The organism is Pseudomonas sp. EL_65y_Pfl2_R96 (assembly GCF_963970905.1).
Classification (GTDB): domain Bacteria; phylum Pseudomonadota; class Gammaproteobacteria; order Pseudomonadales; family Pseudomonadaceae; genus Aquipseudomonas.
The window spans coordinates 1-54,944 of record NZ_CAXAQH010000014.1 but is presented as its reverse complement, the minus strand read 5'-3'; the positions used below and the strand labels follow the sequence as shown (position 1 = coordinate 54,944).

Sequence of the window (54,944 nt, the reverse complement as noted above, 5' to 3'; positions counted from 1 at the left end):
ATGCCCTCAAGTTCACCCGCTTCGGGCGGGTCGATGTGCGTCTTTCAACGTTCGAGGATGGCGTGCGAATCGAAGTCTGCGACACGGGCATCGGTATCGCCCAGGACGCGCAAGTCAAAATCTTCCAGCCGTTCACCCAGGCCGGTGCCGGCATTACCCGGCAATTCGGCGGTACCGGCCTGGGCCTGGCGCTGACCTACAACCTTTGCGAAGCCATGCAAGGGCGTCTGACGATCAGCTCGGAACCAGGCTTCGGCAGCCAGTTCTGCGCCGACCTGCCGCTGCCCTGCCACACCCAGGCCATCGCCCCGGCACTTCTGCAAGGCAACATCATCGCGATTACCGCCGCCAGCAGCGGTCTGGCGGAACTGTTGAAGAGTCTGTTGCCCGAATGGGGGCTCGACTATCAACAGCGTTCCATTGATGACCGGTTGATCGGTCTGGAGCCGGACGTGCTGATCACCGACTGTCCCGAATGCCTGTTTGTCCTGCGCCCTACCTTCACCGCGCCGATTCTGCTGGTGACCGCTTACGGCAGTTTCCTGCCCAGTGAGCAAACCAATGCTCTGGCGCCTTTGCAACAGCAGGCGCGGCCTTTGGCGCGCAACGCGCTTTACCAGACATTGCGACGGATCTTGCAGCCGGAACTCCAGGCGATCAACGGCGCCCGGGTCGAAGTCCTTTCGCCCCAGCGACGCGGGCGCATCCTGCTGGTGGAGGACAACCCGGTCAATCAGTTGGTGGCCAAGGGCATGCTCGGAAAACTCGGTTGCGAGGTGAGCGTCGCGGCCCACGGTGCCGAAGCACTGGATCAGCTTGAGCACAGCGAATTCGATCTGGTGTTGATGGACTGCAACATGCCGGTGATGGACGGCTATGAAGCCAGTCGGCAAATCCGTCGCAGCGGGCGCTGGCCTCAACTGCCCATCGTCGCCCTGACCGCCAACGCCATGTCCGAAGAACGCGAACGCTGCCGTGCGGCGGGCATGAGCGACTACCTGGCCAAACCCTTCCGCCGGGAAGAACTGGCGGCCCTGCTCGACTTGTGGATACCCACTACGACAGCGCTTTGATTTGCCCCAACAGGTGATCGAGGCCATCGCGCAGATCATTCAGGCGATCCAGATCCACGCCGCTATCGCACAACAGACGAGCCTTGAGCGGCCCGACCTGATCACGCAAGGCCTTGCCGGTGAGCGACAGGCTCAGATGCACCTCACGCTCATCGCGCGCCGAACGCTGACGCTGTACCAGCTGCAGCTGCTCAAGACGCTTGAGCAGCGGCGTCAGGGTCCCGGAATCCAGCGCCAGGCGTTCGCCCAGCGCCTTGACCGTCGGTTGCTCTGGCGCCACTTGCTGCCATTCCCACAACACCAGCATCGCCAGGTATTGCGGGTAGGTCAGGCCCAACTGATCGAGCATCGGCTTGTAAGCGCGGATTACCGCCCGAGAAGCGGCGTACAGCTTGAAGCAGAGCTGACTGTCGAGCTTCAGGGAATCGACTGACAACGTGTTCATTTGAGCAGGGCTTCGATCTCGCGGCTCAGGTCCTGCGGCTTGGTCGCCGGAGCAAAGCGCTTGACCAGCTGGCCGTCCTTGCCGATCAGGAACTTGGTGAAGTTCCACTTGATACCTTGGGAACCCAGCACGCCCGGTGCGCGTTTTTTCAGCTGAACGAACAGAGGATGAGCGCCGGCACCGTTGACTTCGATCTTCTTGAACAGCGGGAAACTCACCCCGTAATTCAATTCGCAGAACTCGGAAATCGCCCCCTCGTTGCCTGGCTCCTGCTTGCCGAACTGGTTGCAGGGAAAGCCGAGCACCACCAGGCCTTGATCCTTGTAAGTCTGCCAGAGCTCTTCGAGGCCTTTGTACTGTGGGGTGAAACCGCATTTGCTCGCAGTATTGACCACCAGTACCGCTTTGCCGGCGAAGTCGGCCAGGGTCTTTTGCTCACCCTTGATGGTGGTGCAAGGGATGCTCAGCAGGCTGTCGCTCATGGCACGAACTCCGAGAGGAAGAAGAAAGGCCAAACATAGCGAGCAATTGAATTGCGTGCAATTTAATAAATCGATCGATACCTGAAACGCCCCCATCGAGGTAGGAGCAGCCTTCGGCAGCTCCTACGCAGAAGTGGACTACCCGCGGGGAACGAGATCCAGGCACACCGAGTTGATGCAATAACGCAGGCCAGTGGGCGGCGGACCGTCCGGGAACACATGCCCAAGGTGCGCATCGCATTTGGCGCAGACCACTTCAGTGCGGATCATGCCGTGGCTGACATCACGGATCTCGACCATCGCGCTGTCGCCGATCGGCGCGTAGAAGCTCGGCCAGCCGCAGCCGGAATCGAATTTGGTCTTTGAGTCGAACAGCGGTGCGGTGCAACAAATGCAGTGGTAAACACCGTCGACTTTGCTGTCGTTGTACTTACCGGAGAACGGTCGTTCGGTGCCCTTGAGGCGGCAAACGTTGTACTGCTCCGGATCGAGCATGGCCCGCCATTCTTCCAGGGTTTTTTCCAACTTTTCCATCATCACACCTCAGCAGCTGAAAAAGCCCGATCTGTATCTTTTCCACGGATCGGGCGGCACGTATGATTGCGCCTCGTCAAACGCCAGTCTGGCAGCCAGACCACGCGCATTCAAACGGATTTATGAGTGCCGTCACCCAAGGCGTCAGGCCTGTGTGAATACGCAGGATTCCCAGCACGGTCGTTCATACGCCGCCTGGATCGTTCATTTTCGGGAATACATCGCCATGCAGGTCAGCAAATCGAACAAGCTCGCCAACGTCTGCTACGACATTCGCGGCCCAGTGCTCAAGCACGCCAAACGCCTGGAAGAGGAAGGCCATCGCATCCTCAAGCTGAACATCGGCAACCCGGCCCCCTTTGGTTTCGAAGCACCGGATGAAATCCTTCAGGACGTGATCCGCAATCTGCCGACCGCCCAGGGCTATAGCGACTCCAAGGGTCTGTTCAGTGCCCGCAAGGCCGTGATGCAGTACTACCAGCAAAAGCAGGTGGAAGGCGTCGGCATTGAAGACATTTATCTGGGCAACGGCGTTTCCGAGCTGATCGTGATGTCGATGCAGGCCTTGCTCAACAACGGCGACGAAGTACTGGTGCCAGCTCCCGACTATCCGCTGTGGACCGCCGCAGTGAGCCTGGCGGGCGGCAACCCGGTGCATTACCTGTGCGATGAACAGGCCAACTGGTGGCCGGACCTGGCTGACATCAAGGCCAAGATCACCCCGAACACCAAGGCCCTGGTGATCATCAACCCGAACAACCCCACCGGTTCGGTGTATTCCAAAGAAGTGCTGCTGGGCATGCTGGAACTGGCCCGTCAGCACAATCTGGTGGTGTTCTCCGACGAAATCTACGACAAGATCCTGTACGACGACGCCGTGCACATCTGCACCGCCTCGCTGGCGCCGGACCTGCTGTGCATGACCTTCAACGGTCTGTCCAAGTCCTATCGCGTGGCCGGTTTCCGTTCCGGCTGGGTCGCCATTTCCGGCCCGAAACACCACGCCCAGAGCTACATCGAAGGCATCGATATACTGGCCAACATGCGCCTGTGTGCCAACGTGCCGAGCCAGCACGCGATTCAGACCGCTCTGGGCGGCTACCAGAGCATCAATGACCTGGTATTGCCTCAGGGGCGTCTGCTGGAACAGCGCAATCGAACCTGGGAATTGCTGAACGACATTCCGGGCGTGAGCTGCGTCAAGCCAATGGGCGCGCTGTATGCCTTCCCGCGGATCGACCCGAAAGTCTGCCCGATCCACAACGACGAGAAATTCGTGCTTGACCTGCTGCTCTCGGAGAAGCTGCTGGTGGTACAAGGCACGGCCTTCAACTGGCCATGGCCGGACCACTTCCGCGTGGTCACCCTGCCACGGGTCGACGACCTGGATCAGGCCATTGGCCGGATCGGTAACTTCCTCAAGTCCTACCGCCAGTAAGTGACCTGTCACCGTGCGACGCTTGCGAAAGTCGCACGGTGATTAATTCAGCAACATATCTTTGCACCCTGCCGAACATTGTTGCTTCAAGCGCTGACTGGCGACTTGACTCGTGACCGCGTCTAACAACGACGGGGCCTGCGAGGTTAATCGGCTGACAAACACTTCCCATGCTGACGTCGGAAATGCCCTTCATACGGCTAAACTGTTGCCGTAGGACACAGTTTGAAATAGTCACCCTGTTGAATAGCCCGGTGCAGCACCTTATATACCCCGCAGTACGCTACATCTTTAGCACGAGGAGATTTCTACAACCATGATGCGCATTTTGCTGTTTTTGGCCACTAACCTGGCGGTCGTGCTGATTGCCAGCATCACCCTGAGCCTTTTCGGCTTCAACGGGTTCATGGCGGCCAACGGGGTTGATCTCAACCTCAATCAGCTGCTGATTTTCTGTGCGGTCTTTGGTTTCGCCGGTTCCCTGTTCTCGCTGTTCATCTCCAAGTGGATGGCGAAGATGAGTACCAGCACCCAGATCATCAGCCAGCCGCGCACCCGGCACGAGCAATGGCTGCTGCAAACCGTCGAGCAACTGTCCCGCGAAGCCGGAATCAAGATGCCCGAAGTCGGTATTTTCCCGGCCTATGAAGCCAATGCCTTCGCCACCGGCTGGAACAAGAACGATGCACTGGTCGCAGTCAGCCAGGGCTTGCTCGAGCGCTTCTCGCCGGATGAAGTGAAAGCCGTTCTGGCCCACGAAATCGGCCATGTGGCCAATGGCGACATGGTCACCCTGGCGTTGATCCAGGGCGTGGTGAACACCTTCGTGATGTTCTTCGCCCGGATCATCGGCAACTTTGTCGACAAGGTGATCTTCAAGAACGAAGAAGGCCAGGGCATCGCCTATTACGTGGCGACCATCTTCGCCGAACTGGTTCTGGGCATCCTGGCCAGCGCCATCGTCATGTGGTTCTCGCGCAAACGCGAATTCCGCGCCGACGAAGCCGGCGCAAGCCTGGCCGGCACCAGCGCAATGATCGGTGCCCTGCAGCGTCTGCGTGCAGAGCAAGGGCTGCCGGTGCACATGCCGGACACCCTGAATGCCTTCGGCATCAACGGTGGCCTCAAACAAGGGTTTGCCCGTATGTTCATGAGCCACCCACCGCTGGAAGAACGCATCGATGCACTGCGTCGTCGGGGCTGACAGGCTCCGCACTAAAAGAAAAGGCCCGCAGTGAATGCGGGCCTTTTTTTTCTGTTTGATTAATGCGGTGTTCATCAGGGCCTCTTCGCGGGCAAGCCTCGCTCCCACAGTGGACCGCGTCTATTCAGATCACTCGGTAACTGTGGGAGCGGGCTTGCCCGCGAAGAGGCCAACAAACTCAACACACCTTAATGGCTGGAAACCCGATAAACCCGCTCTTCAAGCCGCGTGACACCGGCGTCGAGAAACTTCCCGCTCTCACCCAGGACGTCCTGGTCTTCCAGAATCTTCAGCGCCCACACATCGCCGAACAACCGTTGCACCTCATCATCCAGCACTGCGAAGGGCGGCCCATCCATCTGCGTCTGGTCGTAATCCAGGGTAATCAATAGCCCCAGAGAATCCTTCGGAAGAATCCGCTTCAGATGCTCGGCATATCGCTCACGCATCGCCGGCGGCAAGGCGATCAACGCCGCACGGTCGTACAGCGCGCTGCAATCGGCGACATCGCCTGCCGTCAACTCGAAGAAATCACCGCACCACAGCTCGATCGACCCCGCCCGATAGACCTTGAACGGCCCCTGCTCACTGACGTCCGGGTCAAATTGATGCTCATTGAAGAAGTCCTCCACGGCCTTTTCCGACAGTTCAATCCCCAAGACCTCATGACCTCGGTGCGCCAGCCACAACAGATCCAGACTTTTCCCACACAGCGGCACCAGCACGCGAGCGCCCTCTTCCAGGCTCAACGCTGGCCAGAACCGTTGCAGATAAGGATTCACTTCCGGCAGATGAAAGCCGATCTGATTCGACGCCCATCGTTTGTGCCAAAACTCCGGCTGCATAATTAACCCCGAAAAATTCGATCAAAAGACCCTAAAACTTATATTAGATTTAGATCAATGATCTGACTGAAGATGGTGCCATCTTACTCTCAGGAGCTCATTCATGTTCCCCAGCCTGTATATCTCTCATGGCTCCCCCATGCTAGCCCTGGAACCCGGCGCCAGCGGACCGGCCCTCGCTCGTCTGGCCGCCGCATTGCCGAAACCCAAGGCCATCGTGATGGTTTCCGCGCACTGGGAAAGCAGCGAACTGTTGGTCAGCGGCAATCCCCAGCCTGAAACCTGGCACGACTTCGGCGGATTTCCCCAGGCCTTGTTCGAGGTGCAGTACCCGGCACCCGGCAATCCACAACTGGCGGCGCAGGTTGTCGAGCTGCTGAAGGCCGACGGCCTGCCTGCACGCATCGACACCCAGCGACCGTTCGACCATGGCGCTTGGGTACCCTTGTCGTTGATGTATCCGCAGGCCGATATCCCGGTGGTGCAGGTCTCACTGCCCACTCGTGGTGGCCCGGCCCTGCAAACCCGCATCGGCCATGCCCTGGCCAGCCTGCGCGAACACGGTGTGCTGTTGATCGGCTCCGGCAGCATCACCCACAACCTGCGGGAACTGGACTGGCACGCCGGCCCGGAAAGCGTCGAACCCTGGGCCAAGGCGTTCCGCGACTGGATGATTGAAAAACTCGAAGCGAACGACGAAGCCGCGTTGCACGACTATCGTCAGCAAGCGCCGAACGCTGTGCGCAACCACCCGAGCGACGAGCATCTGCTGCCGCTGTACTTTGCCCGCGCGGCCGGGGGTGAGTTCAGCATTGCGCATCAGGGGTTCACCATGGGGGCGTTGGGTATGGACATTTATCGCTTTGGCTGACAGGTAGACCGAGGCGTCCTCATCGCGAGCAGGCTCGCTCCCACATTAGAATGCGTTTCCCTGTGGGAGCGAGCCTGCTCGCGATGGGGACGACGCCACTCAACAGCCATGAACAAAACAGCAGACAAAAAAATCCCCGAACCTGTCGGGGATTTTTTATGTGCGATCAATCAGCCCGAGAGCGGATCAATCTTCGCGATAGCGACGCAGCTTCAACTGCTTACCGGCAACGCGAGTGTCCTTCAGCTTGGTCAGCAGACGCTCCAGACCATCTTCCGGCAGCTCGACGAGGCTGAAGCTGTCACGCACCTGGATGCGACCGATAGCTTCACGCGCCAGACCACCTTCGTTGAGGATGGCGCCCAGCAGGTTCTTGGCAGCGATACCATCACGCGCACCCAGCGCGGTACGGCAACGAGCACGGCCTTCAGCCAGCGGGATCGGAGCACGACGCTCGCGGTCACCACGGTCCGGACGATCACCGGAACGCTCTGGACGATCGCCACGCGGTGCATTGTTCGGCACCAGTGGACGTTCTTTCTCGATCGCGGCCAGGGTCAGCGCTTGACCGTTGGTAGCCTTGCGCAGCAGGGCTGCGGCCAGGGCACGCGGGCTGCAACCGATGTCGGCAGTCAGACGATCCAGCAGATCACCGTGAGTCGATTCGGCATCAGCGACCAGTGGCGACAGGCTGTTGGTCAGTTTCTTGATGCGGGCATCGAGAACGGCCTGAGCGTCCGGCAGGCGAACTTCGGCCACTTTCTGACCGGTAACACGCTCGATCACTTGCAGCATGCGGCGCTCACGAGGAGTCACCAGCAGCAGTGCGCGACCTTCGCGACCGGCACGGCCGGTACGGCCGATACGGTGAACGTAGGATTCCGGGTCGTACGGCATATCAACGTTGAACACGTGAGTGATACGCGGAACGTCCAGGCCACGAGCGGCAACGTCGGTCGCCACAACGATGTCCAGACGGCCATCCTTGAGGGATTCGATCACGCGCTCACGCTGGTTCTGAGCAATGTCACCGTTCAGCGCAGCGGCTTTGTAGCCTTTGGCTTCCAGGGCACTGGCCAGGTCCAGGGTCGCTTGCTTGGTGCGCACGAACATGATCAGGGCGTCGAAATCTTCCACTTCCAGCAAGCTGAGAACGGCAGAGGTCTTCTGGTCAGCGTGAACCAACAGGTGAGCCTGTTCGATCGCGGTAACGGTCTGAGTCTTGCTCTGGATCTTCACGTGCTTCGGATCGCGCAGGTGGCGCTCGGCGATGGCACGGATCGATTGCGGCAAGGTGGCCGAGAACAATACGGTCTGACGGGTTTCCGGCATGGCCTTGAAGATAACTTCCAGGTCGTCCATGAAGCCCAGTTTGAGCATTTCGTCCGCTTCGTCGAGAACCAGGTGGTTCACGGTAGCCAGGACTTTTTCGTCGCGACGCAGGTGGTCGCACAGACGACCCGGAGTGGCGACAACGATCTGTGCGCCATTACGGATTGCTTTCAATTGTGGGCCCATCGGCGCGCCGCCGTAGACAGCCACAACAGTTACACCCGGCATTTGCTTGGCGTAGGTTTCGAAAGCGGTTGCAACTTGTAGCGCCAACTCACGAGTTGGGGCCAGGATCAGAGCTTGCGGCTCGCGCTTGGACGGATCAATGCGGTGCAGGATCGGCAGGGCAAAGGCAGCGGTTTTACCGGTACCGGTTTGCGCCTGGCCAATCATATCGTGACCGGCGAGAATGATCGGGATCGACTGCTGCTGAATGGCCGAAGGCTCTTCATAGCCGGTAGCGACTACTGCAGCGACAATATTAGGGTGAAGTTCAAGAGCGGCGAAGCCGCCGATTTCCTGGGTCATGGGTCTGCCTCTAAGTGCATCCGCAAAGACCCATGCTCCAAAGCTGCACATGCCGTGTTGAGACTCAAGAGTCGCCCTGGCAGCTTTGTCGGCGGGGATTTGCGAAAACGAATGAATGAAAAGAATCGTCAAGGAAGAGTCCGCTGGGGACGTGCAGCCGAAGCTGGCTTCGGGGAATTGCGCTACCTAAACGCGGCCCGGTTAAAGGCCGGCGCGCACTATACCGGAATTCGCCAAAAAAGGGAGCTTTTTTTATCGGAAAAAACCCGCGTACACCGTTGTGTCACAGGCTTTGCGGATTATCGTGCGACAGTCTATTTTGCAAAGGCCCGGCCCTGCTGGCGATGGCGCTAAAACGGTTCACCGTGGTGACGCAAACCTTCGGTCTCATATCCCCCCTCCCCACCGAGGAAACGCTCCATGAATCAGCCCAGCCCCAGTCGTGTAACCCGTGAACGGCACGGTCATGTCCTGATGATCGGCCTGGATCGGGTGGCCAAACGCAATGCCTTCGACCTCGACCTGCTCAACGAACTCAGCCTGGCCTATGGCGAGTTCGAGGCTGACAGTGAAGCGCGGGTGGCGGTGGTGTTCGGCCATGGCGAGCATTTCACTGCGGGGCTCGATCTGGTCAGCACCGGCACGGCCCTGGCCGAAGGCTGGCAGCCACCGCCCGGTGGCTGCGATCCATGGGGCGTGTTCACCGGCCCCCGAGTCAGCAAACCGGTGATTGTCGCGGCGCAAGGCTACTGCCTGACCGTAGGTATCGAGTTGATGCTGGCCGCCGACATCAACCTGTGCGCCAGCAACACCCGCTTTGCCCAGAAGGAAGTGCAGCGCGGGATCTTCCCGTTCGGTGGCGCCACCTTGCGTCTGCATCAGGTCGCTGGCTGGGGCAATGCCATGCGCTGGTTGCTAACCGGCGATGAATTCGACGCGCATGACGCCTTGCATCTGGGCCTGGTGCAGGAAGTCATGGCCAGCGAGGGCTTGTTGCCACGGGCGGTCGAGTTGGCGGAGCGGATTGCCCGACAGGCGCCGCTGGGGGTTCAGGCAACGTTGATGTCTGCCCGGCAGGCGCGCTATGAGGGTGAGACGGCGGCGGCCCAGGCATTGCCGGCGCTGGTGAAGAAACTGCTGAATAGCGAGGATGCCAAGGAGGGTGTGCGGTCGATGATCGAGAAGCGGCCGGGCGTATTCAAAGGGCTTTGAGGCATGTATTGACGAGCAGGATGCTTTCGCGAGCAAGCCCGCCCCCACATTCGATCTTCGTCGGTCGCAAATTTGCGCTTCTACTCGGTCAACTGTGGGAGCGGACTTGCTCGCGAAGGGGCCCGAACAGGCAACGCCTTATGTCGCCGGCCGAATATCCTTGATCAACGACTGCAACGAATACCCCAATCGCGGCGCCAGACCTTCAGCGCGAGCGATCAGCCCGTCCATGTCCAGCGCCTGGTCCAGCTCCGATGGCACGATCAGAATCACGTTGCCCTCCTTCACCGGCAGTTCCCAGTAATGCCGATGATAGAGGCCGCGCAACAACGCCGCCCCCAGCGGTTTGCCGTCGTCGGTGGCCCACTGGTTGATCACCAGCCAGCCACCCGGATTCAAGCGTTTCTGACAGTTTTCCAGAAAGCTCCAGGCCAGATGCCCGACACCGGGCCCGACATCGGTATAGAGATCGACGAAAATCAGATCGGCCGGTTCAGCCGTATCGAGCAACTCCAGCGCATCGCCGACGCGGATATACAGCCGCGGATCATCATCCAGGCCGAGGTATTCGATGGCCAGCCGCGGCACGTCGGGACGCAGCTCGATGGCTTCGACATCTTCCAGCGGCAGGAACTTCAGGCAGGCCTGGGTCAGTGTGCCGGCGCCAAGCCCGAGGAACAGCGCGCTGTCCGGCTGTTCGTGGCACAGCGCGCCAATCAGCATCGCCCGGGTGTAATCGTACTCGAGCCAGCTCGGGTCGGCGGTGAACACGCAGCTCTGTTCGATGGCGTCACCGAACTCCAGAAAACGGTAATCGGCCACTTCCAGCACGCGAATCACGCCGAACTCATCCTGTACCTCGGCGAGCAGATGCTCGACGCGCTCCTCAGTCATTTCGTCTCCTGATCGTTACCGGCCCCGGCAACGCAATAAACCGCAACATAAAGCGGCAAAGGCGCGATTGTCCGCGAAGCGACGGGAGCAGGTCACGCACTAATTGCTGATAACATAACCGTCCGAGCGGAAAATACTAGAGACTGCAATGAGCCAACCCTGGAGCCCTGACAGCTGGCGCGCCCTGCCGATCCAGCAACAACCCCAATACCCCGACGCGGCGCATTTGCTGCACGTCGAGCAAACCCTGGCGAGCTATCCGCCGCTGGTGTTTGCCGGTGAAGCCCGGGAGTTGCGCCGTCAGTTTGCCGAAGTGACCCAGGGCCGGGCGTTTCTGTTACAGGGCGGCGACTGCGCCGAAAGCTTCGCCGAGTTCTCCGCCGCGAAAATTCGCGACACGTTTAAAGTGTTGCTGCAAATGGCGATCGTCATGACCTTCGCCGCCGGTTGCCCGGTGGTCAAAGTCGGACGCATGGCCGGCCAGTTCGCCAAACCCCGTTCGGCCAACGATGAAACCATCAACGGCGTGACGCTGCCGGCCTACCGTGGCGACATCGTCAACGGCATCGGGTTCGACGAAAAAAGCCGTGTGCCGGACCCGGACCGCCTGTTGCAGTCTTATCACCAGTCCACCGCGACCCTGAACCTGTTGCGCGCCTTTGCCCAGGGCGGTTTTGCCGACCTGCATCAGGTACACAAGTGGAACCTGGACTTCATCGCCAACTCGGCGCTGGCCGAAAAATACAGCCACCTGGCTGATCGCATCGATGAAACCCTGGCCTTCATGCGCGCCTGCGGCATGGACAGTTCGCCGCAACTGCGTGAAACCAGTTTCTTCACCGCCCACGAAGCGTTGCTGCTGAACTACGAAGAAGCCTTCGTACGTCGCGACAGCCTGACCAACGACTACTACGACTGCTCGGCCCACATGCTGTGGATCGGCGACCGTACCCGTCAACTGGACGGTGCTCACGTCGAATTCCTGCGTGGGGTGCACAACCCGATCGGCGTGAAGGTCGGTCCGAGCACGAACCCTGAAGACCTGATTCGTTTGATCGACGTGCTCAACCCGGACAACGACCCGGGTCGCCTGAACCTGATTGCGCGGATGGGGGCGAACAAGGTTGGCGATCACTTGCCGCAACTGATTCGCGCAGTGCAACGCGAAGGCAAGCAGGTGCTTTGGAGTTCCGACCCGATGCACGGCAACACCATCAAGGCCAGCAGCGGCTACAAGACCCGCGACTTCGCGCAGATTCTTGGCGAGGTGAAACAGTTCTTCCAGGTTCACGAAGCGGAAGGCAGTTATGCCGGCGGCATCCACATCGAAATGACCGGGCAGAACGTCACCGAATGCATCGGCGGCGCGCGGCCGATTACCGAGGATGGGTTGTCAGATCGCTACCACACCCACTGCGACCCACGGATGAATGCCGATCAGTCGCTGGAATTGGCGTTTTTGATTGCTGAAACCCTGAAGCAGGTTCGGCGGTGAGTCATTAGGTTTTTTATTGCCTGACAGACCGCCATCGCGGGCAAGCCCGCTCCCACAATGACCGCGTCGTTCACAAATCATGTGTCTGGCGCGACTCCTGTGGGAGCGGGCTTGCCCGCGATAGCGTCGGTTCAATCGCCCTCAATCTGTGCCAATGCCACCCGCAATCTTGCCGCACTCGCCCGCGGGCAATTCAACTGAACCTGCGCCAGCCCCAACCAATCGGCCATCTGCCGCAGATTGACCGCTAACGCCAGCATCCCCGCCTCATCCAGCCCCGGCGCTTCCACATGCACGGCGTGCACCGCCAGCCGACCCAACGCTCGCTCGGCGCGCAAGTCGACCCGTGCGGCAATCCGCTCATGGTGCAAAAACGGCAATACGTAATAGCCGTAGATACGCTTGTGCTGCGGGGTATAAATCTCCAGCCGATAACGGAAATCGAACAATCGCTCGGTACGGCTGCGTTCCCAGATCAGCGAGTCAAACGGTGAAAGCAGCGCACTGGCCTCGACCTTGCGCGGCACCTTCGGCTCAGCCGGGCAATAGACTGGTTGCCGCCAGCCTTCAACCTCACACACCAGCAGATCGCCCTCCTCGACCAACTCCGCCAGCCGCGGTCGGCTGTCTGCCGGGCTAAAGCGAAAATAATCCCGCAGGTCCTTTTCCGTACCGACGCCCAACGCCGTGGCGGCATGCAGCAACAGCCCGCGCTGGGCCTGCGCCTCACTGAGCAAAGGCTGCTGGAGAATCGCCGAGGGAATGACCCGCTCCGGCAAATCATAAAGCCGTTCGAACCCACGCCGGCCGGCCACGGTCACTTCGCCGGCGGCGAACAGCCATTCCAGCGCATGCTTTTCGGCGCTCCAGTCCCACCAAGGCCCTGCCCGCTCCTGACGGGTCGACAAACTGCCCGCACCCAGCGCACCGAATTCCTGAACCGACGCCAGCACGCGGCGAATCGTGTCCTGCCGTTCACGACCGAAGCGCGCCAGTTGCTGATAGATGTCTTCGCCGCGGGTCGCGCGCTGCATGCGCCAACGCATCAGGGGAAACATCGACAAGGGTAGCAACGACGCTTCGTGGCCCCAATACTCGAATAACGTGCGCCGACGCCCCTGACTCCAGGCAGCCTGATCGAGCAAGTCGGGTGAGTAATTGCCAAGACGGGAAAACAACGGAAGGTAGTGCGAACGCACCAACGCATTGACCGAATCGATCTGTAGAATGCCGAGGCGCTCGATCAACCGGTTGAGCTGAACCGGTTTGATCGCCGCCAGCGGCTGGCGCCCGTTGAACCCTTGGGCGGCCAGCGCCAGACGCCGAGCCTGTTTGAGGGAAAAGGACAGTGTGGCGGGCATGAGCATCTCCTTGTCTGCTCGCAACCTACCTCACCCGGAAGCGGTTTGTGTAGCGATGGAATGATCATTTATGCATCGGATCATCCCAGAATGGTCTTACCACCTCATGTTCAACATCTGCACGGGTCACGCCGATGTCCTTCAGTGCTTCGTCGCTCAAGCCCGCCAGCAATTCACGTTCACGGTGAAGTTCGTACCAGCGACTAAACTTGTGCAGCAGATCGGATACCGCGTGGATTGAGAATTTTTCTTGCGTTACATGCTCATTGTGACCTTTCATCGTGTAGCCCTCCTTTAGGGATGGCTCAAGTCTCGCGCTAGCGATAAGATCAATCCAACGAATGTTTCTGATGGAATACATCTCGGAGATTGATGGATGTCCGCTTACCCCAGTATCGACACCGATGTTCTGCGCACCTTCGTCGCGATCGCCGACCAGGGCGGCTTCACCCGCGCCGGTGAAATGGTCAACCGCACCCAGTCCGCGGTGAGCATGCAGATGAAGCGCCTCGAAGAGGACGTATTGCAGCGCCAGCTGTTCGAACGCGACGGACGCCAGGTCAAGTTGACCGCCGAAGGCCAGGTATTGCTGGGCTATGCGCGGCGTATCCTCAAACTCCACAGCGAAGTCTTCAATACCCTGCGCGAGCCGCACATGGTCGGCACAGTACGAATCGGCACCCCCGACGATTACGTCATGCGCTTTCTGCCAGGCATCCTGTCGCGCTTCGCGCAGTTTTACCCACTGATCCAGATCGAAGTTCATTGCGAATCGACCCGGCAACTGTTGCAACGCCAAGACCTGGACCTGTCCATCGTCACCCGCGAACCAGGTAACGAGATCGGCCAATTGTTGCGCAAGGAGCGTTTTGTCTGGGCCGAGGCCCAATGCTTCAGCGCCCACGAGCAAACACCGTTGCCGCTGGCGATGTTCAACAGCGATTGTTTCTGCCGCGCCTGGGCGTGCAATGCTCTGGACGCCATGGGCCGCGATTACCGCATTGCCTACAATAGCTCCAGCCTGTCGGCATTGATGGCGGTGGTCAGCGCGGGCCTGGCCATCACCGCGCAACTGGAAAGCCTGATCACGCCGGATATGCGCATCCTCGGCGCCGATCAGGGCCTGCCCCTGTTGCCGGAAGGCAGCATCATGCTGATCCGCAACCTGAACAACCCTTCGCCGATCACCGAATGCCTGGCCGAGCACATCGTCGAAGGTTTCAAACTTTAAAAGCGAGCATCACCGCACAGAACACCAGAAAACCACAGAACAGCCCGCGCAGTAGCCGCTCCGGCAATGCGTGGGCAATTCTCACGCCCCAACTGATGCTCATCAATCCGCCGACCGCCAATGGCAGACCGATCGTCCAGTTCACCTGATGATGCACCGCGTAGGTCATCAAGGTGACGCCCGTACTTGGCAATGCCAGTGCCAGGGACAAGCCCTGGGCAACCACTTGAGTGGTACCAAACAGGCTGGTCAACACCGGCGTTGCCACCACTGCCCCGCCCACTCCAAACAGTCCGCCCATCGTCCCGGAAGCCGCGCCGAGCACACCCAGCCACGGCCAGGAATAGCGCATCTGCGAAGAGGCTGGTGCGTTGGTGGTGAACATTCGCATCAGGTTGTAGGCGGACAGAGCGATCAGGAAAGCGACGAAGCCCAAGCGCATGGTTTGCGCATCGATACCCACCGCCCAGATCGAACCGATCCAGGCGAAGCAAAACCCCATCGAGGCCAGTGGCAGCGCATGCCGCAATTCGATGCGATTGCGCTGGTGATAGCGCCACAGCGCCAGCATCACGTTCGGCACCACCATCACCAACGCCGTGCCTTGGGCAATCTGTTGATCAAGACCGCACCACACACCCAGCAGCGGGATTGCGACCAACCCGCCACCAATGCCGAAGAGCCCGCCGAGGGTTCCCAAGGCAGCACCAAAAACCAGATACATCACGAACTCAATCACAGGCGATTTTCCTCTTGTCAGGCCGTTCATCCTACGCAGTCGGCTCTGGCGGGGAAACGCACAGCAACGCACAATGGCTGTGCCAAATTCGCACAAGCGTTGACGAAGCCATGAATCCCAATCAATTGACTGAACAACTCGGCCTGTTTCTCGATGTGCTGGAAAGTGGCAGCTTTTCCGCCGCGTCCCGCCGCCATCCACTGACGCCATCGGCGGTGGCGCGACGCATCGACAGCCTGGAAAGCGCCGTTGGCAGCCAGTTGTTCATTCGCAGCACCCACGCGGTACGGGCTACTCCGGCCGGTTTGGCCTTTGCCGAGCGCGCGCGGCGGATCGTCGCAGAACTGCGGCTGGCCCGGGCGGAAGCGGTGTCCCTGAGCAACGCGCCGGAGGGCTTGATTCGGGTTGACGCACCGGCAGCGTTCGGACGACGACACCTGGCGCCGGCGATTGCCGATTTCCTGACGTTTTACCCAGGGCTCGACGTGCAATTGCACCTGATCGACAGCTTTGTCGACATGCAGGGCTCGAACCTGGGCAAGGTCGATCTGGTGCTGCGTGCCGGGCAAATGGCCGACACTCGGCTGGTGGCCACCCCGCTGGCGAGCATGGTGCGCATCGCCTGCGCCAGCCCCGATTATCTGCAACGCCGTGGGGTGCCGACCGATCCGGCGCAGTTGGTCGACCACGATGGTCTCGACTGGGAAGGCCTGGCTCCGCCGTTCGCCTGGCGCTTCGAGCGGGACGGGCAGATGCACTTGCACCGGCCTGCACGAATCCGCATGAGCGCCAACAATGCCGAGGCGCTGGTCTGCGGCGCACTGGCCGGGTTGGGCATCGCGCACCTGCCGACCTGGCTGGCCAGCGAATACTTATTACGCGGCGAACTGCTGCCGCTGTTCTGCGAAAACGGCCTGCCAAAACCGGAAAGCACCGGCATTTATGCGTTGCGCCTAGAGCAGCAACCCAGTTCGCGCAGCCGCTTGTTGCTGGAATACCTGAAGACCCGTTTCAGCCCCATCCCACCGTGGGATCTGGCGCTGCAAACCAATCTGGACCGCCACTAGTCCAGAATTATCTGGCGCATTAAAGATTCGCCCGCTAGATTCATGACGATCACTGATCAAGGCTTTGAAATGAACACCGAGCGCAACAACCCGGACAACTGTGACGACCTGCTGCTGGACAATCAGGTCTGCTTCGCCCTGCACTCCACCTCGCTGCTGATGACCAAGGTCTACAAGCCGCTGCTGCAAGCGCTGGGCCTGACGTATCCGCAGTACCTGGCGATGATGGTGTTGTGGGAAAAGGATGGATTGACGGTCGGCGAAATCAGCACCCGGTTGTTGACCGATCCTGGCTCCCTCACCCCGTTGCTCAAGCGCCTGGAAGCCGAAGGCCTGCTGAGCCGCACCCGCAGCCGTGAAGACGAACGGGTGGTGATTGTCGAGCTCACCGAGCAAGGCCATGTGTTGCGAGACAAGGCCCGTGGCATTCCCCAGTGCATTCTCGGTGCCAGCGGACAAACACTGGAACAGTTGAAGAAGCTGCAAGCGGATCTTCAAGCGCTGCGCAGTCACCTGCAAGACAGCCTCTAACCTCCAAAACACCACGAACCCCTTGTGGGAGCGAGCCTGCTCGCGATAGCGGAGTGACATTCAGCATTGATGTTGATTGGCACACCGCTATCGCGAGCAGGCTCGCTCCCACATTTGTTTTGTAGCGCTCTCAAAAATCCGTTTCTCCAACCCGGTCCTCGAAAAAAATTCCCCGCGAAAATCCCGCCTCGACAGCTCTAACTCAAGACTTTTAATCGCGCGCGCCTATTTCGGGTCAAATTTTCTTCAAAATTTATATTGCGCACTAAATATTTGCGAGCTACATTCACTTCGCACTTACTTAGCGCGCAAACATTTAGCGCAAAAATTAAAATCCAGAACGAGGCTCACACCATGCAAACGCTCTATACCGCAATCGCAACCTCCACCGGCGGCCGTGACGGTCGTGCAATCTCCAGCGACAACGTCCTCGACGTCAAACTCGCTACCCCGAAAGAACTCGGTGGTGCCGGCGGCGCGGCGACCAACCCTGAACAACTGTTTGCCGCCGGTTACTCCGCTTGCTTCATCGGCGCACTGAAATTCGTCGCCAGCCAGACCAAACGCAAAATCCCGGACGACGCCTCGATCACCGCCCATGTCGGCATCGGCCAGATCCCTGGCGGTTTCGGTCTGGACATCGACTTGCACATCAGCCTGCCGGGTCTTGAACAAGCCGACGCACAAAGCCTGGTCGAAGCCGCCCATCAGGTCTGCCCGTACTCCAACGCCACCCGTGGCAACGTCGATGTGCGCCTGCACGTTACCGTCTAACCGCTGATTTCCAGGCCCGAACCAGGAGACGAACGTGAGCACTTTGAGCAAAGTATTGACCGGCACCCTTCTCGCCCTGTCCATCAACAGCGCGTTTGCAAGCGACGGGGTTGAACACCACACCCAGGCGTTCCTCGACGTGTTGAATGCTGGCACCGGCAAACCGATGGAACAGCTCAGCCCTGCCGATGCCCGTGCGGTATTGGTGGGTGCGCAGGCCGGGGTGAAGCTGACGCTGCCAAAAGCCGATGTCCGTGAGAAGACCATCCAGGTCGACGGCCAACCGATCAGCCTGACCATCGTTCGGCCGGCCGGGGTCAAGGCCGAGCTGCCAGTGTTCATGTTCTTCCACGGCGGTGGCTGGGTGCTGGGGGACTTCCCGACCCACGAACGGCTGGTGCGGGACCTGGTGACGGGTTCGGGCGCGGCGGCGGTGTTCGTCAATTACACCCCGTCGCCGGAGGCGCATTACCCGGTGGCGATCAACCAGGCCTACGCCGCGACGAAGTGGGTGGCCGAGCACGGTAAAGAGATCAACGTCGACGGCAAACGCCTGGCCGTGGCCGGCAACAGCGTCGGCGGCAACATGGCGGCCGTGGTTGCCCTGATGGCCAAAGACAAGGGCACGCCGGTGATCAGGTTCCAGGTGTTGTTGTGGCCAGTGACTGACGCCAACTTTGAAACGGCGTCCTATAACCAGTTCGCCGAGGGGCATTTCCTCACCAAAAACATGATGAAGTGGTTCTGGGACAACTACACCACTGATGCCAAACAGCGGAACGAGATCTACGCCTCACCGCTGCGGGCAACCACCACGCAACTCAAGGGTCTGCCACCCGCTCTGGTGCAGACGGCCAGCGCCGATGTCTTGCGCGATGAAGGTGAAGCTTACGCCCGCAAACTCGACGAGGCTGGCGTACCAGTCACCGCGGTTCGCTACAACGGCATGATCCACGACTACGGTTTGCTCAACGTGGTGAGCCAGGTGCCCGCGGTGCGTTCGGCGATGCTTCAAGCGTCCGAAGAGCTCAAGCAACACTTGAAATAAAAAACCTGTGGGAGCGAGCCTGCTCGCGATAGCGGTAGATCAGTCAACATCTTTGTTGAATGTGAAGCCGCCATCGCGAGCAGGCTCGCTCCCACAAGGGTTCATCGTTGTTCTTGAAGCTGCATTTCAACTGGCACAAAAAAGCCCGACTCAATGGTCGGGCTTTTTCATTCCTGAGGCGGTGCTTATTTAGCACGGCCTTTGTAGGAACCGCCTTCGCGGGTATCGATCTCGATCTTGTCACCGATTTCGATGAAGTCAGCAACTTGCAGCTCAGTACCGTTGCTCAGCTTGGCAGGCTTCATCACCTTGCCGGAAGTGTCGCCGCGAGCGGAACCTTCGGTGTAGTCAACTACGCGCACGATAGTGGTCGGCAGTTCTACGGAAACCAGACGTTCTTCGAAGAAGATCGCTTCGCAAACATCGGTCATGCCTTCTTCAACGAAAGGCAGAACGGCTTCGATGTCTTCAGCGTTCAGCTCGTACATGGTGTAGTCGGTGGTGTCCATGAACGTGTAGGAGTCGCCGCTGATGAAGGACAGGGTCGCTTCTTTGCGGTCGAGGATTACGTCGTCCAGTTTGTCGTCGGCGCTGTAAACGATCTCGGTCTTGTAACCGGTCAGCAGGTTCTTCAGCTTGGTCTTCATGATCGCGCTGTTACGACCCGACTTGGTGAATTCAGCTTTCTGAACCAGCCAAGGATCGTTTTCGAGACGGATCACCATCCCGGGTTTCAGTTCTTTACCAGTTTTCATTGCGAATATCCGAATTTGGATGGGATTTACAAAAATCTAGGCCGCGTATCATATCCAATTTAGGTAAAACTGTACCAGCGCTGCGGCAAGATCTGCCTGCAAGGCTTGTTCCAGACACCATGTCTCGGCATGTTTTTCCAGTTCCGGCCAGTGTTTGCGGGTTGATTTCCAGTGCTCGGCCATTGTCTCACCTGCATTCCATGCCCGCCATAGACCGCTGATCGCCTCGCCGGCAGGCTTGGACAGGCCTTGGGTGTACAGGTTGAGGAAGGCGTCGAGCTTGTCCAGGTGGATATCTTCGTCCTGCTGATAGATGTGCCAGAGCAGTGGCCGGCCTGCCCATTGCGCGCGAACAAAAGAATCTTCGCCGCGCACGGCGTTGAAATCGCAGCTCCACAGCAGCAGGTCGTATTGATCCTGTCGGACGAACGGCAGCACTTGCACGGTCAAGGCATCGCGCACATGCACCGCACCGACTGTCAGCCCGTTGACCCCGAGCCAGCGTTCGACGTCGCCGAGAATCCGCCCTTCGGGCACCAGCAGATGAGTCGGCGCCGAATCGGCAGCCATGGCGTCGAGCCAACTGGCCAGCCCGGTATTTTCGTAGGCAAATAACGAGATCAGCTGCGCGTTTGACGCGCGATCAATACCCAAGCCTTGCAGGAATGCTCGCTGAGCTTGCGGACTTTGCTGAAATTGCCGACGCCGCTCGAGCAATCCGCTTTCACGCAGCAAGCCACCCGTACCCTTGCGAAAGCCCGGGAAGAAAAAGAACTTCTGCACATTCTTGTACTTCACCGACGGCAAGCCGTGACAACCGACGACCCAGTCTTCGGCGCTCAGATAATCGAGGTTCATCCACAGCGGCGGCTTTTCCCGTTCGGCCATGGCCTCCATGTAAACACTCGGCAACTGGCAGGCGAACGCGGCGATGACGACATCTGCGGCTTCGGTGGGCTGCCAGTCCGCTGACCACTGTCGCACCTCGACACCCTGCTGCCACTGCTGCGCGGCGTGGATGTCGATTTCTGGACACAACCGTTCGAAGGCCCGCAGGTCGTCGACCCACAGGCGCACCGCCACTGAATGTTCGGCCACCAATTGTCGGGCCAGGCGCCAGGTCACACCAATATCACCAAAGTTGTCGACCACGGTGCAAAAAATATCCCAGCGGGTTTTCATTTCAGGCATTCCAGGCTCCCGTTGGCAAAGGCGCCGATTGTCCGCATAAATTACCCCGTGCAGAAGAGCCGACGACGATTAATCTTCGTGCGACAATCGCACTCCCCCGCGACCACCCGCCAGGAGGCAGTAATGCCCTACCGTCCCAACCCGCGCCGTCCCTTGCCGATCCAGTTTAATGCGCTGCGACTGACCGGCAGCATTGCCCTTGGCTTGTGGCTGGGATTCATCGCAATCGCACTGACTTGCTGGCTCGCCTGGCGCCTGTTGTTCAACGAGCAATTGGCGCCCTTGGCCCAAGCGGTGGAGCAACTGGCCAAGCCGCCGGTGATTGAGCAACCCGCCCCGCAAAACCCGATGTTCGAACAGTACGAGGAACACCTGCGCAGGAACGAGCAGCAGCAAATGGTGGAACAGGCCAGAAGCAGCAAACACAATCTGGCCAATCCAAAATGCCAGTTCTGGCTGCAACAGGACCAGACCGCGCCGAGCGAAAAAAGCCGCGCCAACGTCGTGCAATTCTGCGATTGATCATGAAGCTCTCTATGCACAAGCCGACCGTCCACCAACTGATTATCGACAAGCTGCGGATCGATCTCGACATCGCCGAGCGTGCCGCGCAAACCGCTTACGAAACCGCGACCCACGAAGAAAACATCGCCGAGAACAAGTACGACACTCTGGGGCTGGAGGCGTCTTATCTGGCGGCCGGACAGGCCAGACGGGTGGAAGAAATCAGGCAGTCATTGAGCCTTTGCCAGAACCTGACATTGCGGCCTTATGACGACCGGCGCGGTATCGAAGTCGGCGCCCTGCTCGGCCTGGAAGACGAAAAGGGTCGCGAACAATGGCTGTTCCTGGCCCCCGACGCGGCCGGGCTGAAGGTTGATCTGGTGGGGCAACTGATTACCGTCATCACCCCTCGCTCGCCGCTGGGCAAAAGCCTGCTGGGCAAGTTCGAAGGGGATGAAGTGGAGATTCTGGTGGCGGGCGCTCGGCAACAGTTTTCTGTCACCGAGGTGGTCTAGGCAAGAAGATTAACGATTAATGCACCGGCAGTTCGACGCCGTCGAACAGCTCTTCCAGTTCCTGCTTGTTGTGGCACTGAATGGCCTTGGCCATGACTTCGCGGGTCAGGTGCGGCGCGAACTTCTCGATGAAGTCGCACATGAAGCCACGCAGGAACGTGCCACGACGGAAACCGATTTTGGTAATGCTGGATTCGAACAACTCGCTGGCATCGAGCACCACCAGATCACTATCGAGCTTGGTGTCGACCGCCATTTTCGCCACGATACCCACGCCCAGACCCAGGCGAACATACGTCTTGATCACGTCGGCGTCGGCGGCGGTGAACACCACTTTTGGTGTCAGGCCGCGATGGCTGAAGGCTTCGTCGAGTTTCGAACGGCCGGTGAAACCGAACACGTAGGTCACGATCGGGTATTCAGCCAGGGCTTCGAGGGTCAGCTTCGACAGCTTGGTCAGCGGGTGGCCCTGAGGCACAACCACGCAGCGGTTCCAGCGGTAGCACGGCATCATCACCAGGTCACCGAACAACTCCAGGGCTTCGGTGGCGATGGCGAAATCGACGGTGCCGTCAGCGGCCATCTCGGCGATCTGCATCGGCGACCCTTGGTGCATGTGCAGGGCAACGTCCGGATATTGCTTGATGAAATTGCTGATCACCGGCGGTAATGCATAACGCGCCTGAGTGTGAGTGGTGGCGATCGACAGAGTGCCCTTTTTCTCGTTGGAGAACTCCTGGGCGATCTGCTTGATGCTTTCAACCTTGCGCAGGATCTCACCGGCGGTGGTGATGATGCGCTCACCCGCCGGGGTTACACGAGTCAGGTGTTTACCGCTGCGGGCGAAAACCTCGACCCCCAATTCGTCTTCCAGCAGACGGATCTGCTTGCTGATGCCCGGTTGCGAGGTGTAGAGGCTTTGGGCTGTAGCGGAAACGTTGAGGTCGTGGTGCGCCACTTCCCAGATGTAGCGCAATTGTTGAAGCTTCATATGAATCCCTCAAAGCAGGTAGACGCCACGGGCATCAGCGACGGTATATAACTATATTAATGGTTTGATGAATAAATCTAGAACTTTTTATCAAAGTGCCATTATTCGAGTTCTAGCGATCCTCTTTGCGGCGACGCTCCACCAGCGGCACCAGATAGACCGGCACCCTGGCCAGTTGCAACACGCGCGCAGCGGTCCGGCCCAACGGTGTTTCCGCCCCGGCGCCATGACTGTGGCTTCCTACGATCAGCAAATCGACAGAGAGTTTCTGCGCCTGATCGAGAATCACCTGTGACGGATCGCCCTGCAGCACCCGCACCGCTTGAATCCGCTGCAAATCCTGCTCGCCTTCATCCCCCAGTTCTTCGCGAAAGTTGTCGAGCACTCGTTGCTGGATATTGGCGATCACCGTGTTCAGACCCTGACTGTGAAATTCGTTCAAGGACTTCTCGTCGAGGTAACTCTGCAACACGGATTCAGCAAACAGCCCCATGGGCTCTACCGCGTGCACCACGTACAAGTCGGCATTGAATGTTCGAGCCAGTTCCAAGGCATGCTGCATCACCAATGGTGCGTACAGACCCAAGTCAGTGGCGTACAGCATCGAACGAATCATATGACCTCCTCAAATGCCAACATGGCGGAGATTGATTCAGCTTAGCAGTGCCGTGGCGAGTGCGGCGTCCGGCGCAAACCCATTGAACCGAAGGGCTTTAAACCGACGGTTCGTTACTGATGCCATGGGGCACGTGCCCGGTGGCGACCACTTCGCGGGCCAGCTCGCAATGGCCGGCCTGATCGTCGAAAAATACGTCGGCGGCAAAGGCTTCGAGAAAAGCCGATTTGGTCAGGCCGCCGAGGAACAGCGATTCGTCCAGACGGATGTCCCACTCGCGCAAGGTACGGATCACCCGTTCATGGGCCGGCGCTGATCGTGCGGTCACCAGTGCGGTGCGGATCGGACAGGCGTCATCGGGAAACTCGCGCTGCAACAAATTGAGGGCTGCCAGGAAGCCTTTGAACGGCCCTCCACGCAAAGGCTCGCGGGCTGCCTCACGCTCGCTCGCCTGAAACGCCGCAAGACCTCCCGACTGATAAACCCGCTCCGACTCGTCGGAAAACAGCACCGCGTCACCGTCGAAAGCAATGCGCAGTTCATCGCTGGCGGCGCGACTGGCACCGCCCGACAGAATAGTCGCTGCGGCGAAACCGGCATCCAGCGCACTGCGCACATCGTCGGCATGGGTCGAAAGAAACAGGTCGCAGCCAAAGGCCTTGAGGTACGGATAAGGACTGCGCCCGCCGACAAATGCCGCGCGCGAGATCGCCAGGCCATAGTGATGAATCGAGTTGAAAACCCGCAGGCCGGTGTCGGCGCTGTTGCGCGACACCAGGATCACCTCGACCCGGGCACGGCCGAGACTGGCGTTCAGGTTCAGGAGTTTTTCCACCAACGGGAATGCATCGCCGGGCTCGAGAATTTCGTCTTCGTGTTCGATCTGGTACTGCCGATAGGCCTCGACGCCGCTCGACAGATAGACCTTGTGGCTCTCGCTCAAATCGAACAGCGCTCGCGAAGAAATCGCCAGCACCAGTTTGTCGTCTATGACATTCGCCATGCCCTTCCCCTTTCTTTTGACCGACTCAGTGATTACGTCGGTCGATAAAACTCAAGCTGCGATACAGAGCTTCGATTCGCGGCAACTCGCATCCCGCCGTCCTCGCCGCAGCCAGTGGCCGAGCGTAGATCGCGTCCAGCTCCAGCGGCCGCTTGTGCAAAAAGTCGTGGTACATGCTCGGCCAGTAGTCGGGCATTTTCTCGGTCATCATGAACAGATAGTCGGCGTAATCCGGCGGCATGTCATGGCCGCAGGCCTTGGCCCCCTGAACCACTTCGGCCATCAAGGCCTGAATCAGCGCGCGGCTGTCGACATCCGCCATCAACGGTGTGGTGCTGGCCCCGAGCAGCACCGACAGACCGTTGTAGGGGATATTCCAGACCAGTTTCTGCCAGCGCGCCTGGTGCAGGTTCGGCATGGCCTGGGCGTCGATGCCGGCAGCGTGGAACAACCCGGCGCCCTCCTCGACGATGCTCATGCGCGCCTGTTCATTGGCGGCGGGGCCGCTGTGGTAGCCGACATTCACGGCACCGAGCGCCTGATGGGTGATGACACCAGGGCCGGCGCGATGCACGCAGATCAGACAAAGTCCGCCGAGCAGGTGCAGCGAATCGGGGAGCAAAGCACGCAGGCTGTCTTCGACCTCCAGGCCATTTTGCAGCAGCAGCACTTTGGCATCAGGCGCCGCGGCTTGAATAATGGCCGGCGCCAAGCCTGCATTGCTGGTGGTCTTGGCGCCCACCAGCAGCCAGTCACAGGGCGGCATGTCGGCAGCCGACGAATAGGCCTGGACCGGGTTCAGGGTCAGCGGGCCCAACGACGCATGGTCGAGATGCAAGCCGCGTTCGGCCACCGCAGAAAACTCACTGCGCAACAGAAAATGCACATCGAAGCCGGCACGCGCCAGCATCAGCCCGTAGAAACCACCGATAGCGCCGGTCCCGATAATGCCGATCGTCGGCCTGGCCACTGTGCCTGTCATGGCAACTCCTCTGCTTGTCGACTCAGCGCCTGACCCAGGGCCTCGTTGAGTGCCGTGCGGGTCAGACGCGACTGTAGCGCCCCGAAGAACTCACCGTCGCGCACCACAAACAGCGCCGGCAAATGAAAGACCCGATAACGCTCGACCACCCCGCCATTGTTCCCTGCATCGATCCAGCACAGCCGATCGACCATCAGATCGAGCCCGGGCAACTGCTCACGGGCAAAACGGCAACTGGCGCAGCCGACGCTGGTAAAAATCACCAGTGAAATGCCGCTCATCGCCAGCAACCGTTGGTCGGCGTCGAAATCGGTCAGTTCCGATTCGACCACTATACTGGGAGAAACGATGTCAGATGGCCGACACAGGGAGTCCGTGTTCATGAGACGTTATCTTCCTCATCCTGACGATGTGCCCGTCGAATTAACGTTGCTCAAACATGAGTGTATTTCGCGGCAAGAGCTGCACACTATCAGCCTCGGCGGCATGGCTTGCAATTACCACCGCGCGTGGCGACGGGGTACGGCACTCGAAGTGCGCATGCCGACCCTGAGCACCACAGTCTGTTATCTGGGCTATGTGGCGTGGTGTCTGCGACGAAAACGCGGCTATCTGGTGGGGATCGCCTTCATCGACGAACAGACGCTATTTTGCGCGCGGATGGGTGAACAGGTCTGCCAGATCGAACGTTACTGCCGTCAGCATGAACTCCAAAGCGAACAGCAGAGCAATGAGAGCCTGGCGCTCGAATGGGTCCAGCAGCACGCCGACGAGTTCTCCCACGACACGGTTCACCAGGCATTTGCACAGCCAGTGCTGGGTTAGGGGGCGTTCTCAATTTGTTTCCCCGGCGGGGAAACTCACTGAGAATGCCCCCTAAACCAGTGTCTGCCCATTGTCGAGCCACGGTGTAACGCGCTAAGGTTCGACTCCCCGACGCGCTTAAATTTGCTGTGCTCCGCCGCGCGGGGATCGCTGGCGGCCGGCACCCGTGACCTGACGAGTAAACGATGGCTGATTTACCGATCAACGACCTTAACGTCGCCTCCAACGAGACCCTGATCACTCCCGATCAGCTCAAGCGTGATATCCCTCTGAGCGACACTGCCCTGCGCACCGTCACCAAGGGCCGCGAAGTCATTCGCAACATTCTTGATGGCACCGACCACCGCCTGTTCGTCGTGATCGGGCCGTGCTCGATCCATGACATCAAGGCTGCCCACGAATACGCCGAACGCCTGAAGGTACTCGCAGCCGAAGTGTCCGATACCCTGTATCTGGTCATGCGCGTGTATTTCGAGAAGCCACGCACCACCGTCGGCTGGAAAGGCTTGATCAACGATCCGTACCTGGACGACTCGTTCAAGATTCAGGATGGCCTGCACATCGGTCGTCAGTTGCTGCTGGACCTGGCCGAGATGGGCCTGCCAACCGCAACCGAAGCCCTCGATCCGATCTCCCCGCAATACTTGCAGGACCTGATCAGCTGGTCGGCGATTGGCGCGCGCACCACCGAATCCCAGACTCACCGTGAAATGGCTTCCGGCCTGTCCTCGGCCGTCGGCTTCAAGAACGGCACCGATGGCGGCCTGACGGTGGCAATCAACGCCCTGCAATCGGTTTCCAGCCCGCACCGTTTCCTGGGCATCAACCAGGAAGGTGGTGTGTCGATCGTCACCACCAAGGGCAATGCCTACGGTCACGTGGTATTGCGTGGCGGTAACGGCAAGCCGAACTACGATTCGGTCAGCGTCGCCCTCTGCGAGCAAGCGCTGAACAAGGCGAAGATCAAACCGAACATCATGGTCGATTGCAGCCACGCCAACTCCAACAAAGACCCGGCCCTGCAACCGCTGGTGATGGAGAACGTCGCCAACCAGATCCTCGAAGGCAACCAGTCGATCATCGGCCTGATGGTCGAAAGTCACCTGAACTGGGGCTGCCAGGCGATCCCTAAAGACCTCGCCGACCTGCAATACGGCGTATCGATCACCGATGCCTGCATCGATTGGACCGCCACCGAAAACACCTTGCGCAGCATGCACACCAAGCTCAAGGACGTGCTGCCCAAACGCAATCGCAGCTGATCGCCGTTTCACGCATAAAAAAACGCCAGGCTTAAACCTGGCGTTTTTTTATGCGTTCGTTTTGTTCACAGCTTGGCGGCATGCCGCTGGTGACGCTCCATGTAGCGCTCCACGTAGGAGCACGATGGAATGACGGTGTAGCCCATTTCATCAGCGTATTGCAGTGCCTGTTCGGTCAATGCCGCCGCAATGCCGCGACCACGCAGTGCGTTGGGCACGAAGGTGCGATAGATATCCAGGGTCTGTTTCCCCAGATCCATATAGGTCAGGTAGGCACGATAACCGTCCACAGTGGTCTCGAACTGATGACCAGCCTGGTCATGGTGGATGGACAACGCCTCGCTCATTACTACTCCTCGCGGGTCTTTAATTCTGACCCCTACCTTACCGATGTTTTTCCGGCGAAGGAACATCTACGCCACCCCGTGCCTGAATGGACACCGAGAAAAGCCGCACCAATCTCGCACAACCAGGCACGTATCAAATAGTAGGCACCATTGGCAGAAATGCTCAAGGGACACTCGTCATGCTGGCAGGCGGGTGCTGCTCCGGGTGATGGGACGACTCGACCGGTGTCTTGCCGGGTCGAAGCCTGAACATTGCCGGATATTGAGACTTAAGACGAGCGCCCTTTGTTTAAGTCACCTCAACATGGATAAAGATATGAGAGCGGCTGCGCAAAATTCGAACAAAAGTGTGGACGATTCCATCTAGACAGACTTTAGCCAAGACTGAAAAACAGCTGCCGACGCGGGGAACTTTTCCCCGGCGGCTCGTTCAGTTCGGGCCTCGCAGCTGGGTATTTTTTATACAATGCAGTTAAAAGTTGCTCGAAAAAGAATCAACGCCTACAATTTTTTTTGCTTCTTGCGCTACGTCAGTTTACTTACTACAAGTAATGGGTAGTATGTACGCCGGCTATTTCCTCACTCTGAGGAGATAGCTACTTAAATAGAAAGTCCTTGAAGGGGAACACGATGAACAACGTTCTGAAATTCTCTGCTCTGGCTCTGGCCGCAGTTCTGGCTACCGGTTGCAGCAGCGTATCGAAAGAAACCGAAGCACGTCTGACTGCTACTGAAGACGCAGCAGCTCGCTCCCAGGCTCGTGCAGACGAAGCTTACCGTAAAGCTGATGAAGCTCTGGCTGCTGCTCAAAAAGCACAACAGACTGCTGACGAAGCTAACGAGCGTGCTCTGCGCATGCTGGAAAAAGCTAGCCGCAAGTAATAATCCTTCGGGATTGTTATCAAGCCGACCCATTTTATGGGTCGGCTTTTTTATGGCCCGCAGTTTCTGCCGGCCATAAAAAACCCGCCGATGCGGCCTGCATCGGCGGGTTGCTTTAACGCGTTACTGCTGCAGGTCGATTGGCGCGCTCGATACCATCGGTACCGACGTATTCGGCACGGCGATTTCCACCGGCAGGCCATCTTCAGCGGCCACCACATCACGCACCACATCCCAGTTCATGCGCAAGTTGTTGGTGATGTCCTCACGCTTGAGCATCGCATTGATCACTGCGGTGTGCTTGTCGACCACCGACGGGTTGCCCTTGTCATCCAGCGGTGTGTGCGCCTCCAGATAGACCTTGCCGCCACTGAGACCAAACTTGTACGGGTCGCTGAGGATGCGCACCGACGTCCCGACCGGCACCATGCTGGCCATTTCCAGCACGTTGTTGTTGAACATGCGAAAGCAGCCGTGGCTGGTGCGCATACCGATGCCGAATTTCTTGTTCGAACCGTGGATCAGGTAACCGGGAGTGCCCAGGGTGAATTTGAACGGCCCCAGCGGGTTGTCCGGGCCAGCCGGCACCACGTTCGGCAGTGGGTCGCCATCGGCCGCGTGCTCGGCCTTGATCGACGCTGGAGGTGTCCAGCTCGGGTTCGGCGTCTTGGCGATGATGCTGGTGTGGGCAATCGGCGAACCCCAGCCTTCACGGCCGATACCCAGCGGGAAGGTGTACACCACGTTCCGGCCTTTCGGGTAGTAGTAGAGGCGGTATTCAGCCAGGTTGATGACGATGCCTTCACGGGGGCCCGGCGGCAGGATGAAGCGGGTCGGCAGCACGATTTCGGTACCTGCGCCCGGCAACCATGGATCGACACCGGGGTTGGCCGCGACCATTTCCAAATAGCCCAGATCGTAGGTGGTGCCAAGGTCGGCGAAGGTGTCTTCGTACTTGGCCTTGATCACTTGCACCTGGCCGATGATGTCTTCACCGGGCGGTGGCAGGGGTAGCTCCAATGCTGCAACGGGACCCGCCACGCAGAGGGCGGCAAGAGACAGGCAGCGGGTGACGGCGGGAAAGCGCGGCAACATCCGGAAAATCCTTCGCATGATCGACAAGGGTATAAAAACAGGATTGTACACCGCCGCCCGTTATTTCGGGGAGACGTAAAGACCTGTGGTTGGGGGACCTGCGGTGAGGGGCTTGCCTGTGGGGGGGGCTTGTCTGTGGCGAGGGAGCTTGCTCCCGTTCGGCGGCGTAGCCGTCGTGAAACCGGTAAATGCGTTTTTACTGTAGAACCTCGGTGATCGGAATTCAGGCCTGCTTCACAGTCCAGCGGGAGCAAGCTCCCTCGCCACAGGAGCCCCCTCGCTACAGGGCCTAAAGCTCGAACCGCAACTCAGGCCAGATCGGCGAGGTGCCGCGTTTTTGCGATTCCAGAATGGCCCGGCACAGCGAGCACAGGCGCTGGTCCTGGAACACAGTACGGTCGACGCTCGACCAGCGCGGTTGCGCCGGCAACAGGCTGCCGCACAAGGTTCGGTCCGCCGAGCCGCCCAGTTCCAGCTGACGGGTCACCAGATGTACCCGCACTTCCTGGCAGGCGAACAGATCCAGCTGTTCGTCAGGCTCGATCAGTTGATAAGCAAAAAGGGACCAGGCAGGACGCGGCATCGGGGGCTCCAAATCGGGGGCGCCACCTTAGCCGAAACACCGCCGCTAGAAAAGCGTCAAAGCAGCGGTTTCAGTGTCGGCCAGACATTTTCCAGCAACTTGCCCTGAGCCCCCACCGCCGGGTGCAGGCCGTCGGATTGCATCAGGTCCGGATGACCGCCCACGCCGTCGAGAAAAAACGGCACCAGCGGGATTTTTTTCTCGTCGGCCACTTTGGTGTAGGCCTCGGCAAAGGCCCGGGTGTAACGCACACCGTAATTGGGCGGCAATTGCATGCCGAGCAACAACACCTTGGCGCCACTGGCGCGGGAGCTGTCGATCATCGACGCAAGATTTTGTTGCAATTGTGTTGGCAGCATTCCGCGCAGCCCATCGTTGCCCCCCAATTCGAGGATAACGAGCTCAGGCTTATGCTCTGCAAGCAGCGCCGGCAGGCGCGCCCGGCCTCCGGCACTGGTGTCGCCGCTGATGGACGCATTGACCACCTTATCGTCGAAACCTTCGCGCTTGAGCCGTTGCTCGAGCAACGACACCCACCCCACCCGGGTATCCAGGCCGAAACCGGCGCTGATACTATCGCCAACGATCAGGACGGTACCCGCCGCTGCGCTCTGGGCCATGCACATCAAGGCCAGGCCAGCACTCAAAAACCACACACGCATCGGATTCTCCATGGGCGCAAGCATTCTCACCGCGAAGAACCTCAGCAAAGTGGTTCCCAGCGCGGAAGGTGAACTGACTATCCTGCACGAACTCAGCCTGGAACTGAACAAGGGCGACAGCCTGGCCATCGTTGGCGCCTCCGGTTCCGGCAAATCCACCCTCCTCGGCCTGCTGGCCGGTCTCGACCTGCCGAGCAGCGGCGAAGTCACTCTCGCCGGCCAAGGCCTGAGCAATCTCGACGAAGACCAGCGCGCGCGCATCCGCGCCGAGCATGTGGGTTTTGTCTTCCAGTCCTTTCAACTGCTCGACAGCCTCAACGCCCTGGAAAACGTCATGCTGCCGCTGGAACTCGATGGCCGCAAAGACGCCCGTGAGCGCGCCACCGAACTGCTGCAACGGGTCGGCCTGGGTCAACGCCTTACCCATTCGCCACGCCAGCTCTCCGGTGGCGAGCAGCAACGCGTAGCGATTGCCCGTGCATTTGCCGCAGAACCCGACGTGCTGTTCGCCGATGAACCCACCGGCAACCTCGACAGCCACACCGGCGAGCGCATCAGCGATCTGCTGTTCGAACTCAACCAGGAAAGCGGCACGACCCTGGTGCTGGTAACCCACGACGAACGCCTGGCTCATCGCTGCCGGCGCCTGATCCGCCTTGAAGCCGGCCTGCTGGTCGCCCCTCTGGAGCCTTGATGGCACGCTTGCCGCTGTTGCGCCTTTTCAGTCTCGCCATTCGCCAACTGCTGCGCGATGCCCGCGCCGGTGAGTTGCGCGTGTTGTTTTTCGCCTTGCTGGTGGCCGTGGCGGCGAGTACCGCCATCGGTTACTTCGGTGCCCGCCTGAACGGCGCGATGATGCTACGCGCCACCGAGTTTCTCGGTGCCGACCTGGTACTCGAAGGCAGCTCACCGGCACGACCGGAACAGGTAAGGAGTGGCACAGAGCTGGGCCTTGAGCACGCTCAGGTGGTGGAGTTTTCCAGCGTCATCGCCACCGACAACGGCATTCAGCTGTCCAGCATCAAAGCCGCCGATGACGTCTACCCGTTGCGTGGCGAACTGAAAAGCGCCCCCGCACCCTTCGCGCCGCAAGAGCCCGGTGGCGGTCCGAAACCCGGCGAAGCCTGGGTCGAAGCACGACTGCTGACCGCGCTGGACTTGAAGATCGGTGACAGCATCGACGTTGGCATGAAAACCCTGAAACTGATGCGGGTGCTGACCTACGAACCGGATCGCGCCGGCAACTTCTACAGTTTGACGCCACGGGTGCTGATCAACCTTAGCGACCTTGAGGCGACCGGCGTGGTGCAACCCGGCAGCCGGGTCAGTTACCGCGAACTCTGGCGCGGCAACGCCCAGGCGCTGGAAACCTATCGTCAACTGATCAAGCCCGGCCTGGCCGCCAACCAGCGCATCCAGGATGCCCGCGATGGCAATCGGCAGATCGGCGGCGCCCTGGGCAAGGCCGAACGTTATTTGAACATGGCCAGTCTGGTGGCGGTGCTGCTGTCCGGTGTGGCGGTAGCGTTATCGGCGACACGCTTCGCCACCCGCCGATTCGATGCCAGCGCGTTGCTGCGTTGCCTGGGCCTGTCCCGTCGGGAAACCATGGTGCTGTTCAGCCTGCAACTGACGGTACTCGGACTGCTCGCCAGCATCAGCGGCGCCCTGCTTGGCTGGCTGGCACAGCTCGGGCTGTTTGCGCTGCTACGTGATTTACTACCGACCGATGTTCCACCGGGAGGCCTGTTCCCCGCAATCGCCGGGATCGGCACCGGGCTGGTCGCGCTCGCCGGTTTCGCCCTGCCGCCACTCGCCGCTTTGGGTCGAGTGCCGCCGTTACGGGTGTTGCGTCGCGACATGCTGCCGATTCCGTCCAGCACCTGGATGGTCTATGGCGCGGCATTGGGCGCCCTCGGCCTGATCATGTGGCGCCTGAGCCTCGATCTGGTGCTGACCTTCGCCCTGCTGGGCGGCGGTGTGATCGCGGCGCTGGTGCTGGGCGGTTTGCTCTTGCTGCTACTGAAGAGCCTGCGCCGGATGCTCGCGCGCGCCTCATTGCCATGGCGTCTGGGGCTGGGTCAATTGCTGCGTCATCCACTGGCGGCGGCGGGTCAGTCCCTGGCTTTCGGCTTGATTCTGCTGTCCATGGCATTGATCGCTTTGCTGCGCGGCGAGTTGCTCGACACCTGGCAAAACCAGTTGCCGAAAAATGCCCCGAACTATTTCGCCCTGAACATTCTGCCGGCGGACAAACAGGCCTTTACCGATCGACTGATGGCGTTGTCGGCCCAATCGGCGCCGCTGTACCCGGTAGTGCCGGGACGGCTGATCAGCATCAATGGCGAACCGGTGCAAGACATCGTCAGCAAGGACTCGGCCGGTGATCGAGCCATTCAACGCGACCTGAGCCTGACCTGGGCGGCAGACCTGCCGGCCGGCAATAAACTCACCGTCGGCAACTGGTGGGAGCAGCAACCGACGGATGAAATACCCGGTGTATCGGTGGAAGGTAAAGTCGCCGAAAGCCTCAAACTCAAGCTTGGCGACCACATGGTGTTTACCGTCGGCGGGGTCAATCGGGAGGCGAAAGTCACCAGCCTGCGGGAGATCAACTGGGACAACTTCCAGCCTAACTTTTTCATGATTTTCCAGCCTGGCACCCTGAAGGACTTGCCGGCGACCTACCTGACCAGCTTCTATCTGGCAGCCGGCCACGATCAGCAGATCGTCGACCTGTCCCGCAGCTTTCCGGCAGTGACCATTCTGCAAGTCGAAGCCTTGCTGGAGCAGCTGCGAAGCATCCTCGCCCAAGTGACCCTGGCGGTGGAATACGTGCTGTTGTTCGTGTTGGCGGCGGGGATGGCGGTGTTGTTCTCCGGCTTGCAGGCAACCCTCGATGAACGCATTCGCCAAGGCGCGTTGCTGCGAGCACTAGGCGCCGAGCGGCAGTTGCTGGTCACTGCCCGGAGGATCGAGTTCGGTTTGCTCGGCGCGGTCAGCGGGTTATTGGCTGCACTGGGATCGGAACTGGTGAGCCTGGTGCTCTACCGCTACGCCTTCGACCTGCCCTGGCATCCGCATCCATGGCTGTTGGTGTTGCCGCTGATCGGCGCCGTGCTGATCGGCGGTGCCGGTGTGTTCGGCACCCGCCGCGCCTTGAACGCCAGCCCGCTGACAGTCTTGCGCGAGGGTTGATAAACTCAGACCCAAGTACTCAACCACAAGAAGTTGCCATGAGCCGTTATCGCCCTCCCCGCACCGCTGGCACCGCGCTGATCACCCCCGAAGGTGAAGCGCGGATGCGGGCCGAGTTTCATGAGCTATGGCATGTACGCCGACCGCAAGTGACGCAGTCGGTCAGCGAGGCGGCGGCACAGGGCGATCGCTCGGAAAACGCCGAGTACACCTACGGCAAAAAGATGTTGCGCGAGATCGACAGTCGCGTGCGCTTTCTGACCAAACGCCTGGAAGCCCTCAAGGTCGTCAGCGAGAAGCCCAGCGATCCGAACAAGGTCTACTTTGGCGCCTGGGTCACGATTGAAGATGAGGACGGCAAAGAGTCGCGCTATCGCATCGTCGGCCCGGATGAGCTGGATTTGAAACAGAACCTGATCAGCATCGACTCGCCGCTGGCCCGCGCCTTGATCGGCAAGGCGCTGGACGCCGAAGTGCGCGTGCAGACGCCAACCGGTGAGCAGTGCGTGTATATCGTGGCGATCGAGTATTTTTGAGCCGCGGCGCTCTGAGCCTCAACGGCGGGCAATCAGCCCTTGGCGCGCGACGCGGGTCAACTGTTTGATCATTTCAGGCGCATCCTCGGCGCTGGGCGATTGAATCACCGCCAGATCGAAGCTGTCGTTGGCAAACCGTGCCAGTGACTCGCCGTCGTCGACAAATTGAATAAGGAAGGCTGCTGGACCGCCGGTACGACGTGGCCAGCCATCGAGGTAACGCAACAGCGTCGGCTGATGTTTACCGCCAAGCAGGATTTTGGGATTGCGTTGGGTGGGATGTGCCGTGATCGGCGCGGGGCGTATAACGGGGCTTAATGCATTCATTGTGTCGTGTCTCTGCCTCAAAAGTCTGCATGGCAGGTGAGAGGCAACACCGAGCCAGCGCTTTAGCGGTATTTCGAAGCCTGTTCCAAGCTTCTATCGGCAACTGAATGAGTCACCTGGCGCCCCGCAAGTAGCTGTTTAAATCGGCGCATGAGCAGCATCCTAGAGAAGCTGACCGGACAGTGTCAAGAATCACCAGCAACAAAAAAGGCCTGCACGTGCGTCGCACAATGCAGGCCTTTTCGTTGAACCAGAGCGGTCAGTTGGTGATGGCGCGGTCTACCGACAGCTTGCCTGCACCTTCGATCAGTACCGCGAGGCTGCCGCCGAGCAAGGCCAGGGCGAATTCATAACCGTTGTTGGCCATGAACAGACCGTTGCTGATATGCACCGAAAAGATCGCAACCAGCGAGAGGAAGCTCAGCCCCAGCGCCGCCGGGCGCGTCAGCAGGCCGATGATCAGTGCCAGACCACCGAAGAACTCGGTACCACCCGCCAGGATCGCCATCAGGTGACCCGGCGCCAATCCGATGCTTTCCATGTACTGCGCGGTACCGGCAATGCCATAACCGCCAAACATGCCAAAGAGTTTCTGTGAGCCGTGGGCCGCGAAGATGATGCCGACGAAGATCCGCAGAATCGTCAGGCCGTAGCCCGCGCGGGTAGACAGTACCTTGTTGATCAGTGTGCTCATGCTGTGTCATCCATTGTGAGTGTGTGTTGGTTGGCCGCCATATTAATCAGATAATTTCATGTTAAAAGCGCAAAAAACGCACCATAACAATCAGTTTAGCCGATCATTTCCGTGAGGCAACTTTCTGCCCCTGGGGCTCCAACGACTCCCGCTCCCGATCGAACGCCAGGTAATACTTGTTCACGCTATTAACATAGCTGACGGCGCCCATTCCCACTTGCTCCATGGCAATACGCTCGACCTGGAAGAACCACTGGTTAGGATTCAAGCCCCGCCGCCGAGCCTCGGCGCGCATGCCCTGGACCCGCTCCGGCCCCATGTTGTAGGCCGCCAGCACAAACGCCATACGCTCGCGCTCGTTGAGTTTGGGGCTGGCAAAAAACTTGCGGCGAATCATCGCCAGGTACTTGGCCCCGGCCTGCACATTGGCGTCGAGACTCTGGATGTTACTGACGCCAACCCGCTGGGCAGCGGACGGGGTGATTTGCATCAGGCCAGTGGGGCCGCTGCCGCTTCTGGCGTTGGGTTGCAACGCCGATTCCTTGAAGGCCAGCGCCGCCAGATTGAGCCAGTCCATGCCCTCGGCTTCAGCGTGCTTTTGCAGCACCGGTCGAAGTTTCTCCAGACGCTGCCGATCGGCCTTGGCCAGGGGATAGTGCACTTGATACAGGCGCCGGTAGATCCGCAGGAACGCTGCATCCTGGTCCGACGGCTTCTTGTAGGTGGTCAGGAAGCGATCGATGCTCGCCCGCAGCATTGAGGCATCGCGGCGCACGAACCAGTATTCCTCGCCCGGCTCGCTGATGAGGACCTGTCGATCGAAGCGCAACTTGGGCAGGATCTTGCCCCAGCGCTCGGCAATCGGTTGCTCGACGATCGTCAGATGAAAGATTCCGCCCTGAACCATTTCCAGCACGTCCTCGACGGCCAGACTTGGATCGACCCACTCGATCTTCACCGGGGGCAATTTGTGCAATGCGAGCTTCTGATTGATCTGACTGACCGCATCCCCGGCGGCACTGCCGGTGGGCAGCGCGAGGGTTTTGCCCGAGAGTTGTTCGAGACGGGTGTAATGTCGTTCGCCTTTGATCCCCACCAACAGCAACGGCACATTGCTGGCAATCGGTTCACTGGCGCTGACCGCGTGGCCCGATTGCGGATCGAGCAATTCCCCCGGCGCGACCAGATCCCCCTCCCCGCGCTGCAACGCGCCGAGCAGTTGATCCTTGGCTTTGGGAATGATTTTGAGGGTGATCTCCTGGCCGTCACGGGCATGGCCATTGAGGTATTGCTCGAAAGCCCGCAGGCGATGGTATTCGACGCCGATGGTCTGGCCCTGGACTTCGCCGGAGCTGTTGCGGCTCTGGTTGACCAGTACCCGCAGCACGCGACTGCTGCGAATCTCCGACAGGTCGCGGACCTTGGCCGCGGGCACGGCTTGCAACGGCCCGGCCAGACGCGCAACCACCGGCATCGGCAGCAGCAACGAACAACACAGCAGTAGCAAAACCGAGGGACGTGTCATCCACTCTCCGGAAAGAATACTGGCCAACTTCATGGTGATTTCATGATGTCGGGCGACAGAAACAGAGCGCTGGAAGCGCTGGCAAAGTGCGAGAGAGTGGCACAGTGATGGCATTTCTACCAACCCAACCTGTCTCGCGGCCTCAACAGACAGCTTTAACTCGTTGTAGTTCTTGGTTTTTCTTATAAATCTACAGCTCTGATATGCTTTCCGGCCTTTGGTCCGAGGTAGCACCATGCAACTCATCGATATCGGCGTCAACCTGACCAACCCCAGTTTTGCCGACAAACACCGGGCTGTACTCGACCGCGCCTATGCTGCCGGGGTCTGCCAACTGGTGCTCACCGGGACCAGCGTCGAGGGCAGCGAACAGGCCCTGGAGCTGTGCCTGCAACTGGACGAAAGCGCTCAGCGGCTGTTCGCCACGGCCGGCATTCATCCACACTCGGCCAGTGACTGGAACGCCGACAGCGTCCAGCGTCTGCGCGGTTTGCTCAAGGAACCGAACATGGTGGCCGTGGGTGAATGCGGCCTCGATTTCAATCGTGATTTCTCGCCCCGCCCGCAGCAGGAAAAAGTCCTCGAAGAGCATCTGGCGATGGCGGTCGAGCTGCAACTGCCGGTGTTCCTGCACGAGCGCGACGCCAGCCAACGGTTGCTGGAGATCCTGCGCGACTATCGCGATCAATTGCCGGCTGCCGTGGTGCACTGCTTCACCGGTGAAAAAAAGGCGCTGTTCAGCTATCTCGACCTGGATTTGCACGTCGGCATCACCGGCTGGATCTGCGACGAGCGCCGGGGCACGCACCTGCATCCGTTGGTCAAAGAGATTAAACGCGGGCGCTTGATGCTGGAGAGCGATGCGCCGTATCTGCTGCCGCGCAGTCTGCGACCCAAGCCGAAGAACGGTCGCAACGAGCCGGCGTATCTGACCGAAGTGTTGCGTGAAGTCGCGTTGCATCGCGGTGAAACGGTGGAAGATTTGGCTGCTCACAGTACTGCCTGTGCACGAGCATTCTTCGGTCTGCCCTCAATCCCCCAATAACCACACATCCCCCTGCTCGCGATGGTGGCACCTGCAGCATTCATGTTGCTGACAGACCGCTATCGCGAGCAGGCTCGCTCCCACATTTGGATAGGCTGCGCTCGTTGACCTGCATCAACATCTGAATCCCTGAATAGCGGCACAATAATGGCACCTTGCCAAAACTGTTTCCGCTATCAGAGAAGACCTCCATGGGTGCCTGGCTTAGCAATATCTCGCTGAAATACAAATTCTGGGCGGTCAACGCCGTCGCCTTCGTCACCACCCTGTTGCTGGTGCTGTACGCCGTGCAGCTCGAACAACAGGCCCGCAGCCACGCCGCCCAGGCTTCGGCCCAGGCCCAGGCGCGATTGCTCAACGCCTGGCCTGCCGGGCAGCCGCTGCCCAAGGCCGACAATCTGCTGGCTTTCAGTCGCGGGCAGGCGCCGTTGCTGAACGGACAACCGCTGCTGGAGCTGACCGATACCCACGGTTGGGTCGAGATCAATGCCATGCCGCTGTTCGGGGAAAATCCGTTGATGGGCGCCGAGGTGTTCACTCGCCCCGACGGTCAACAGGTCGCGGTGATTGCCTACGGTTCAAGCCTGAGCCAGGTGTTCAGCGAACGCTTCACTCACTACGCGGTGGCGGTGTTCATCCTGATGCTGGCCATGCTCGGCGCGTCGCAACTGTTGATCCGCTTCCTGCTCAGCCAGCTCAACACCTTGAAAGACGTGATGCTCCACGTCGAGAAAAGCGGTGACCTGTCGGCCCGTGTGCCACTGGCTTGCAAGGATGAAGTCGGGCAGATGGCCAACGCCTTCAATGCCATGCAGGCCGGTTACCAGCGGGTGGTCAACACCGTCGCCAGCACCGCCCGGCAACTGGATGTCGGCGCCGCGCGGCTGGCCTCGAGCATGAACGAAGTGCGTCACGGCATGCTCGGTCAGCAAAGCGAAACCGATCAAGCCGCCACGGCGATCAACGAAATGACCGCCACCGTCCATCACATCGCCCAACACGCCAGCGCCACCCGCGACCTCTCGCAAACCGCCGACACCCTGGCCGGCAGCGGCCAGGAAGTGGTCACGCGGGTACAGAAATCAATTGGCGGGTTGTCCACCGGCGTGCAGCAAACGGCCGAGATGATTCAGCGACTGGCCGAAGACAGCCAGAAGATTAACGGCGTGGTCAGCGTGATCCACAGCATCGCGGAACAGACCAACCTGCTGGCCCTTAACGCCGCCATCGAAGCGGCCCGGGCCGGTGAGATGGGGCGCGGCTTTGCGGTGGTCGCCGATGAAGTGCGCAACCTGGCCAAACGCGTCCAGGCGTCCACCGACGAGATCACCACCATGGTTTCAGCGCTGCAGGCCGGCACTCGGGACGCAGTGGACTTTATGCAGGAAAGTTCGTACAAGGCGGACGACTGCATGCAGCAGGCTCAGGAAGCCAGTGTGGCCCTGGCCGAAATCACCGGTGCGGTGGCGCAGATGCGTGAAAGCAATACGCAGATCGCTGTGGCGGCCGAGCAGCAGAGTCATGTGGCCGAAGAAATGAATCGGGCGGTGGTGAGCATTCGCGACGTGACCGAAAACACCGTGCAGCAGACCGTGAATTCGGCGATCACCAGCAATGAGTTGGCGATGTTGGCCGGGGAATTGAGCAAGGCCATCGGGCAGCTGAAACTGTGACGGCCCCATCGCGGGCAAGCCCGCTCCCACAGGATTAGCGCTATTTCAAAATTTGCGCATTACCTGTGGGAGCGGGCTTGCCCGCGAAGGCGTCAGCCCGGTCAACATCAATATTGCCCATGACCCCTATCACTTCGATAGCCAGCCTTGATTCGCCGACGGCTTTCGCCCGACCTATCCTTTGTTCATGAGCCTCAACGAACCAAGGATAAGCATCATGGGTAAACGTCACCCCAACCTTCCCGCCTGGCAATGGCGAGCGTACCCGCACAATCACCAGCACCCGACCAATCTGGTGTTGCACCTGATTGCCGTGCCGTTGTTCATCGTGGCGTTTTTGCTGATGGTCTCGGGGGTGTTCAGCCTGGATCTGGCGAGCGTCGCGATCGGTGTCATCGGCCTGCTCGCCGCCCTGGGCCTGCAGCGTCACGGTCACAGCCTGGAGGCGCAAGCCTCCGAACCATTCAGTGATCGCAAAGACGCCGTATCACGCTTGCTGGTCGAGCAGTTCCTGACCTTCCCACGATTTTTCTTCAGTGGCGGCTGGTGGCGCGCCTGGCGTGAGCGGCACCGTCGCCATCGCTGATCAGGCGAAAATCGTGACGGTCTGCCGACTCATGGCGATCAACTGACCGTCTTCGCTCCACAGTTTCGCGGCGGCGTGTCCGTAGCCGTCTGTGGCATGCTCGATGTCCACCAGGTACTTGCACCAGTCCAGCGTGCTCAACGCAAGCAACGGCTGGACGAATTCGATGGTCCAGGTCAGCGTGCTGCCCGCCGCCGGTTTCTTCAGGTGCGACAACAAGGCCGGCGGCCAGGCGTCGACCAGCGCCAGAATATGCGCCTCGCTGACCGCCTCGCCCTCCCCATCCCCATCCCCATCCCCATCCCCATCCCCACGCAAGCGCACCCATCCCCCCATGTCCCGTGATTTGTTACCGGTGAACGGCATGCCACCAACACTCCAGCGCATGGCCAGGTAACGCATGAATTCCGGGGTCACGCCTTTGAGGTACGGCAGTTCCTGGCAGTCGTCCCAGTGCTTCATCTCGGGAGCCGGGTTGGCCGTGACGACCACTTCGGACGGTCGCGAGGCACCGAAGCTACCCTGGACCAACGTCACCACTTGCCCCTTCTGCAGAGCCCGACCCAGCACCTGGCTGACGGCTTTGCCTTCACGCAATACATCGACTTCAAAACTGACCGGCACATCGGGCTCGACCGGGCCGACAAAGGTGATTGCCAGCGAGCGCACCGGGCGATCCGCCGGGACTTTTGCGCGCATGGCTTCGTATTGCAAGGCGGCTATCAGCCCCCCAAAACTCGCCCGCCCCTGGCCCCATTCGGCTGGAATAGACACTTCCTGCGGCTGGCTGCGAACAGCGTCGAGCAGATCGGAAAAGCGCATGGGAACCTCAGAGACAGGGAAATGGATGGAGCGATCTTAACCAGCCCGCAAGGCAGGCACAGCGCTTATTCCGGCCAAAATCACTGACAGATGAGCCGTACCTGGCAGGAACACACAAACTAATGTGGAAGCGGGCTTGCTCGCGAAAGCGGTCTGACATTCAACGCCTATGTTGAATGTCAGACCGCTTTCGCGAGCAAGCCCACATTGGATTTGTGGGGGTTTCAGGATTTGAAGCAGGCGGCGCTGAGTTTGTCGAGGACGCGGTCGGCGCGCTCTTCGGCGTTGGCCATGGTGGTTTTCCAGATGGCAACACACGGCTGCAAATCGGGCTCTTCCCGGGCGCGGGCCAGCCACTGCCAACTGTCGTGCCAATCGCCCAACGCCGCCTGGGCCGACTTCAGTCTGGGCAGGGCCGCTTCCGGCAAACGATCCAGTTCGGGGTAGGCTTCGATGCCATAGCGCACGCGCTTGATCAGCAGACGTAGACGATGGCGGTCATGGGCCGGGTCATGCAGGGCCTGATCGAGTTTCTTCCATTGTTTGGCCAAGCGTTTTTCGATGCGTTTGCGCAAGCCCTTGAGCAAGCCCTGGCGCTGAGAGGCCCGCAGGAAACGCGGAAACGCGTCAAGGATCATCAGCAACTGTGCCAGCTCCGGGCTCGTCGCCACCGCTGGATAAGCCTCGGCCATCCGCGCCATGCGCCGGTGCGCGGCCTCGGGTTGATCGTGCTGGAGCAAGTACGCCGCCAGCACTTCACGATCGCGCAACGGTGTGGTCAGTTGGCCGACCCGGGACGACGCCGCCTCCAGCTGTTCGACCCCGGGCAAACCGCGCAAGGGCCGCAGCAGGCTGCGCAACCGGCGCACAGTGGTGCGCAGGTCGTGCAGCGCTTCCGAGTCGGTACGGACACTCAAGCGAGCCTGACAGGCCAGCAAACGGACTTCCAGGCCCACTACATGAGCCACCAACCGATCAACCAAGGCCGACATCGCGTGCTCCCTGAATCGAATTGCCCCAAGTGCGCTCCATCATGCCTCAACGGCCGGCGCGGGACTCACGAATGTAGAAACGGGCCTTCTCGGCCTTCCTGGAGCAGCCCTCGTAGGCTTCGAATTGCTGCTGGGTCTTGGCACCGGTCAGCAACGACAGCGCCTTGGAGTAGCTGACGGTCCCGGCGAAGCCCTCGACCTTGGCCAGGTCCAGTTCATGCCAGGCGGCGTCGAGCTGGCTACCGCAGCTGTCACGGTAAGCGGTTTTACCGGCACAACCGGCCAGTGCCAGGGCAATCATCGGCACACAGATCCAGGCTTTCATCACTCACACCTCAAAAATAGGTAAACAGTCGTGCAGGTAAGACCGCTCTGGCGCGTGAAAAGTGCCTTGTACCTGTAGTGGAAACTATAGCGCTCGCGAGAACACCCATTCGCCTTCCCGGAGTATCAAATAACGACGCACTGGCCCTGTCGAACGACCATAGCGATTGAAGCATGCCCCTCGATGGGTGCATTGTTGAGCCTTGTCAGAGAGGTCGATTCATGAAAAAGCGTGTCGCACTGGTGTTGGGCTCGGGTGGCGCCCGGGGCTACGCCCATATTGGCGTCATTGAAGAAATCGAACGGCGCGGCTACGACATCGCCTGCATCGCCGGTTGTTCCATGGGCGCGGTGGTCGGCGGGATCTATGCCGCCGGTAAACTCAACGATTATCGCGACTGGATCGAGAGCCTGGATTACCTCGACGTGTTGCGTCTGGTGGACGTCAGCTTTCGCCTGGGCGCGATCCGCGGGGAGAAGGTCTTCGGGCAGATCCGCAAGATCGTCGGCGAGATCAATATCGAAGAGCTGCGCATTCCCTATACGGCCGTGGCCACGGACCTGACCAACCAGCAGGAAATCTGGTTCCAGGAAGGTTGTCTGCACCAGGCCATGCGCGCCTCGGCGGCGATTCCCAGCCTGTTCACGCCCGTGATGCAGGGCAATCGAATGCTGGTGGACGGCGGTATCCTCAATCCGTTGCCGATCGTGCCAGTGGTGTCGAGCCATTGCGACCTGATCATCGCGGTCAACCTCAACTCCACCAACCAGCGTCACTATCAATTGCCGGTGATTCAGCGCCCGGCGGCATTCAGGTCTCGGTTCGACAGCCTGATCAACTCGCTGGGTTCCAAATTGCCCTTCCGCCGCAAACAGGCCGAACAATTGCTGCTGCTGGAAAAGGAAGCGTTGATGGCAGAAGCCGCCGAGATCAACCCGTGGATCGAATCCGCCGAGCCCCAAGCCCAGCAACCGGCGGCGGCCCCGGAAAGCAATGGCGCACCAAAGTCCGCCACCGGGTCGATCATCATCGACAACGTGGGGCCGGCGTCCTTGCTGGACCTGATCAACCAGAGTTTCGAGGTGATGCAGACGTCATTGGCGCAGTACAAGATTGCCGGGTATCCGCCGGATATCCTGATCAACGTGCCCAAGCGGGTGTGCCGGTTTTTCGAGTTTTACAAGGCGCCGGAGTTGATCGCGCTGGGGCGCGAGATCGCGCGCGATACGCTGGATCGGTATGAGAATGAGCGAAATGAAGATTGGCGGTGAATGATCCGGCGCCATCGCGGGCAAGCCCGCTCCCACAGTGTCCCGGGTGTTCACAAATCATGTGACCGCCACAAAAACTTGTGGGAGCGGGCTTGCCCGGGATGGCGCAGGATCAGGCATCACAAAACCTAAAGGCTACCCTCACTCAACAACCGATACCCAACCCCCGCCTCGGTGACGATGAACCGTGGCTGAGTCGGATCGTCCGCCAGTTTCTGTCGCAAGTGCCCCACCACTATCCGCAGATAGTGGCTGTCTTCTGTGTGGGTCGGCCCCCAGATGTCCTTGAGCAATTGCTGCTGGGTGATGACCCGCCCCGGGTGCCGTGCCAGTTGCGCCAGCACGGCGTATTCCTTGCGCGTCAGCGCCACTTCGGCGCCGTCCAATAGCACCCGGCGATAAGCCAGGTCCACGGTGAGCGGGCCGAAATAGAGCGCCGCTTCCTGGGCCTCTCCCGTCGGTGCCTGACGCAACAAGGCGCGCACTCGGGCCAGAAATTCCTGGATGCCGAACGGCTTGGTCACGTAGTCGTTGGCGCCACCGTCCAGGGCTTGGACTTTCTGCCCTTCGCTGGCGCGCACCGAGAGCACCAGCACCGGCACCGTCGACCATTCGCGAAACTCGCGCAGCACCTGTTGGCCGTCCATGTCCGGGAGGCCGAGGTCGAGCACCAGCAGGTCGGGTTTGTTCAACGCGGCCTGGGCCAGGCCTTCCGTGCCGGTGCCGGCTTCCAGCACTTTGTAGCCTTGGGAGGCCAGGCTGATGCGCAGGAATTTGCGGATCTGCGGTTCGTCGTCGATGACCAAAATGGTCGCGGTCTGGCTCATGAATTCACATCAACACAAAGAGGTGGCAAGAGAGTAGCGCAGGCGGGTTCAGGCTTCACTGTCCAATCCCGGCTGAGTCTGCAACGGCAGGTGCAGCGTGATGCAGGTGCCGCGCCCTTCGATACCGTCGGCGATGCTGATCCGCCCGCCATGGGCACCGACCATGCCCTGACAGATCGCCAGCCCCAGCCCGGTGCCCTGCCCGCCGCGATCGCCGCGCGCGGCGGTGTAGAACATGTCGAAAACCTTCGCCCGTTCCTCCTCCGGAATCCCCGGCCCCTCATCGCTCACCGAAAAAAACAATTCGCTGTCAGTGGTGCCGGCACGCAATTCAAGACGCCCGTGGGGCGGTGAGAAACGCGCGGCGTTTTCCAGCACATTGACCAGTGCTTGTTCGATCAACGCGGCATGCACATAGAGCAGCGGCAGCTCGGCCGGCACTTCGGTAATGACTTGCAACGACGCCAGCACCGCGCGCAGACGATTGAGCGAACTGCCGACGATGTCTGCCGGCGACACCCAGTCCCGCGCCAGCTTCAGGGCGCCGTGACCGAGGCGAGTCATGTCCAGCAGGTTTTGAATGTAGCGATCCAGCCGTTCGGCTTCATCGCGGGTGCCTTCGAGCAGTTCGCGGCGGTCCGCAAGCGGAATCGCTTCGCCCAGCGCCAGCAGGCTGTCGATGCTGCCGCGCATGGAAGTCAGCGGTGTACGCAAATCGTGGGACACCGAGGCCAGCAGCGCACTGCGCAGTTGCTCGGTTTCGCCATGCAAGCGCGCCGCCTCAAGGTCATCGGCCAGTTGCGCCCGGGCCAACGCCTGGGCCAGCGGTTGGCTCAGCGCGGTCAGCAAACGCCGACGCTGGCCACTCAGGGTCTGGCCCTCTTTGGCACACACGCCGAGCAGCGCCAGCGGCCCGTCGTCCACCGACAACGGCCACCACCACCAGCGCCCGAACGGCAATGTGCCGGTGCCCGCGCCGGCCGGTTGGTCGTGTTGCCAGGCCCAATCGGCGGCGGCGCGCTCGGCTTCGGAAAACTCCAGCGGCCCACCGGTTTCGACTTTCCAGCCGCTCTGTCCATCGCGATTGAGCAGGCACAGTTTCAGGTCGGTCCAGCCATTGAGGTGCTGCGCCGCAGCGCTGACCACCGCCTGACGGTCGGTGGCGGCGGTGAGTTTGCGCGACAGGTCGAGCAGTTCGCTGGTTTCTTCCTGAGTGTCGCGCAACGCCTGCAATTGCCGCCGTTGTCGCGCCGCCAGGTTGCCGGTGAGGGCCGCCATCAACAGGAAGAACAGCAAGGTCAGCACGTCTTCTTCGCGCTGGATGGCAAATGAGAATTTCGGTGGAATGAACAGAAAGTCATAGGTCAGAAACGACAGCGCCGCGCAGGCCAGCGCCGGGCCGAGGCTGCTGCGCACCGCCACCAGCAACACCGCCGCGAGGAACACCAGCGAAATGTTGGGCAACGGCAAGACGCTCGACACCGCCCAGGCCAGGGCACTGGCGAGCACCGTCGCCACCAGCGCCAACGCGTAGTCGAACCAGACCAGCGATTGCGCCGAGCGTTGGCGTGGCTGATGCTGTTCGTGATCGCTGTCGAGCACGTTGATTTCCAGCCCGCGGGCATCACGCAGCAAACGTGAGGCCAGACCGCCGCCGAACAACCGTCGACGTAAACGCTGGCGTGACTGCCCCACCAATATCAGACTGGCGCGACGTTCGGCGGCGTGCTGGATCAAGGTTTTCACCACCTCACCGGCGCGCAGCAACACCACTTCCCCCCCGAGGCGTTCGGCCAGTTGCTGAGCGTTTTGCAGGCGCAGGCGCGACTGCTCGTCGCGCACGCGGCCGTTGTCCACATGCACCAGGCTCCACGGCAGATGCCGGCGCTGGGCGACGCGACTGGCGTGACGCACCAGACGCTCGGCCTGAGCATCGCCATCGACCCCCACCAGCAAACGACCGCGCACGGCCGGTGCGGCCTGCCCCAACTGGCGATAACCCTGGGCCAGATCGTCATCGACTTGAGCCGCAGCGGTTTGCATCGCCAGTTCGCGCAGGGCGGTGAGGTTGGTCTGGGTGAAGAATGCATCGATGGCCGCCCGCGCCTGCTCCGGCACGTAGACTTTGCCGTCGCGCAGACGCTCCAGCAACTCACGCGGCGGCAGGTCGATCAACAGCAGTTCGTAGGCTTCTTGCAACACCCAGTCCGGCAGGGTTTCGCGCACCTGTACGCCGGTGATACCGCGCACCTGATCGTTGAGGCTTTCCAGATGCTGGACGTTGACCGTGGTGAACACGTCGATGCCGGCGGCCAGTAGCTCCTGGATGTCTTGCCAGCGTTTGGTGTGACGACTGCCGGGGGCATTGCTGTGGGCCAGTTCGTCGACCAGCACCAGTTTCGGTTTGGCGGCGAGCAAGCCGTCGAGGTCCATTTCTTCGAGCATCACACCGCGGTATTCCGAGCGCACCAACGGTTGCTGCGGTAAACCCGCGAGTAGCGCTTCGGTTTCGGCGCGGCCGTGGGTTTCAACCACCCCGGCCATGACTTTCACGCCCTGACGCAGTTGAGTGTGGGCAGCTTGCAGCATGGCGTAGGTCTTGCCGACGCCCGGGGCCGCGCCAAGGAACACCTTGAGCCGGCCACGGCCATCGCGGGGCAGGTCTGCTAACAGCGCGTCGGCGCGGCCGGAGTCACTCATGCTTGAAGCTCTCTCTCATTCTGATGTTGATACAGTGACTGTCTGGGCCTCTTCGCGGGCAAGCCCGCTCCCACAGGGATCGATGGTGGTCACAAATTCTGTATCCACCATTGCCTCCTGTGGGAGCGGGCTTGCCCGCGATTGGCAGCGCCACCGATTTACAGCTTTTCCAGCGCCGCATTCAACTCAAGCACATTCACCACCGGCGGCCCCACCAACGGCTGCTCGATGTGCGCGTCCAGCAGTTGTTCAAGCGTAGACACTGGCAGATTGCGTGCCGCCGCGACACGCGCCAGTTGATAGGCAATCGCGGCCGGTGGCAAGTGCGGATCGAGACCGCTGCCGGAGGTGGTCAGCAAGGCCAACGGCACCGGGCCCTGCCCTGGCACCTGCAATTTATTGGCCTCGTCGATAACCCGAGTGGCCAGCGCCGGATTGCTCGGCGAGAAGTTGCTGGCGCTGCTCGACACGGTGGCAAAGGCACCGGCCGATGGCCGTGGATGGAACCAGGCGTCGCCGACGAAATCCTGGGCGATCAGCGACGAGCCGCGGACCTTGCCGTCAGCGTCGCGCACCAGGCTGCCATTGGCCTGGTCCGGGAAGGCGACCTGGGCGACGCCGGTCACCACCAAGGGATAGGCGACGCCGGTGATCAGGGTCATCAGCACTAGCAGGCTCAGGGCCGGACGTATCAGTGTGGACATTTCAAAATCCTCGATTCGAAGAATACTCATCACTCGGAAGGCACACACATCACCTGTGGCGAGGGAGCTTGCTCCCGCTCGACTGCGCAGCAGTCGTAACTCGGTGAATGCGCTGTGCCTGAATAAACACGGTGGCCTGAGGTGGGGCCGCTTCGCAGCCCTGCGGGAGCAAGCTCCCTCGCCACAAAAAGCCCCTGCCTCAAGCAACAACCGCTAAACCAGATGCAACGCCGTCAACAGCATGTCGATCGCCTTGATCCCCACGAACGGCACCAGAATCCCGCCCAGTCCATAGATCAGCAGATTGCGCCGCAGCAACGCCGCCGCACTCGCCGCTTGAACTCGCACCCCCCGCAGCGCCAATGGAATCAGCACGACGATGATCAAGGCGTTGAACACAATCGCCGAGAGAATCGCGCTCTGCGGACTGCTCAGGTGCATGACGTTGAGCACACCCAGTTGCGGATAGATCGAGGCGAACAGCGCGGGCAGGATCGCGAAGTACTTGGCCACATCGTTGGCGATGGAAAAGGTGGTGAGCGCACCGCGGGTCACCAGCAACTCCTTGCCGATTTGCACCACATCCAGCAGCTTGGTCGGGTCGCTGTCGAGGTCGACCATGTTGGCCGCCTCGCGCGCCGCTTGCGTACCGTCGTTCATCGCCATACCGACGTCCGCCTGGGCCAGGGCCGGGGCGTCGTTGGCGCCGTCGCCGCACATGGCAACCAGCCGACCGTCGTTCTGCTCATGGCGAATGCGCGCCAGTTTTTTCTCCGGCGTGGCTTCGGCCAGCACATCATCCACGCCCGCTTCGGCGGCAATCGCGGCGGCGGTCAGCGGGTTGTCGCCGGTCACCATGACGGTGCGAATCCCCAGCTTGCGCAGCTCGGCGAAACGCTCACGAATACCGGGTTTAACCACGTCCTTGAGGTGAATGACACCGAGCAATTTGCCGTCGGCGCACACCAGCAACGGCGTACCACCGCTCTGAGCGATCTTGTCGATTTCCCGGGACAGAGGTGCTGCCAGATCGGCGCGTTTCAGGCCGACGAAGGCCAGCAGCGAATCCACCGCGCCCTTGCGATAGACCCGGCCCTGATAGTCGACACCGGACAGGCGGGTTTCCGCGCTGAACGGCACAGCGGTCAGCAGCTCGGCGGATGGCTCGGGTTGCGGATGAAGGCCGCGCAGGTAGTCGACGATGGATTTGCCTTCAGCCGTGTCATCGGCCAGGGAAGCGAACAACGCGCCTTCGGCCAGTTCCCTGGCGGTGACGCCAGGCGCGGCATAAACCGCGGAGCAGCGACGATTGCCGAAGGTGATGGTGCCGGTCTTGTCCAGCAGCAGGACGTGTACGTCACCCGCCGCTTCCACGGCGCGACCGGATTTGGCGATCACGTTCAGTCGCACCAGGCGATCCATCCCGGCAATCCCGATGGCCGACAGCAAGCCACCGATGGTGGTCGGAATCAGCGTCACCAATAGCGCCACCAGGAACACCAGCGGCAGGTTGCCGTTGGCGAAGTGGGCGAACGGTTGCAGGGTCACTACCACCAGCAGAAAGATCAGGGTCAGGCCGATCAGCAGGATATCCAGCGCGACTTCGTTCGGGGTTTTCTGGCGTTTGGCGCCTTCGACCAGCGCGATCATGCGGTCCAGGGTCGACTCACCGGGGTTAGCGGTGATGCGCACCAGCAGCCAATCGGACACCAATCGAGTGTTGCCGGTGACGGCCGAGCGGTCGCCGCCGGACTCGCGAATCACGGGGGCCGATTCACCGGTAATCGCCGCTTCATTGACCGCCGCGATGCCCTCGATCACCTCGCCGTCACCGGGAATCATCTCCCCCGCTTCGACGCGCACCACATCGCCCTTGCGCAGGCTGGTGGCGGGCACCACCTGGAAGCTGCCATTGGCACTTTTGCGCCGGGCGCTCAAGCCTTCGCTGCCGGCCTTGAGGCTGTCGGCGCGGGCCTTGCCGCGACCTTCGGCCAGTGCTTCGGTGAAGTTGGCGAACAGCACGGTGAACCACAGCCACAACGCGATTTGCGCGGCGACGAAGGTCGGCACGGCGGTGTCGGGAATGAAGCACAGCACGGTGGTGAGGATCGCGGTCAGTTCCACCACCAGCATCACCGGCGCACGCTGCAATTGCCGTGGGTCGAGCTTGACGAACGCTTGCACCAGCGCCGGGCGCCAGAGGGCCGAGATCGCGGTTTTCGGTTGTTCCGGCGCCTTGACGACGGCGGCTTTCGTTGCGGGCATATTCATCATTGACTCCTTAGAAGCCCAGGCTCAGGTGTTCAGCAATAGGACCCAGCGCCAGCGTCGGCAGGAAGGTCAAACCACCCACCAGCAAAATGGTCACGGTCAGCAAGGTCACGAACAGCGGGCCATGGGTCGGGAAGCTGTTCTGACCGATAGGAGCGGTTTTCTTCATCGCCAGGCTGCCGGCCAGGGCCAGTACCGGAAGGATGTAGCCGAAGCGCCCGATCAACATGCCCAGCCCCAGCATCAGATTGTGGAACGCGGTGTTCGCCCCGAAGCCACCAAACGCCGAACCGTTGTTGGCACTGGCCGAGGTGTAGGCATAAAGCAACTGGCTAAAACCGTGAGCGCCAGGGTTGCTCACCGCCGCCACCGGGCCAGGCAAGCTGGCGGCAATCGCCCCCAGCACCAGCACGCCCACCGGCATCACCAACAAGGTCACCACCAGCAACTGAACTTCCTTCGCTTGCAGTTTCTTGCCGAGGTATTCCGGGGTGCGGCCGATCATCAGCCCGGCGAGGAACACCGCGATCAGCACGTTAAGCAACATGCCGTAGAGCCCGGCGCCGACGCCGCCGAAGATCACTTCGCCGACCATCATGTTGACCATCGCGACCATGCCGCTCAGCGGGTTGAGGCTGTCGTGCATGCCGTTGACCGAGCCGTTCGACGCCGCGGTAGTGGTGACCGACCACAGCACGGTGGCGGTGGTGCCAAAGCGCGCTTCCTTGCCTTCCAGCGGCGCGGTCTGTTCGACGGCGACGTTGGCCAGGGTCGGATTGGGTTGATATTCAGCCCACAACGACGTCGCACCGCCGATCAAAAACAACGCCAGCATGCAGGCGATGATCGCGCGGCTCTGACGCAGGTCTTTCACGTAATGGCCGAAGGTGAACACCAGCGCCACCGGGATCAGAATGATCGAGGCGACCTCGAACAGGTTGCTCCACGCCGTCGGGTTCTCGAACGGGTGCGCCGAGTTGACGCCGAAGAAGCCACCGCCGTTGGTGCCCAGTTGCTTGATCGCGATTTGGCTGGCAGCCGGGCCGAGCGGGATCACCTGATCGACGCCCTGCATGGTCACGGCATTCACATACTGCGCGAAGGTTTGCGGCACACCCTGCCACACCAGGTACAGCGCCAGCAGCAAGCACAATGGCAACAGCCCGTAGAGGGTGGCGCGAGTCATGTCGACCCAGAAGTTGCCCAGGGTTTTGGTCGACTTGCGACCGATGCCGCGACACAGCGCAACCAACACCGCCAGACCAGTGGCGGCGCTGACGAAGTTCTGCACGGTGAGGCCGACCATCTGGCTCAAGTAGCTCAGGGACGCTTCGCCGCTGTAAGCCTGCCAGTTGGTGTTGGTCATGAAGCTGACAGCGGTGTTGAACGCCAGCGTCCACTCTTGACCCGGCAGGTTTTGCGGGTTCAGCGGCAAGTGATCCTGGAACAACAGGATCGTGAACAACAGCAAAAAACCCGCGAGGTTAAAGGCGAGCAAGGCCAGGGTGTATTTCTGCCAACTCTGTTCGGCCTGCGGATCGACGCCGGCCACCCGATAGCAGCCACGCTCCACCGGGCCAAGAATCGGCGAAAGCCAGGTGCGCTGCCCTTCCATCACCTTGTAGTAGAAGCGCCCCAGAAACGGTGCCGGAATCAGCACCACGGCGAAGAAGGCGAGGATCAGCCAATAGTCATAACTGTGCATAGCCGCTCCTAGTTCCGGTCCGCGCGCAACAGCGCAACCAACAGATAAATGAACAGCCCCACTGCCAATAGCAGTGACACTCCGTCCAGAACGCTCATGGAAGTTCTCCGTGTTACGGCGTATTGCCGCGTGTGGAGTGATTGTCTGCAGGGAGGCTGTAAAGGCGCGAGATCGAGGGAGGTGGCGAGGCATAAAGAATGCGTAAAGAGTGGGTTTTATGGCTTTGTTACAGCGGTGTCCGGGGGGGCTCATCGCGGGCAAGCCCGCTCCCACAGGTTTTTGTGATTTCCGGGCAAACGCATTCCATTGTGGGAGCGGGATTGCCCGCGATGGCGGTCCACAAGGATATGCGTTTGTCGATGCACCACCGTCCCCTGTAGGAGCGAGGCTTGCCCGCGAAGACGGCATAACGGCCGACAACGCCCCCAACTGGCGCACAAAAAGCGCCCATCCAGCCGCGAACATCCTCGATACGACAGCTTCCAGCGCTTTACGACGCCCATCTGAAAAATGGCACGCCCGCTGCACACGCCCTCCCCCGAGCTTTTCCAAACCGTTCAGGGGGCAACACATGAACACACAACTCAAACCCACGCTGGGCACGCTGCACCTGTGGGGTATCGCGGTCGGGCTGGTGATTTCCGGTGAGTACTTCGGCTGGAGTTACGGCTGGGGCGTGGCCGGCACACTCGGTTTTCTGGTGACCTCGTTCATGGTCGCCACGATGTACACCTGCTTCATCTTCAGTTTCACCGAACTGACCACGGCGATTCCCCATGCCGGTGGTCCCTTTGCCTACAGCCGCCGCGCCTTTGGCGAAAAAGGTGGATTGATTGCCGGGCTGGCGACCCTGATCGAATTCGTTTTCGCCCCGCCGGCGATTGCCCTGGCGATCGGTGCCTACCTGAACGTGCAGTTTCCCGCCCTCGACCCGAAACACGCGGCGGTCGGTGCCTATATCGTGTTCATGGGCCTGAACATCCTCGGCGTGAAACTGGCCGCGACCTTCGAACTGGTGGTCTGCGTATTGGCGGTCGCCGAATTGCTGGTGTTCATGGGCGTGGTCGCCCCGGCGTTCAGCTTCAGTAACTTCGCGCTCAATGGCTGGGCCGGTTCTGATGTGTTCGGTGCGCCAGCGATTGCCGGTATGTTCGCGGCCATTCCGTTCGCCATCTGGTTCTTCCTGGCCATCGAAGGCGCGGCCATGGCCGCCGAAGAAGCCAAGGACCCGAAACGCACGATTCCCAAGGCCTACATCAGCGGCATTCTGACTTTGGTGCTACTGGCGATGGGCGTGATGTTCTTTGCCGGTGGTGTCGGCGACTGGCGCACCCTGTCGAACATCAACGATCCGCTGCCACAAGCCATGAAAGCCGTGGTCGGCGAAAGCTCCGGCTGGTTGCACATGCTGGTGTGGATCGGCCTGTTTGGCCTGGTGGCGAGTTTCCACGGGATCATCCTCGGCTACTCGCGGCAGTTCTTTGCGCTGGCCCGGGCCGGTTACCTGCCGGCCTCCCTGGCCAAACTGTCGCGCTTCCAGACCCCGCACCGGGCAATCATCGCCGGTGGCGTGATCGGCATCGCGGCGATCTACAGCGACGGCCTGATCAACCTCGGCGGCATGACACTGACGGCGGCGATGATCACCATGGCGGTATTCGGCGCGATCGTGATGTACATCATGAGCATGCTCAGCCTGTTTAAACTGCGCAAAACCGAACCGAACCTGGAACGCACTTTCCGCGCACCCTGCTACCCGTTGCTGCCATTCATTGCGCTGGTGCTGGCGGTGGTTTGCCTGGTGGCGATGGCCTGGTTCAACACCTTGATCGGGTTGATCTTCCTTGGATTCATGGCGGTGGGTTTCGTGTACTTCATGCTCACCGCGCAACTACGTGCCGATGCGCCGGCGGATGCGATGTTGACGGGACTTTAAACAGTCGCCGTGTCAAGGTTGTGCGGCGGCTACGGCATATCAGGCATAGAATGGAACCACTGCGAAAATTGATCGCTCAAAAGTGGTAAGCACGATCGGTTGGCGAAACCCTTGCCCACCGGTTTGCCCTTAAGGAGAACTCCTATGCCTTGGTATGCCTGGTTGATTCTGATCGTTGCCATTGGCTCGATCGTTGGCGGTTTGATGATGCTGCGCGACACCGCCGACAAGGTCGAATTGACTGAAGAGCAACGTAAACGCGTCGCCGAACGAAACGCGGAAGCGGATGCCAAGGATGCGCAGGACCGCTAGATCAAAAGATCGCAGCCTTCGGCAGCTCCTACGCGGAATATGCGTTTCCCTGTAGGAGGGTCCGCCCCGTCTTCGACGCCGCGCTGTCGCGCAGCAAACTGGGGGGATCTAAAGTTGAGAGCGCGCGCGGGGCAGAGACCGTCATTAGCACTGGTGTGTCCGCACCCGAGTAGGAGAG

At 60.4% G+C, this 54,944-nt stretch carries 56 protein-coding genes and 1 pseudogene (1 of these 57 running past the window's edge); 25 read left to right on the top strand and 32 right to left on the bottom strand.

Going from position 1 to position 54,944, the window contains the following annotated elements; all coding sequences use genetic code 11:
• Positions 1–1,073, top strand: partial view of a hybrid sensor histidine kinase/response regulator gene (locus tag AACY49_RS15950; RefSeq protein ID WP_339524972.1) — the 3' portion only. It extends 1,249 nt beyond the left edge of the window; the window shows 1,073 of its 2,322 coding nt (coding positions 1,250–2,322); its start codon lies off the left edge, out of view; its stop codon occupies positions 1,071–1,073.
• Here AACY49_RS15950 and AACY49_RS15945 read toward each other — a convergent pair.
• The 3 genes from AACY49_RS15945 to msrB all read right to left on the bottom strand — a co-directional run bounded on the left by AACY49_RS15945 (position 1,057) and on the right by msrB (position 2,534).
• Positions 1,057–1,518 (bottom strand): MarR family winged helix-turn-helix transcriptional regulator, encoded by a 462-nt coding sequence (locus AACY49_RS15945; protein ID WP_339524970.1) that lies wholly within the window; start codon positions 1,516–1,518, stop codon positions 1,057–1,059. The genes AACY49_RS15950 and AACY49_RS15945 overlap by 17 nt on opposite strands.
• A complete protein-coding gene (locus AACY49_RS15940) occupies positions 1,515–2,000 on the bottom strand; it encodes a glutathione peroxidase (RefSeq protein WP_258699815.1) in 486 nt (161 codons plus the stop codon). The genes AACY49_RS15945 and AACY49_RS15940 overlap by 4 nt, the downstream gene beginning before the upstream one ends.
• A gap of 138 nt (positions 2,001–2,138) precedes the next feature.
• On the bottom strand, positions 2,139–2,534 hold the full coding sequence (gene msrB, locus AACY49_RS15935) for a peptide-methionine (R)-S-oxide reductase MsrB (protein WP_258699814.1): 396 nt from the start codon (positions 2,532–2,534) through the stop codon (positions 2,139–2,141).
• 226 nt (positions 2,535–2,760) lie between these two features.
• Here msrB and AACY49_RS15930 point away from each other — a divergent pair, with 226 nt between their 5' ends.
• Together AACY49_RS15930 and htpX are read left to right on the top strand one after the other, a co-directional pair.
• Entirely contained in the window at positions 2,761–3,972 is a 1,212-nt protein-coding gene (locus AACY49_RS15930; protein ID WP_258700690.1) for a pyridoxal phosphate-dependent aminotransferase, read from the top strand.
• 316 nt (positions 3,973–4,288) lie between these two features.
• Positions 4,289–5,176 (top strand): protease HtpX, encoded by an 888-nt coding sequence (gene htpX / locus AACY49_RS15925; RefSeq protein ID WP_007940016.1) that lies wholly within the window; start codon positions 4,289–4,291, stop codon positions 5,174–5,176.
• Positions 5,177–5,364: 188 nt separating this feature from the next.
• On the opposite strand, the gene AACY49_RS15920 is transcribed toward htpX, so the two are convergent.
• Positions 5,365–6,021: a thiopurine S-methyltransferase gene (locus tag AACY49_RS15920; protein ID WP_258699813.1), complete on the bottom strand. Its 657-nt coding sequence runs from the start codon at positions 6,019–6,021 to the stop codon at positions 5,365–5,367.
• A 103-nt stretch (positions 6,022–6,124) separates the two neighbouring features.
• On the opposite strand from AACY49_RS15920, the gene AACY49_RS15915 reads away from it, so the two are divergent.
• Positions 6,125–6,892, top strand: coding sequence for a DODA-type extradiol aromatic ring-opening family dioxygenase (locus tag AACY49_RS15915; protein WP_339524967.1), 768 nt, complete (start codon positions 6,125–6,127; stop codon positions 6,890–6,892).
• Between the two features lie 186 nt (positions 6,893–7,078).
• On the opposite strand, the pseudogene AACY49_RS15910 reads toward AACY49_RS15915, so the two are convergent.
• A pseudogene (locus AACY49_RS15910) lies at positions 7,079–8,786 on the bottom strand (DEAD/DEAH box helicase).
• A 386-nt stretch (positions 8,787–9,172) separates the two neighbouring features.
• Between AACY49_RS15910 and AACY49_RS15905 the strand changes: the two are divergent.
• Positions 9,173–9,964, top strand: coding sequence for a crotonase/enoyl-CoA hydratase family protein (locus tag AACY49_RS15905; RefSeq protein WP_339524965.1), 792 nt, complete (start codon positions 9,173–9,175; stop codon positions 9,962–9,964).
• A gap of 138 nt (positions 9,965–10,102) precedes the next feature.
• On the opposite strand, the gene AACY49_RS15900 is transcribed toward AACY49_RS15905, so the two are convergent.
• Positions 10,103–10,858, bottom strand: coding sequence for a spermidine synthase (locus AACY49_RS15900; RefSeq protein WP_258699810.1), 756 nt, complete (start codon positions 10,856–10,858; stop codon positions 10,103–10,105).
• Positions 10,859–11,006: 148 nt separating this feature from the next.
• Here AACY49_RS15900 and AACY49_RS15895 point away from each other — a divergent pair, with 148 nt between their 5' ends.
• Positions 11,007–12,353, top strand: coding sequence for a class II 3-deoxy-7-phosphoheptulonate synthase (locus AACY49_RS15895; protein WP_258699809.1), 1,347 nt, complete (start codon positions 11,007–11,009; stop codon positions 12,351–12,353).
• A 131-nt stretch (positions 12,354–12,484) separates the two neighbouring features.
• Here the strand turns inward: AACY49_RS15895 and AACY49_RS15890 are convergent, their stop codons facing one another.
• Together AACY49_RS15890 and AACY49_RS15885 are read right to left on the bottom strand one after the other, a co-directional pair.
• Positions 12,485–13,714, bottom strand: a complete 1,230-nt coding sequence (locus tag AACY49_RS15890) for a winged helix-turn-helix domain-containing protein (protein WP_339524963.1) — start codon at positions 13,712–13,714, stop codon at positions 12,485–12,487.
• Between the two features lie 64 nt (positions 13,715–13,778).
• On the bottom strand, positions 13,779–13,994 hold the full coding sequence (locus AACY49_RS15885) for a DUF1127 domain-containing protein (RefSeq protein ID WP_258699807.1): 216 nt from the start codon (positions 13,992–13,994) through the stop codon (positions 13,779–13,781).
• A gap of 96 nt (positions 13,995–14,090) precedes the next feature.
• On the opposite strand from AACY49_RS15885, the gene AACY49_RS15880 reads away from it, so the two are divergent.
• Positions 14,091–14,945: a LysR substrate-binding domain-containing protein gene (locus AACY49_RS15880; protein ID WP_258699806.1), complete on the top strand. Its 855-nt coding sequence runs from the start codon at positions 14,091–14,093 to the stop codon at positions 14,943–14,945.
• On the opposite strand, the gene AACY49_RS15875 is transcribed toward AACY49_RS15880, so the two are convergent.
• Positions 14,935–15,669 (bottom strand): sulfite exporter TauE/SafE family protein, encoded by a 735-nt coding sequence (locus AACY49_RS15875; RefSeq protein WP_258700689.1) that lies wholly within the window; start codon positions 15,667–15,669, stop codon positions 14,935–14,937. The genes AACY49_RS15880 and AACY49_RS15875 overlap by 11 nt on opposite strands.
• Before the next feature lie 125 nt (positions 15,670–15,794).
• Between AACY49_RS15875 and AACY49_RS15870 the strand changes: the two genes are divergently transcribed.
• From AACY49_RS15870 to AACY49_RS15855, 4 genes are all read left to right on the top strand, one after another.
• Positions 15,795–16,751: a LysR family transcriptional regulator gene (locus AACY49_RS15870; RefSeq protein WP_258699805.1), complete on the top strand. Its 957-nt coding sequence runs from the start codon at positions 15,795–15,797 to the stop codon at positions 16,749–16,751.
• 69 nt (positions 16,752–16,820) lie between these two features.
• Positions 16,821–17,282, top strand: a complete 462-nt coding sequence (locus AACY49_RS15865) for a MarR family winged helix-turn-helix transcriptional regulator (RefSeq protein WP_339525055.1) — start codon at positions 16,821–16,823, stop codon at positions 17,280–17,282.
• A 354-nt stretch (positions 17,283–17,636) separates the two neighbouring features.
• Positions 17,637–18,056 carry an organic hydroperoxide resistance protein gene (locus AACY49_RS15860; protein ID WP_008009416.1) on the top strand — a complete coding sequence of 140 codons (420 nt, stop codon included), beginning with the start codon at positions 17,637–17,639 and terminating at the stop codon, positions 18,054–18,056.
• 34 nt (positions 18,057–18,090) lie between these two features.
• Entirely contained in the window at positions 18,091–19,104 is a 1,014-nt protein-coding gene (locus AACY49_RS15855; protein WP_339524957.1) for an alpha/beta hydrolase, read from the top strand.
• 185 nt (positions 19,105–19,289) lie between these two features.
• Here AACY49_RS15855 and AACY49_RS15850 read toward each other — a convergent pair whose 3' ends face one another.
• Together AACY49_RS15850 and earP are read right to left on the bottom strand one after the other, a co-directional pair.
• The gene (locus tag AACY49_RS15850) at positions 19,290–19,859 is read right to left on the bottom strand and encodes an elongation factor P (RefSeq protein ID WP_223483792.1); all 570 of its coding nucleotides are present in this window, start codon (positions 19,857–19,859) and stop codon (positions 19,290–19,292) included.
• A gap of 48 nt (positions 19,860–19,907) precedes the next feature.
• Positions 19,908–21,050, bottom strand: coding sequence for an elongation factor P maturation arginine rhamnosyltransferase EarP (gene earP, locus AACY49_RS15845; RefSeq protein ID WP_339524953.1), 1,143 nt, complete (start codon positions 21,048–21,050; stop codon positions 19,908–19,910).
• Positions 21,051–21,173: 123 nt separating this feature from the next.
• On the opposite strand from earP, the gene AACY49_RS15840 reads away from it, so the two are divergent.
• Positions 21,174–21,572, top strand: a complete 399-nt coding sequence (locus AACY49_RS15840) for a hypothetical protein (RefSeq protein ID WP_258699801.1) — start codon at positions 21,174–21,176, stop codon at positions 21,570–21,572.
• A gap of 14 nt (positions 21,573–21,586) precedes the next feature.
• Positions 21,587–22,069 carry a GreA/GreB family elongation factor gene (locus AACY49_RS15835; protein ID WP_339524951.1) on the top strand — a complete coding sequence of 161 codons (483 nt, stop codon included), beginning with the start codon at positions 21,587–21,589 and terminating at the stop codon, positions 22,067–22,069.
• Positions 22,070–22,085: 16 nt separating this feature from the next.
• Here AACY49_RS15835 and cysB read toward each other — a convergent pair whose 3' ends face one another.
• The 5 genes from cysB to AACY49_RS15810 form a co-directional block, all read right to left on the bottom strand.
• The gene (gene cysB, locus AACY49_RS15830) at positions 22,086–23,060 is read right to left on the bottom strand and encodes an HTH-type transcriptional regulator CysB (protein ID WP_007899921.1); all 975 of its coding nucleotides are present in this window, start codon (positions 23,058–23,060) and stop codon (positions 22,086–22,088) included.
• Positions 23,061–23,172: 112 nt separating this feature from the next.
• Positions 23,173–23,676, bottom strand: coding sequence for a universal stress protein (locus tag AACY49_RS15825; protein WP_258699799.1), 504 nt, complete (start codon positions 23,674–23,676; stop codon positions 23,173–23,175).
• A gap of 97 nt (positions 23,677–23,773) precedes the next feature.
• On the bottom strand, positions 23,774–24,679 hold the full coding sequence (locus AACY49_RS15820) for a 5'-nucleotidase (protein WP_320393782.1): 906 nt from the start codon (positions 24,677–24,679) through the stop codon (positions 23,774–23,776).
• 25 nt (positions 24,680–24,704) lie between these two features.
• Positions 24,705–25,661 carry a putative 2-dehydropantoate 2-reductase gene (locus AACY49_RS15815; protein ID WP_339524947.1) on the bottom strand — a complete coding sequence of 319 codons (957 nt, stop codon included), beginning with the start codon at positions 25,659–25,661 and terminating at the stop codon, positions 24,705–24,707.
• A complete protein-coding gene (locus AACY49_RS15810) occupies positions 25,658–26,044 on the bottom strand; it encodes a thioredoxin family protein (RefSeq protein WP_258699796.1) in 387 nt (128 codons plus the stop codon). Before AACY49_RS15810 ends, AACY49_RS15815 begins: the two co-directional genes overlap by 4 nt.
• On the opposite strand from AACY49_RS15810, the gene AACY49_RS15805 reads away from it, so the two are divergent.
• Both AACY49_RS15805 and AACY49_RS15800 read left to right on the top strand, forming a co-directional pair.
• Positions 26,043–26,486: a PilZ domain-containing protein gene (locus tag AACY49_RS15805; RefSeq protein ID WP_258699795.1), complete on the top strand. Its 444-nt coding sequence runs from the start codon at positions 26,043–26,045 to the stop codon at positions 26,484–26,486. The two genes, AACY49_RS15810 and AACY49_RS15805, sit on opposite strands and share 2 nt — an antisense overlap.
• Positions 26,487–26,671: 185 nt before the next feature.
• Complete coding sequence (locus tag AACY49_RS15800) at positions 26,672–27,748, top strand: 3-deoxy-7-phosphoheptulonate synthase (RefSeq protein WP_258699794.1); 1,077 nt, start codon at positions 26,672–26,674, stop codon at positions 27,746–27,748.
• A gap of 65 nt (positions 27,749–27,813) precedes the next feature.
• On the opposite strand, the gene AACY49_RS15795 is transcribed toward AACY49_RS15800, so the two are convergent.
• On the bottom strand, positions 27,814–28,095 hold the full coding sequence (locus AACY49_RS15795) for a GNAT family N-acetyltransferase (protein WP_007939987.1): 282 nt from the start codon (positions 28,093–28,095) through the stop codon (positions 27,814–27,816).
• A 630-nt stretch (positions 28,096–28,725) separates the two neighbouring features.
• Here AACY49_RS15795 and oprI point away from each other — a divergent pair.
• Positions 28,726–28,977 carry an outer membrane lipoprotei OprI gene (gene oprI / locus AACY49_RS15790; protein ID WP_003172710.1) on the top strand — a complete coding sequence of 84 codons (252 nt, stop codon included), beginning with the start codon at positions 28,726–28,728 and terminating at the stop codon, positions 28,975–28,977.
• A 123-nt stretch (positions 28,978–29,100) separates the two neighbouring features.
• On the opposite strand, the gene AACY49_RS15785 is transcribed toward oprI, so the two are convergent.
• From AACY49_RS15785 to AACY49_RS15775, 3 genes are all read right to left on the bottom strand, one after another.
• The gene (locus tag AACY49_RS15785) at positions 29,101–30,072 is read right to left on the bottom strand and encodes a L,D-transpeptidase family protein (protein ID WP_258699793.1); all 972 of its coding nucleotides are present in this window, start codon (positions 30,070–30,072) and stop codon (positions 29,101–29,103) included.
• A 289-nt stretch (positions 30,073–30,361) separates the two neighbouring features.
• A complete protein-coding gene (locus AACY49_RS15780; protein ID WP_007899882.1) occupies positions 30,362–30,655 on the bottom strand; it encodes a hypothetical protein in 294 nt (97 codons plus the stop codon).
• A 56-nt stretch (positions 30,656–30,711) separates the two neighbouring features.
• Positions 30,712–31,317 (bottom strand): arylesterase, encoded by a 606-nt coding sequence (locus AACY49_RS15775; protein WP_258699792.1) that lies wholly within the window; start codon positions 31,315–31,317, stop codon positions 30,712–30,714.
• Between the two features lie 10 nt (positions 31,318–31,327).
• On the opposite strand from AACY49_RS15775, the gene AACY49_RS15770 reads away from it, so the two are divergent.
• The 3 genes from AACY49_RS15770 to greB are packed head-to-tail and all read left to right on the top strand — an operon-like array spanning position 31,328 to position 35,051.
• Positions 31,328–32,011, top strand: a complete 684-nt coding sequence (locus AACY49_RS15770) for an ABC transporter ATP-binding protein (protein ID WP_007899869.1) — start codon at positions 31,328–31,330, stop codon at positions 32,009–32,011.
• Entirely contained in the window at positions 32,011–34,515 is a 2,505-nt protein-coding gene (locus AACY49_RS15765) for an ABC transporter permease (RefSeq protein WP_339524940.1), read from the top strand. Before AACY49_RS15770 ends, AACY49_RS15765 begins: the two co-directional genes overlap by 1 nt.
• A 38-nt stretch (positions 34,516–34,553) precedes the next feature.
• Positions 34,554–35,051: a transcription elongation factor GreB gene (greB, locus tag AACY49_RS15760; protein WP_258699790.1), complete on the top strand. Its 498-nt coding sequence runs from the start codon at positions 34,554–34,556 to the stop codon at positions 35,049–35,051.
• 18 nt (positions 35,052–35,069) lie between these two features.
• On the opposite strand, the gene AACY49_RS15755 is transcribed toward greB, so the two are convergent.
• The 3 genes from AACY49_RS15755 to AACY49_RS15745 form a co-directional block, all read right to left on the bottom strand.
• Positions 35,070–35,378, bottom strand: a complete 309-nt coding sequence (locus tag AACY49_RS15755) for a class I SAM-dependent methyltransferase (RefSeq protein ID WP_339524938.1) — start codon at positions 35,376–35,378, stop codon at positions 35,070–35,072.
• A gap of 259 nt (positions 35,379–35,637) precedes the next feature.
• Entirely contained in the window at positions 35,638–36,072 is a 435-nt protein-coding gene (locus tag AACY49_RS15750) for a DoxX family protein (protein ID WP_258699788.1), read from the bottom strand.
• A 103-nt stretch (positions 36,073–36,175) separates the two neighbouring features.
• Complete coding sequence (locus AACY49_RS15745) at positions 36,176–37,597, bottom strand: transglycosylase SLT domain-containing protein (protein WP_258699787.1); 1,422 nt, start codon at positions 37,595–37,597, stop codon at positions 36,176–36,178.
• A 235-nt stretch (positions 37,598–37,832) separates the two neighbouring features.
• Between AACY49_RS15745 and AACY49_RS15740 the strand changes: the two genes are divergently transcribed.
• The 3 genes from AACY49_RS15740 to AACY49_RS15730 all read left to right on the top strand — a co-directional run bounded on the left by AACY49_RS15740 (position 37,833) and on the right by AACY49_RS15730 (position 40,901).
• Entirely contained in the window at positions 37,833–38,642 is an 810-nt protein-coding gene (locus AACY49_RS15740) for a TatD family hydrolase (RefSeq protein WP_339524935.1), read from the top strand.
• Between the two features lie 191 nt (positions 38,643–38,833).
• Positions 38,834–40,315, top strand: coding sequence for a methyl-accepting chemotaxis protein (locus AACY49_RS15735; RefSeq protein WP_339524933.1), 1,482 nt, complete (start codon positions 38,834–38,836; stop codon positions 40,313–40,315).
• A 217-nt stretch (positions 40,316–40,532) separates the two neighbouring features.
• Positions 40,533–40,901: a terminase gene (locus AACY49_RS15730; RefSeq protein ID WP_258699783.1), complete on the top strand. Its 369-nt coding sequence runs from the start codon at positions 40,533–40,535 to the stop codon at positions 40,899–40,901.
• Here AACY49_RS15730 and AACY49_RS15725 read toward each other — a convergent pair whose 3' ends face one another.
• The 3 genes from AACY49_RS15725 to AACY49_RS15715 form a co-directional block, all read right to left on the bottom strand.
• Positions 40,902–41,723 carry an acyl-CoA thioesterase gene (locus AACY49_RS15725; protein ID WP_339524931.1) on the bottom strand — a complete coding sequence of 274 codons (822 nt, stop codon included), beginning with the start codon at positions 41,721–41,723 and terminating at the stop codon, positions 40,902–40,904.
• 224 nt (positions 41,724–41,947) lie between these two features.
• Positions 41,948–42,715, bottom strand: coding sequence for a CHAD domain-containing protein (locus tag AACY49_RS15720; protein ID WP_339524929.1), 768 nt, complete (start codon positions 42,713–42,715; stop codon positions 41,948–41,950).
• A 46-nt stretch (positions 42,716–42,761) separates the two neighbouring features.
• Complete coding sequence (locus tag AACY49_RS15715) at positions 42,762–43,040, bottom strand: hypothetical protein (protein WP_258699722.1); 279 nt, start codon at positions 43,038–43,040, stop codon at positions 42,762–42,764.
• A 221-nt stretch (positions 43,041–43,261) separates the two neighbouring features.
• Between AACY49_RS15715 and AACY49_RS15710 the strand changes: the two genes are divergently transcribed.
• The gene (locus AACY49_RS15710) at positions 43,262–44,311 is read left to right on the top strand and encodes a patatin-like phospholipase family protein (RefSeq protein WP_339524926.1); all 1,050 of its coding nucleotides are present in this window, start codon (positions 43,262–43,264) and stop codon (positions 44,309–44,311) included.
• Positions 44,312–44,439: 128 nt separating this feature from the next.
• Here AACY49_RS15710 and AACY49_RS15705 read toward each other — a convergent pair whose 3' ends face one another.
• From AACY49_RS15705 to kdpF, 6 genes are all read right to left on the bottom strand, one after another.
• A complete protein-coding gene (locus AACY49_RS15705) occupies positions 44,440–45,138 on the bottom strand; it encodes a response regulator (protein ID WP_320393770.1) in 699 nt (232 codons plus the stop codon).
• A gap of 48 nt (positions 45,139–45,186) precedes the next feature.
• Positions 45,187–47,838, bottom strand: coding sequence for a sensor histidine kinase (locus AACY49_RS15700; protein ID WP_258699719.1), 2,652 nt, complete (start codon positions 47,836–47,838; stop codon positions 45,187–45,189).
• Between the two features lie 158 nt (positions 47,839–47,996).
• Complete coding sequence (gene kdpC / locus AACY49_RS15695; protein WP_339524922.1) at positions 47,997–48,542, bottom strand: potassium-transporting ATPase subunit KdpC; 546 nt, start codon at positions 48,540–48,542, stop codon at positions 47,997–47,999.
• A gap of 213 nt (positions 48,543–48,755) precedes the next feature.
• On the bottom strand, positions 48,756–50,813 hold the full coding sequence (gene kdpB, locus AACY49_RS15690; protein ID WP_339524920.1) for a potassium-transporting ATPase subunit KdpB: 2,058 nt from the start codon (positions 50,811–50,813) through the stop codon (positions 48,756–48,758).
• 10 nt (positions 50,814–50,823) lie between these two features.
• Positions 50,824–52,518 carry a potassium-transporting ATPase subunit KdpA gene (kdpA, locus tag AACY49_RS15685; RefSeq protein WP_339524918.1) on the bottom strand — a complete coding sequence of 565 codons (1,695 nt, stop codon included), beginning with the start codon at positions 52,516–52,518 and terminating at the stop codon, positions 50,824–50,826.
• Positions 52,519–52,526: 8 nt separating this feature from the next.
• Positions 52,527–52,616 carry a K(+)-transporting ATPase subunit F gene (gene kdpF / locus AACY49_RS15680; RefSeq protein ID WP_007899818.1) on the bottom strand — a complete coding sequence of 30 codons (90 nt, stop codon included), beginning with the start codon at positions 52,614–52,616 and terminating at the stop codon, positions 52,527–52,529.
• A 473-nt stretch (positions 52,617–53,089) separates the two neighbouring features.
• Between kdpF and eat the strand changes: the two genes are divergently transcribed.
• Both eat and AACY49_RS15670 read left to right on the top strand, forming a co-directional pair.
• Entirely contained in the window at positions 53,090–54,454 is a 1,365-nt protein-coding gene (gene eat / locus AACY49_RS15675; protein ID WP_258672872.1) for an ethanolamine permease, read from the top strand.
• Between the two features lie 144 nt (positions 54,455–54,598).
• On the top strand, positions 54,599–54,766 hold the full coding sequence (locus AACY49_RS15670; protein WP_080932608.1) for a DUF2897 family protein: 168 nt from the start codon (positions 54,599–54,601) through the stop codon (positions 54,764–54,766).
• The last annotated feature ends 178 nt before the right edge of the window (positions 54,767–54,944 follow it).

What these genes read in the sequence shown, in the direction of transcription:
- AACY49_RS15735 (WP_339524933.1), top strand. Translation starts at nt 38,834, where the DNA reads ATGGGTGCCTGGCTTAGCAATATCTCGCTGAAATACAAATTCTGGGCG.
- AACY49_RS15800 (WP_258699794.1), top strand. Translation starts at nt 26,672, where the DNA reads ATGGCTGATTTACCGATCAACGACCTTAACGTCGCCTCCAACGAGACC.
- AACY49_RS15865 (WP_339525055.1), top strand. Translation starts at nt 16,821, where the DNA reads ATGAACACCGAGCGCAACAACCCGGACAACTGTGACGACCTGCTGCTG.
- kdpC (WP_339524922.1), bottom strand. Translation starts at nt 48,542, where the DNA reads ATGTCCACACTGATACGTCCGGCCCTGAGCCTGCTAGTGCTGATGACC.
- AACY49_RS15920 (WP_258699813.1), bottom strand. Translation starts at nt 6,021, where the DNA reads ATGCAGCCGGAGTTTTGGCACAAACGATGGGCGTCGAATCAGATCGGC.
- AACY49_RS15710 (WP_339524926.1), top strand. Translation starts at nt 43,262, where the DNA reads ATGAAAAAGCGTGTCGCACTGGTGTTGGGCTCGGGTGGCGCCCGGGGC.
- AACY49_RS15775 (WP_258699792.1), bottom strand. Translation starts at nt 31,317, where the DNA reads ATGCGTGTGTGGTTTTTGAGTGCTGGCCTGGCCTTGATGTGCATGGCC.
- AACY49_RS15825 (WP_258699799.1), bottom strand. Translation starts at nt 23,676, where the DNA reads ATGATTCGTTCGATGCTGTACGCCACTGACTTGGGTCTGTACGCACCA.
- AACY49_RS15885 (WP_258699807.1), bottom strand. Translation starts at nt 13,994, where the DNA reads ATGAAAGGTCACAATGAGCATGTAACGCAAGAAAAATTCTCAATCCAC.
- AACY49_RS15900 (WP_258699810.1), bottom strand. Translation starts at nt 10,858, where the DNA reads ATGACTGAGGAGCGCGTCGAGCATCTGCTCGCCGAGGTACAGGATGAG.
- kdpF (WP_007899818.1), bottom strand. Translation starts at nt 52,616, where the DNA reads ATGAGCGTTCTGGACGGAGTGTCACTGCTATTGGCAGTGGGGCTGTTC.
- AACY49_RS15730 (WP_258699783.1), top strand. Translation starts at nt 40,533, where the DNA reads ATGGGTAAACGTCACCCCAACCTTCCCGCCTGGCAATGGCGAGCGTAC.
- eat (WP_258672872.1), top strand. Translation starts at nt 53,090, where the DNA reads ATGAACACACAACTCAAACCCACGCTGGGCACGCTGCACCTGTGGGGT.
- AACY49_RS15720 (WP_339524929.1), bottom strand. Translation starts at nt 42,715, where the DNA reads ATGTCGGCCTTGGTTGATCGGTTGGTGGCTCATGTAGTGGGCCTGGAA.
- AACY49_RS15880 (WP_258699806.1), top strand. Translation starts at nt 14,091, where the DNA reads ATGTCCGCTTACCCCAGTATCGACACCGATGTTCTGCGCACCTTCGTC.
- AACY49_RS15755 (WP_339524938.1), bottom strand. Translation starts at nt 35,378, where the DNA reads ATGAATGCATTAAGCCCCGTTATACGCCCCGCGCCGATCACGGCACAT.
- AACY49_RS15915 (WP_339524967.1), top strand. Translation starts at nt 6,125, where the DNA reads ATGTTCCCCAGCCTGTATATCTCTCATGGCTCCCCCATGCTAGCCCTG.
- AACY49_RS15700 (WP_258699719.1), bottom strand. Translation starts at nt 47,838, where the DNA reads ATGAGTGACTCCGGCCGCGCCGACGCGCTGTTAGCAGACCTGCCCCGC.
- AACY49_RS15850 (WP_223483792.1), bottom strand. Translation starts at nt 19,859, where the DNA reads ATGAAAACTGGTAAAGAACTGAAACCCGGGATGGTGATCCGTCTCGAA.
- AACY49_RS15940 (WP_258699815.1), bottom strand. Translation starts at nt 2,000, where the DNA reads ATGAGCGACAGCCTGCTGAGCATCCCTTGCACCACCATCAAGGGTGAG.
- AACY49_RS15785 (WP_258699793.1), bottom strand. Translation starts at nt 30,072, where the DNA reads ATGTTGCCGCGCTTTCCCGCCGTCACCCGCTGCCTGTCTCTTGCCGCC.
- AACY49_RS15725 (WP_339524931.1), bottom strand. Translation starts at nt 41,723, where the DNA reads ATGCGCTTTTCCGATCTGCTCGACGCTGTTCGCAGCCAGCCGCAGGAA.
- htpX (WP_007940016.1), top strand. Translation starts at nt 4,289, where the DNA reads ATGATGCGCATTTTGCTGTTTTTGGCCACTAACCTGGCGGTCGTGCTG.
- AACY49_RS15840 (WP_258699801.1), top strand. Translation starts at nt 21,174, where the DNA reads ATGCCCTACCGTCCCAACCCGCGCCGTCCCTTGCCGATCCAGTTTAAT.
- AACY49_RS15780 (WP_007899882.1), bottom strand. Translation starts at nt 30,655, where the DNA reads ATGCCGCGTCCTGCCTGGTCCCTTTTTGCTTATCAACTGATCGAGCCT.
- AACY49_RS15795 (WP_007939987.1), bottom strand. Translation starts at nt 28,095, where the DNA reads ATGAGCGAGGCGTTGTCCATCCACCATGACCAGGCTGGTCATCAGTTC.
- AACY49_RS15820 (WP_320393782.1), bottom strand. Translation starts at nt 24,679, where the DNA reads ATGGCGAATGTCATAGACGACAAACTGGTGCTGGCGATTTCTTCGCGA.
- AACY49_RS15715 (WP_258699722.1), bottom strand. Translation starts at nt 43,040, where the DNA reads ATGAAAGCCTGGATCTGTGTGCCGATGATTGCCCTGGCACTGGCCGGT.
- kdpA (WP_339524918.1), bottom strand. Translation starts at nt 52,518, where the DNA reads ATGCACAGTTATGACTATTGGCTGATCCTCGCCTTCTTCGCCGTGGTG.
- AACY49_RS15870 (WP_258699805.1), top strand. Translation starts at nt 15,795, where the DNA reads ATGAATCCCAATCAATTGACTGAACAACTCGGCCTGTTTCTCGATGTG.
- AACY49_RS15745 (WP_258699787.1), bottom strand. Translation starts at nt 37,597, where the DNA reads ATGACACGTCCCTCGGTTTTGCTACTGCTGTGTTGTTCGTTGCTGCTG.
- AACY49_RS15905 (WP_339524965.1), top strand. Translation starts at nt 9,173, where the DNA reads ATGAATCAGCCCAGCCCCAGTCGTGTAACCCGTGAACGGCACGGTCAT.
- earP (WP_339524953.1), bottom strand. Translation starts at nt 21,050, where the DNA reads ATGCCTGAAATGAAAACCCGCTGGGATATTTTTTGCACCGTGGTCGAC.
- oprI (WP_003172710.1), top strand. Translation starts at nt 28,726, where the DNA reads ATGAACAACGTTCTGAAATTCTCTGCTCTGGCTCTGGCCGCAGTTCTG.
- AACY49_RS15810 (WP_258699796.1), bottom strand. Translation starts at nt 26,044, where the DNA reads ATGAACACGGACTCCCTGTGTCGGCCATCTGACATCGTTTCTCCCAGT.
- AACY49_RS15815 (WP_339524947.1), bottom strand. Translation starts at nt 25,661, where the DNA reads ATGACAGGCACAGTGGCCAGGCCGACGATCGGCATTATCGGGACCGGC.
- AACY49_RS15930 (WP_258700690.1), top strand. Translation starts at nt 2,761, where the DNA reads ATGCAGGTCAGCAAATCGAACAAGCTCGCCAACGTCTGCTACGACATT.
- AACY49_RS15740 (WP_339524935.1), top strand. Translation starts at nt 37,833, where the DNA reads ATGCAACTCATCGATATCGGCGTCAACCTGACCAACCCCAGTTTTGCC.
- greB (WP_258699790.1), top strand. Translation starts at nt 34,554, where the DNA reads ATGAGCCGTTATCGCCCTCCCCGCACCGCTGGCACCGCGCTGATCACC.
- AACY49_RS15750 (WP_258699788.1), bottom strand. Translation starts at nt 36,072, where the DNA reads ATGAGCACACTGATCAACAAGGTACTGTCTACCCGCGCGGGCTACGGC.
- AACY49_RS15875 (WP_258700689.1), bottom strand. Translation starts at nt 15,669, where the DNA reads ATGTATCTGGTTTTTGGTGCTGCCTTGGGAACCCTCGGCGGGCTCTTC.
- AACY49_RS15860 (WP_008009416.1), top strand. Translation starts at nt 17,637, where the DNA reads ATGCAAACGCTCTATACCGCAATCGCAACCTCCACCGGCGGCCGTGAC.
- AACY49_RS15890 (WP_339524963.1), bottom strand. Translation starts at nt 13,714, where the DNA reads ATGCCCGCCACACTGTCCTTTTCCCTCAAACAGGCTCGGCGTCTGGCG.
- AACY49_RS15670 (WP_080932608.1), top strand. Translation starts at nt 54,599, where the DNA reads ATGCCTTGGTATGCCTGGTTGATTCTGATCGTTGCCATTGGCTCGATC.
- msrB (WP_258699814.1), bottom strand. Translation starts at nt 2,534, where the DNA reads ATGGAAAAGTTGGAAAAAACCCTGGAAGAATGGCGGGCCATGCTCGAT.
- AACY49_RS15835 (WP_339524951.1), top strand. Translation starts at nt 21,587, where the DNA reads ATGCACAAGCCGACCGTCCACCAACTGATTATCGACAAGCTGCGGATC.
- kdpB (WP_339524920.1), bottom strand. Translation starts at nt 50,813, where the DNA reads ATGAATATGCCCGCAACGAAAGCCGCCGTCGTCAAGGCGCCGGAACAA.
- AACY49_RS15945 (WP_339524970.1), bottom strand. Translation starts at nt 1,518, where the DNA reads ATGAACACGTTGTCAGTCGATTCCCTGAAGCTCGACAGTCAGCTCTGC.
- AACY49_RS15705 (WP_320393770.1), bottom strand. Translation starts at nt 45,138, where the DNA reads ATGAGCCAGACCGCGACCATTTTGGTCATCGACGACGAACCGCAGATC.
- cysB (WP_007899921.1), bottom strand. Translation starts at nt 23,060, where the DNA reads ATGAAGCTTCAACAATTGCGCTACATCTGGGAAGTGGCGCACCACGAC.
- AACY49_RS15805 (WP_258699795.1), top strand. Translation starts at nt 26,043, where the DNA reads ATGAGACGTTATCTTCCTCATCCTGACGATGTGCCCGTCGAATTAACG.
- AACY49_RS15895 (WP_258699809.1), top strand. Translation starts at nt 11,007, where the DNA reads ATGAGCCAACCCTGGAGCCCTGACAGCTGGCGCGCCCTGCCGATCCAG.
- AACY49_RS15770 (WP_007899869.1), top strand. Translation starts at nt 31,328, where the DNA reads ATGGGCGCAAGCATTCTCACCGCGAAGAACCTCAGCAAAGTGGTTCCC.
- AACY49_RS15765 (WP_339524940.1), top strand. Translation starts at nt 32,011, where the DNA reads ATGGCACGCTTGCCGCTGTTGCGCCTTTTCAGTCTCGCCATTCGCCAA.